Here is a 53,359-nt window from a genome sequence, read left to right on the forward strand (position 1 = left end):
TTCTTGATCGCGTCCCAGAAGGCGAGCTCCATCTGGTCGGCACTGGCCGGCGCGGCGGCCGGCCCCGCCGCGGCGGGGGGAGCGGACAGCGCGCGCGCGCCGCCGCGGGGCACGAAGATGAAGTCGCCGCCCTCGTGGCCGGCATAGCGGATGTCGTTATAGGCCGGCGTCTGGTCGGCATTGGCGACCACCCGGCCGCGCAGCTGGTTGAACAGCTCGCCGCCCTGCAGCACGCCCTCGTTCTCGCGCAGCGTGTTGATGACCGCGCGGGCAAAGACCGAATTGCCGCCGCCGCCGCCATCCAGTACCGGCTCGAGCCCGCCGGAGACCAGCGCCATGCGGGCGCGGCGCTCGCGCATACGGGCAAGCCAGGCGTCGCGGTTACCGTTCTGCGCCAGCGAGGCCGGCGCCGCCCGGGTCAAGGTGCCGGAATAGCAACTGTCGGCGATCACCAGGATGTGGCGCGCATTCATCGCGCGCAGGTTGCCGCTGATCGTCGCGACGTCGATCCAGCGCGCCTCGTTGCCCTTCTCGGCGTCGACCGGCAGCCAGAAGCCGCGGTCGGATGCCTCGTCCAGCACGCCGTGGCCGGCATAGTAGATCACGAGGTTGTCGCGGTCGCCGAGGCCGCGATAGCGGTTGATCGCCTGTATCATCGTGTCGCGATCGGCGTTGACCAGCAGCTCGACCTTGAAGTCGTACTTGCCCTTCAATACGTCGGCGATGGCGCGCGCGTCGTTGACCGCCGTCCTGAGCTTGGGGATATGGCGGTAGTCGTTGTTGCCGATGACCAGCGCGTGGTAGCGGCCGAAATCGATCGCCGCCTGGGCGAAGGCGCCCGACGCGCTCACCATCACCAGCAGGAAAGCCAGCATGCCCCGCATCGATCCAGCATAGCAAAGATCGCCGCGGAGGGCGCGAAGAGAAGCCCGCCCTCGCGTTGCGCAGCAACGTGGGGGAAGGTTGCGTGGGGGCGGTGCCGATTGACGCGACGTCGCCGATGCGGAGCCACCCCCACCCAACCCTCCCCCGGCTTGCGCCGAGGGAGGGATTCTTTTCCTCCGCGTGCCTCTGCGGTGAAGATCAGATCACCCCGGCCGGCGGTACTTGTTCGGCAGCAGGGCTTCGATGGTGCGGGTATGGGCGCCCTTTTCGTCGGGCACGACGACGCGGCAGCCGGGCGCAAAATCGGCCAGCATCTCGCGGCAGATGCCGCAGGGGGCGACGATGCCGATGGCCTGGTTCGGCTCGGTCGGCCGGGGATGCCGGACTGAGGCGACGGCGACCACCGGCGTGTTGTCGTCGTGCAGCGCGCGGCCGAGCGCGATCGCCTCCGCGCAGACGCTGGCACGGCCGACATAGGTGTCGAGATGCACGGCCGTATAGACCTTGCCGGCGGCAGTCCTCACGGCGGCGCCGATATGGTGGCGGCCGGGCTGGTAGCGCTTGCGGATCGCGGCGCGCGCGGCCTCGACCAGGGCGTCGTCCTCCGGCGCCAGGCCCTTGATCGACGGGCCCTGGGTGGAAATCTTCGGTTTGGCAGCCCGGCTCATGTCGTTCACCGCCGGCTTCCTTTCAGCAAGGTGCCCGTCAGGCCTCGGATCAGCTGGCGACCAATCTCGCGTCCGACGCTTGCCGCAAGGTTACCAAATAGCCGCTCGCCGGCGCCGGCGCGGGTGGAGGGGCGGGGCGCCCGGGTCGACGGGACGGACCCGGCGCGTGGCCTGGCGGCCGGCGGCGGTCTCTCGCTTTCCGACCGGCCGGCCAGCCGCTCGTAGGCAGAGTCGCGATCGACGGCGTTGTCATAGCGGGCACCGAGCGGGCTCGTGGCGATGAGCTGCCGGCGCTCCTCCGGCGTCAGCGGGCCGACGCGGGAGCGCGGCGGCCGGACCAGGCAGCGCTTGACCGGTTGCGGCGTGCCCTTGCCGTCGAGGAAGGAGACCAGCGCTTCGCCGACGCCGAGCTCGGTGATGACGCGGGCGGTGTCGAGCTTCGGATTGGGCCGGAACGTCTCGGCCGCCACCCGCACCGCCTTCTGGTCGCGTGGGGTGAAGGCGCGCAGCACGTGCTGCACCCGGTTGCCGAGCTGGCCGAGTACGCTATCCGGCAGGTCGAGCGGGTTCTGCGTGACGAACCAGATGCCGACCCCCTTGGAGCGGATCAGGCGCACCACCTGCTCGATCTTGTCGGTCAGGAGCTTGGGCGCGTCGTCGAACAGGAGATGCGCCTCGTCGAGGAACAGCACCAGCTTGGGATGGTCGAGATCGCCGACCTCGGGCAGATCCTCGAACAGCTCCGACAGCAGCCAGATCAGGAAGGTGGCGTAAAGCCGCGGCGCCTCGCGGTAGAGCCGGTCGGCGGCCAGCACGCTGACCGTGCCGTGGCCCTGGGCGTCGACGCGCATCAGGTCGGCGAGGTCCAGCGCCGGCTCGCCGAGGAAGTGCTCCGCGCCCTGCGATTCGAGGGTCAGCAGGGCGCGCTGGATGGCGCCGACCGAGGCGCCGGAGACGTTGCCGTATTCCTTGGTCAGCGCCTTGGCATTCTCGGCGACATGCTGGATGACGGCACGCAGGTCCTTGAGGTCGAGCAGCAGCAAGCCCTGGTCGTCGGCATATTTGAACGCGATGGTGAGCACGCCGGTCTGCGTCTCGTTCAGGTCCAGCATGCGGCCGAGCAGGAGCGGGCCGATCTCCGACACCGTGGTGCGCACGGGGTGGCCCTGGTCGCCGAACAGGTCCCAGAACAGCGCGGGCGGCGCGGCGAAGTCCTGCGCATCGAGGCCGAGCAGCTCGGCGCGCGCGGTGAAATGCGGCTTCGGCGTGCCCGGCGCCGCGATGCCGGAGAAGTCGCCCTTGATATCGGCGACCAGCACCGGCGTGCCCCGGGCGGCAAACTGCTCGGCGATCACCTGCAGGGTGACGGTCTTGCCGGACCCGGTGGCGCCGGCGATCAGGCCGTGCCGGTTGCCGAATTTCGGCAGCAGGACCGACGGTGCCGAATCCGGTGCCGGGCTCCTGCCGATCAGAATGCCGTCCGCTGCCGCCATCTCCTGCCTTGCCGTTCTGGTCCGGGGGTCATTACATGAGCGGGAATCCAGGGCGGGGCAAGATCCGGCATGCGTCACCTGTTGCGAATCCTGCTGCTCGTGCTGCTGTCCGGGCCTGCCTTCGCGGCGAGCGACGCGGCGCTCGAGGCCTTCGCGCAGGGCCACGGCCTGAAGGATGTCGGCGGCTTCATCGAGACGGTGCGATCGATCGAGAGCCGGGGCCGGCTGCCCGACCGCTACGTCACCAAGTCCCGCGCCGAGCAGCTCGGCTGGCGGCCGGGCCGCGATCTCTGCGAGTTCGCGATGGGCAGGTCGATCGGCGGCGACCGGTTCGGCAATCGCGAGAAGCGGCTGCAGGACCGCCCGGGCCGGACCTGGACGGAGGCCGATCTCGACTATGTCTGCGGCCGCCGCGGGGCGAAGCGGCTGGTCTTCTCCAGCGACCGGCTGATCTACGTGACGGTCGACCATTACCGGCGGTTCCACCAGGTTCCGCGATGAGGCCCTGATGCAGACGGTGTCGATCCGGCTCGACGGCGTGACCTCGCTGGCGGAGCTCTATGCGCTGCTGGCGCGCGAGCTCGGGCTGCCGCCGCATTTCGGCGGCAATCTTGATGCACTTTGGGACGCGCTGACCGGCGATCTGTCGGGGCCGGTGCGGGTCGAGCTGATCGGCACGCATGCGCTGCGGCGCCGGCTCGGCCCGCAAGGCGAGCGCGTGATCGATCTGTTCCTGGAAGCGGCCGGCGCGCGCGACGATCTCGCCGTCGCGATGCACGACTGAGCGGGAAATCCACGGCGTCCCAATTCACAGCGTTCAAGGCGTGATTGCGGCGGCTTGACGAAGCGTGGCCGCCGCCACAGGTCTCCTCTCGAACGATTGCTGCGGATCGAGGAGAGGGAAGATGAATGTCAGCGTCGCGGTGCGGCCCGAGGCGGGACTGGTGCAGGGCCTGATCAACTACATCGTGCCGACCGCCGAGAAGCCCTACAGCTACACCTTCGATCCGCCGCCTGGAAAGCCGATGCGCTCGGGCCGCTATCTCGAGACCGCGGTCGGCATCCGCGACGGCCGGCCGCTCGCCGACAAGTTCGATCTCGACCGCGAAGGCTTCGCGCTGCTGCGGCGGCCGACGGCCATGAGCGATCTTTATGACACGCATGAGATAAAGTCGGTCTACTACCCGGAGATGGAGCGGCTGGTCGCCGCCGAGACCGGCGCCAGCCGGGTCATCGTGTTCGACCACACGATCCGCACCGCCGCGCCGGGGCGCACCGGCTTCCGCGACGCGGTGACGCGCGCGCATAACGACTACACGGAGACGTCCGGCCCGCAACGCGTGCGCGACCTGCTGCCGGCGGACGAAGCCGAGCGGCTGCTGAAAGGCCGCTTCGCCTTCATCAACGTGTGGCGGCCGATCCGCGGGCCGCTGCAGGACCGCCCGCTCGCGCTCTGCGACGCGACCAGCATGGGGCCGGAGGATTTCGTCGCCAGCGACCTGATCTATCGCGACCGGCTGGGCGAGACCTATGCGGTCGCCTTCAACCCGCAGCACCGCTGGTTCTACTTCCCCGACATGGCGCGCGATGAGGTGGTGCTGATCAAGTGCTTCGACAGCGACCCCGGCCGCGCCCGCTTCACCGCGCACACCGCCTTCGTCGATCCGAACGCGCCGGCCGACGCGCCGCCGCGCGAGAGCATCGAGATCCGGACGATCGCGTTCTTCTGATCTATTATTTGCTTCGTCGTGGCCGGGCTTGACCCGGCCACCCACGCCCATCCGTAGCGCCGCCGAAAGCCGTGGATGCCCGGGTCAAGCCCGGGCAAGACGAATGGCTCGACAGGCGCTATCCGCTCGCCACGTCGCCGACGACCCGCACGCGCACGCGGAGCGAGTTGCCGGGCAGGTAGGCGATCGGCATGTCCTCGGTCTCGATGGTCTTCAGCGTTGTGCGGTCGGCGCCGGCGGCGACCGCGCGGTCGTTGGCGATCGCGGTTGCCTGGGCGATGGCATCAGAGCGGGTGAGGTCGCGGAAGATCTGATCGACCTCGCCCGAGACCTGGGCGATGGCGGCGCCGACCGCGTTGGCGCAGTCGCCATGCGCGACGCGGATCACCTCGGAGACGCCTTCCAACTTGTCCGGGATCAGGAAGGCGCCGCCGCCGACCGCGATCAGCGGCACGCTGCCGGCCTCGGTCTTCATGCGGTCGACCGACTCTTCCACCATTCGCTTCGCCTCGGCGAAGACGCGGTCGCAGGTGGCGGAGTCGAAATCGGCAACGCGGCGGCGGTCGCCGAGATCGAGCTTGCCGGCGGCGACGGCGATGTCGGTGGTGGTGAGCTGCTGGCCGCCGAAGGCGATGCCGTCCTTCATCAGGCGATAGCCGACCGAAAGCGGGCCGATCTTCGTGCCGCGGTTGCGGTCGCCGAGCGCCACATGGCTGCCGCCGCCGAGGCCGAAGGAATAGAGATCCGGCATGCGGAACAGCGTGCGCACGCCGCCGATCTGCACGACCGAATTGGCCTCGCGCGGAAAGCCGTGGCGGAGCTGGCCGATATCGGTCGTCGTGCCGCCGACATCGGCGACCATCGCGTCCGCCAGGCCGGACAGATAGGCAGCGCCGCGCATCGAGTTGGTCGCGCCGGAGGCGAAGCTGTAGACCGGCAGCTTCGCCGCCTGCGCCGCCTCCGCCACCGTGCCGTCGTTCTGGGTGATGAAGAGGGCTGCGCGGATGCCGCTGTCGCGGATTGCGTGTTCGAAGGCGGCGATGGTGTCGCGGGCGAGATCGGCCAGCGCGGCGTTGAGCAGGCCGGCATTCTCGCGCTCCAAGAGGCCGATGCGGCCGAGATCGGAGGAGCAAGTGATGACGGCGCCCGGCACCTCGGCGGCGACGATCTCCGCCGCCTGGCGCTCGTGACTCGGGTCCAGCGGCGAGAAAATGGACGAGATGGCGACCGCCTTGAGGCCCTTCGCCTGCATCTCGCGCGCCGCCTTGCGCACGCCCTCGGCATCGAAGGGCATGAAGGGCCTGCCGTCATATTCGTGGCCGCCTTCCACCATCCACACGCCGCCGCGCACGATCTCCGCCAGATCCTGCGGCCAGTCGCAGAACGGCGGCAGCGAGGCCGCGGCCGGCATGCCGAGGCGGAGCGCCGCCACCTTGCTCAGGTGCTTGCGCTGGATCACCGCGTTGATGAAATGCGTGGTGCCGATCATCACGCCGTCGACCGGCTTCGAGGCCACCTCGCCGGTCTGCCCAAGCTTGGCCAGCGCCTCCAGAATGCCGCCGGTCACGTCCTCGCTGGTCGGCGCCTTGACCGCCCGCACCACCTTGCCTTCCTCGATCAGCACCGCATCCGTGTTGGTGCCGCCGACGTCGATACCGATCCGTCTCATGATTGGAACACGCTCTTGAAATCGATGTCGTAGTTGAAGGCGCGGGGCCCGACGAAATGCAACCCGCGCTCGGTCAGGAAGACCGGCGGCGGCGGCAGCGCGATCACCGTGACGCGCTGGCCGTAGCGGATCGTCTCGGTGCCGACCGCCTCGCCGGAGACGCTGTCCAGCACGCAGATCAGGTCGGGCGACATGGCGATCGGCTGGCCGTCGAGGCGGGCGACGATCCACTCGTTCTGGAAGTCGAGCTCCATCGTGGCGCCGCGCCAGTCGTCGCTGCCGTCGAACCGCGTGCGCCCGCGCAGGAAGCCCTCGGTGGCGCGACGCTCCACGTCGACCACCTTGCCCCGGTACAGCACCTTGCCGGGCTCGACCGAGAGGATGGCCGCGATCGGGTCCTCATGCGCCTTCTGCGCCTTGCGCACGGCGGTGCCGATCTTGATCGCCTTGGTGGTGGTGCCGTGGATGCCCCATCGCTTCACCTCGGCGCCGCTGCGCGGCGCCTTGCAGGTCGAGGCGATGGAGCCGTATTCGACGCAGATCTTGCGGCTGACCCGCTCCATCCACTTCCAGGTCGGCACCTTCTCGACCACCGATTCCAGGCCGCGCACATCGACGGTGGTGAGCGGGTAGGGCTTAAGGTCGCCGACCGCGACCGAGGTCATCTGTGCTTCCGGATAGGCGCGGCCCATCATGTCGGCATCGATCACCGGTCGCTTCAGATGCGCGGCGGCCATCAGCGGCTGGATCGAATTCCCGCCGCCGATCTCCAGCGCCATGATGCCGCGGAAGGTGTGGCCGGTATGCTCCTCCATCAGCGCGACGGCGCGCGCGATGGTGCGGCTGTCGGTCAGCCGCTCCTGCCCGACCAGCGGCGCGCCCATGTTGGAGACGGCCGCGACCCAGTCGTCGTCCGCAAGGTCCTCCGGCTGCATCAGCTGCACGCGATGGCCCTCGGCATAGAGCGCGCGCATGTTGAGCAGGCCGAGATAGGACGAGCCGCCGCCGCCGGTACCCAGGATCCAGGCGCCGACGGCGAGCGATTCGATGTCGTCGAGGGTGATGTCGCGAAGTTGCATCTACCGGTGTCCGAGAATGAAAGTGACGGGGAGGTGGAAGCCTGTCGCGTTGCTCACTCCAGCATCTCGCGCAGCACGCGGGCGGTGGCGGTGATGGCGAGCAGGGTCGGCACGCCGAGCGCGGGCTTGACGGCAGCCTTGGTGGCCGGCGTGTAGCTCATGCAGTCCATTGCCACGACGTCCGGCGCCTTCGCCTTGAGCCGCTGCGCGGCCTCGGCCGCCTCGGCGACATCGGCGCTGGGCTTCAGCGCCTCGGCCACGATCTCGAGGCCGGGGCGTTGCCATTTCGCCATCAGCTTCTCGGCCTGTTCCGGCAGCGGCAGCAGGATGCCGAGCCGGCCCTCCGGCAGCAGGCTCGAAGCGAGCCCGTTCAGCACGCGGGAGGGGAACAGCACGCCGGCATCGCCCGGCATCGGCGGGAAATCGCCGGTGCAGGCATAGACGATGGCGTCGCAGCCATCGGCGCGCAGCGCGGCGATCACGCCCGGCGAACGTTCGATCACGTGCCGCTTGGAAATCTTGACGTCGCGGTTGCCGCGCAGCCGCGTATAGAGCGTATCGGCGCCGCTTTCCGGCGGGCGCGCGGCGATCTCGGCATCCGAGAGGCCGTCGAGGCAGCCGCGCAGCACGACCTCGGTGCCGGCCGGCACATGGGCGGCGAACAGCGCGGCGATGTCATCGCGCGGCGCCTGGCCGATGGTGGCGATTCCGAGCTTGCGTGCCATGCTCAGCCCTCCAGCTGGACCATGTCGGCGGGGTCCCAGCTCAGCGCCACCGGCTCGCCGATGGCGCGGGTGGGCCGGTCGCCGATATTGGTTTCCTTGACCAGGATCTGGCGCCCATCATCGGCGGTGACGCGGTAGAGCGTGTGGCCGCCGAGAAAGTTCGCCGTCTCGATGCGCCCCGGGAGGCCGCCATTGCCGGGCGCGCCGATCACCACCTTCTCGGGCCGGATCGCCGAGGCGCTGCTGCCGACGCCGTCGAACAGGTTGATCTCGCCGATGAAGTCGGCGACGAAGCGGGTCTTCGGCCGCTCGTAGATCTCGGCCGGCGTGCCGATCTGCTCGATCCGGCCGGCATTCATCACCGCGATGCGGTCGGACATCGCCAGCGCCTCTTCCTGGTCGTGCGTCACGAAGACCAGGGTCACGCCGAGCTGCTTTTGCAGCTGCTTCAGCTCGAATTGCATCTGCTGGCGCAGCTTGCGGTCGAGCGCGCCGAGCGGCTCGTCGCAGAGCAGCACCGGCGGGCGGATCACGGTGGCGCGGGCCAGCGCCACGCGCTGCTGCTGGCCGCCGGAAAGCTGGCCGGGGCGGCGGTCCTCGTAGCCGGTGAGCTCGACCAAAGCGAGCGCGGCCTTGACCCGCTCGGTGATCTCGGCCTTGGGCAGCGCCCGCATGCGGAGGCCAAAGGCGACGTTCTCCGCCACGGTGCGGTGCGGGAACAACGCATAGGACTGGAACACCATGCCCATGTCGCGCTTGTGCACCGGCACGTCGGTGATGTCGGTGCCGCCGACGACGACGCGGCCGCGGTCGACGCTCTCGAAGCCGGCGATCATGCGCAAGGTCGTGGTCTTGCCGCAGCCGGAAGGGCCGAGCAGGGAGAAGAACTCGCCCGGCTGGATGTCGAGGGTGACGTCGTCGACAGCCATGACGCGGCCGTCATAGCTCTTGCTGACGGCATCGAGACGGATCGAGGCGGAGGTCGTGTTCATGCGAGCTCTTCGGCACGCGATGAGGGCGCCCCCGCGCTCGCGGAGGCGCCCTGCAACGCTTAGCTCTTCAGGATGCGGGCGACGCGGGTGTCGATGTCGTCCTTGCGCTCGTTGTACCATTTCCACGGCATCTGGATCAGCTGCGCCACCTTCTCCGGGGTGTTGAACAGGCGCGCGTCGTACTTGGCGTCGAGATTGACCTTCTTGTTGGACGGCGAGTACCAGACGCCTTCGGCGAGCTGCTTCTGCACGTCCGGCCGCAGCATGTAGTTGATATAGGCGTAGGCCAGCTCCTTCACCTTGCTGCCCGGCGTGACCGAGAGCACCTGCTCCAGCGCCGGCACGCCTTCCTTCGGGATGGCGAAGTCGATCGGCTGGTTCTGGCCGTCATAGCGGTAGATGCCGCTGTCGTGGATCACGCCCATCGACACCTCGGCGGAGAGGAAGGCCTTCTCCATCTGGCCGGTGAAGTCGAACAGCTTGATCGGCTTGAGCTGCTCGAGCGCCTTGTAGGCGGCATCGAGATCCTGGAACCCTTTGCCGTAGATCTTGCCGAGCATCATCAGATGCGCCTGGCCCAGGCTGTTGACCGGGATCAGGTAGCCGCCGCGCATGCCGGCGAGCTTCGGATCGGCGAGGTCTTTCCAGGACGTCGGCTTCGCCAGGCCCTTGTCGGTGCGGTAGCCGAGCCCGATCGCCGAGGTGAAGATCGACACGCCGACGATGCTTTCGCTGATCGCATAGGGATAGACGTCGGCCAGGTTCGGCACCTTCTTGGTGTCGAGCTTCGGCTCCACCAGGCCTTCGACGAGGCACTTCCACTGTTCGTTCGAATTGGTGTGCAGCACGTCGTAGATCGGGTCCTTCTTCGGGCTCGCCTGCAGCTTGGGCACGAAGGGGAAGGCCTGGTCGGCCGAGACGGAGCATTTGTGCTCCTTCTCGAAGGCCGGCAGCACGCTGCCTTTCATGATCTCGCCCCACTTGCCGCCCCAGGTGGTGATCTTCAGGGTCGCGGTCTGGGCGTGCAGGATGGCGGGTGCGGCGAAGGTGGCGGCGGCCGCCGCGCCGACCTGCATCACGGTACGTCGAGAGATGGTGCGCTTCGTCATTGGGTGCCCCTCCAAGGCTTAGAGTTTCACGTACGCTTTCAGGCCGATCAGCTTCTCCAGCAGCAGAACGACCGAGATCGCCATGACGATCGACACCATCGACGCCGCCGCGATGGCGCCGTCGAGGTCGAACTTCATGTAGTTGAACAGCACGACCGGCAGGGTCTCGCCCTTCGGCAGCACCAGGAAAAGCGAGATCGGGAACTGGTCGAAGGAGACGATGAAGGCGAAGATGCCGCCGGCGACCACGCCGGGGCGGATCAGCGGCAAGGTCACCTCGAAGAAGATGCGGACCGGCGAGGCGCCGAGGATGGCGGCGGCCTCTTCGATCCGGCGGTCGAAATTGTGCAGCACCGCGAGCGTGGTGCGCAGCACATAGGGCACCGCGACCAGGGTGTGGCCCATGATCAGGCCCCAGACCGGCCGGCCGATCCCGGCCAGGAGATAGATCTGGAACAGGGCCAGACCGGTCAGGATCGCCGGCAGCATCAGCGGCGACATGAAGAACGCGGTCAGCACGCGCGCGCCCGGCAGGTTGCCGCGGGCGAGGGCGAGGGCGCAGGCGGCGCCGATCAGCATGGAGAGGACCAGCACCGCGACCGCGACCTGCAGCGACAGCCACAGCGCGTTCATGAAATCCTCGCTCGAGAAGAACTTCTCGAACCAGCGCAAGGTGACCCCGACGGGCGGGAAGGAGATATAGGGCGTCGGATTGACGGCGAAGACCGCGACGATCGCGATCGGCGCCAGCAGAAACGTGACGATGGCGCCGTTCAGCGCGAAATAGCCGGCCCGGCCGGCATCGAAGCGGCGGGCGCTCATGCCATCTTCTCCGCGCCGGCGAAGCGGCCGAGCACGTGGTTGTAGGCGATCACCACGATCAGCGAGACGGCGAGCAGCACGACGCCGAGCGCGCCGGCGAAGCCGAGATTGAAGCTGGAGGAGACCTGCTGGTAGATCAGCATCGGCAGGGTCAGCACGTCGGTGCCGCCCATCAGGAACGGCGTCACATAGGCGCTGATCGAGAGGGCAAACACCAGGAGCGAGCCCGCCATGATGCCGGGCAGGCTGAGCGGCAGGGTCACCTCGTAAAAGGCGCGCAGGCGGCCGGCGCCGAGGCTGCGCGCCGCCTGTTCCAGCCGCTCGTCGATGCGGCCGATCACGCCGGTGAGCGTCAGCACCATGAACGGCACATAGATGTGGACCAGCGCCACGATGGTGCCGAACTCGTTGTACATCAGCTTGACCGGCTGGTCGGTCCAGCCCCAGGCCATCAAGGTGGTGTTGATCACGCCGCGGTCCTGCAGCAAGGTCATCCAGGCGAAGGTGCGGACCACGATGCCGGTCAGCATCGGCGCGATCACCGCCATCAGCAGAGCCGCGTGGCCGAGGCGCGAATGCATGCGCGCCATCCAATGGGCGAGCGGGTAGCCGACCAGCAGCGAGACGATGGTGGTGACGAATCCGATGCGGAGCGTCGCGACCAGCGCCTCAACATAGAGGCTGTCGCCGACCAGGCGCTCGTAGTGGCGGGTGGTGAAGTAGACGTTCGGGTTGCTGGCCGGGTTGCCGCTGAGGAACGAGAGCAGCGCCATGGCGCCGAACGGCAGCACGAAGAAGACGACGAAGAGCAGCAGCGCCGGGCCGACCAGCCAGGCCACCGGCGAAACGCGGGCGCGCGGCGGCGCCGGCAGGGCGGCGAGGAGGGGGGCAGTGTCGGCGGTGCTAGCCATGCGCCCGCCTCTGCAATCTCGATGCCACCGGCTCAGTGCCGAATTCCGCGTCGATGCCGAACCGGCCGCGCAGCTGCGCCGCCGCTTCCAGCAGCATCTGCGCGAGTTCGCGGCGCTCCTGCCGGTTCACGTGCAGCGCCGAAAAGGCGACGTAGAGCGCCATCGCCTCGCCGGCATGCGGGTCGTGGATCACCACGGCGACGCCGCCGAGACCGGGAATCTGTTCGTCGGCGGCTTCCTCCCAGCCCTGGATGCGCACGCGGCCGATGCGCTGCATCAGGGCACCCAGCGAGGCCGGGGCCGCCGGCCGTGCGGTGGTCGGGAAGCGCACGAAACGGCGCGCGATCTCCGCATCGGGCAGTCGTGCGAGCAGGGCCCGTCCGGTGGAGGAGGCCCAGGCAGGGCCGCGGTCGCCGGGCGGCGTCACCACGCGAAGCGGCTGGGTGCCGGCGCGCGAGCGGAGCACCACCACCTCGATGCCGTCGAGCAGCGAGATGCCGGTCGAATGGCCGGTGCGCCGGGTTATCTCCGCCAGCGCGGCGTCGGCCGCTTCCACCACCGGCTCTCCCGCGCGGTACCGAGTGGCAAGCTCCAGCATCAGCAGGCCGAGGCGATAGCGCCGCGTCACCGGGTCGCGCTCGAGCAAGCCGAGCTTCTGCATCTCGCTGAGCAGCCGCGAGGTCGTGCTCTTCGGCCACCGCATCGCGGCCGCGAGCTCGCCGACCGCGACATCGAGATGGTCGCGCTTCAGCCAGTGCAGCACCGCGGCGGCGTTGGCGAGGCTCATTCCCCGGCTTCAATCCCTAGACGCAAGATCTACCCTAAGTTCCAATAATTGGAACCAAGTTCCGATAAAGTGGACGATAGGCCGGGCCGAAAATTCGAGTCAAGCAACCGCTGGCGCGCGAGACTGCGCGGAGAGGACCGTGTTGCGGGCGCAGCCGCCGTGGATCGGGCCAGGCCGCCAATGCCGGCGGCCGGTCGGCGAAGGTCGGGGCGCATGGTTATCCATCGGTTACCGCGCCGGTTTCCGGCGTGCCGAATGGACGGTTCCTTAACCGCGCGCCCCGACAATGTCGCCGATGCCGCCGGTGTGATGCGGCCAAGGGGTTTCCGTGTCGCCGACGCCGCTCGCGCAGCTCAACGACAACTACGTGCGCCTCCGCGGCGCGTCGCTGCCGTTCACCACGCCCGTGATCCGGTTCGCCCGGGCTCGGCTCGGGCCCGAAAGCGTGCGCGAGTTCGTCGTGCCGGGCCTGGTCGGCAGCCGCGGCGACTACATGATTCCCTGGACCTATCTGCCGGAGCTGGCGCAGCTCACCGTGCACGACCGGCTGCTCTGGGAAGCTTTGTGCTTCACGCGCGGGCCGCTGTTTCCCCCCGATGCGCGCCGCATCGCCCGCGAAGTGGCGGCGAGCGGCGTGCTCGGCATCGTGCGGGCGGAGGCGGTGCGGCGCGAGCATCAATCCGAGACGGTGCTGCGCCACTTCGTGCACGCCGCGCTGCTGTCGCGCCTGCTGGCCGAGACCGCGCCGGAGGCGGCGGCGGAGCTCTCCCGCGGCGCCCATGCGCGCTTCCGCCAGGATGTCGTGCAGGCCGGCCTGATTGCGGCGGCGCCGCATCTGGGTCTTGCGCCCGCCGAGCTGTTCGACCGGCTGGGCGAAGTCGCCGTGTCGGTCGCCGGCATCGGCACGGGCAGCCGCGGCGACGCCGATGACCGGCTGCGCCATCTGCATGCAAGGCTCGGCGCCTTCGCGGAGGCGATGCATCGCTTCGCGCTGGAGGAGCCGATCGAGACCGCGGGCAGCGTCGTCGCGCTGCTGCAGATCGCCGATGCCACGCATGAACGGTTGGGGGCACTGATCCGCGCCGTCGACGAGGATCTGTCCGATATGCGCCGCCTGACCTCCAGTGCCGAGGCGCGGGCGGCGCTCGGCCTGCGCACCGCCGAGGCCGATTGGGTCGCCGATGGCTGGGACACCATCCTGGAGCAATGGGGGCTTGCCGAGGGCGGGCCGCGTCTTGCGCAGCGCGAGCTCGTGGCGCTGCTGGCCCAGGTGACGCCGCCGCTGCCGGGTGTCGATCTGCAGCGCGGCACCGCGCGCGGCGCGCTAGCCGGCCAGGCAGCCAAGGATCTGCTCGGCGAAGTCGACATCGACCGCGTCGCCCGTGTCGCGCGCCGGGCCGGGCGCGTGGTGGCGGCCTGAGGCTGCGCCTGTGATCGCATCGCCCGGTTCCGAACGCCGCGATGGCCGCCGCAAGCCGGTCGGCGCCGCCATGGCGCTGGCCGCGCTGAAGCCGCAGCTCGCGGGCGGTCGCGGTACCCCGCGACGCGATGCGGCCTACGCCCTGACGCTGCCCTTCGCCGATCTCCTTGCCGAGGATGAGGCCCAGCCCGATCGCTCGACCGGGCCGTCGGGCCGTGTCGAGCGGCGGCTGGTCGATGCTTTCCTGTCGGTGGCCGAGCGCCAGCCGACACCCGCCCTCAGCGCCGCCCTCGACCGCTTCGCGGCGCTGCCGGCCGATGTCAGCCATGCCGCCGAGGATGCGGCGCTGGCGGCGATCTGGCACGCCGCCGCCCAGATGATGGACAAGGCGGTGCGCAGCGGCGCGGCCGAGTTCGCCGTCATCGCCGCCTGCCTGCATGTGGGCGCCGATATCCAGGCATTGCGCCGGTCGCTGCCCTTCACGCCGGTGCCGGAACTCGGCCCGGAGCACGTGCGCTTCATCGCCGAGGCCTGCGAGATCGCGCGTGCCCGCGATCCGCGCGCGGCCGGCGCCCTGCTGCATGCGGTGGCGGCGCGGCTCCGCTTTCCGGAGGAGATCGCGCGGGTGGTGCGGGCGCTCTATACGCGCGAGGGCGGCCGCACGCGCTGGGAGCCGATCGGGGTCACGCTGCTCGACCGCGTGGTGGACGCGATGGAGACCGCGGTGCTGGGCGCCACCGACACCGCGGCGGCCCCGGACGAGGAGGGGCGCATCATCGCCGCCGCGCGCGTCGTGGTGCGCATCGTGCACGGTCTTGCCGGCACCGTTGGCCTGCCCAAGACCGGCGAGGCCGGCCGGCGCATCGCCGCGCTGCGCGCCACCATCGCCGCGCGGCTGGACACCGCGGTGCTGGACCAGGCGGAGGAGATCCTGCTCGCGGGCTTCGTGCCCGGCTGGCGCGAGCGGGCGCAACTGAAGCCGACCGGCTTCACCGAGGTGGCGGCGACCGGCGCCGTGGCCCGGGCCGAGCGGCGCGCCGCCGCCATTGCTGAGATCCGCCTGCTTGCGGAAGAGCTCGCCGTCAGTGGCCGTATCCGCGGCATCCTGGCCGATTTCGAGAAGGCGGCCGAGCGCTACGGCGACAGGCTGCTGGAGGCGATCGACCGCGGCGGCGATCCGGTGATCTGGAGCGCACCGGCGATGTCGCTGGTGCACATCATGGAAATGCTGCTGGGTGCGGAACGTGCCGACCGCTTCCGCCGCCGCGCCTTCGCCCGCCTGCGGCGCCCCTAGAGCTCCTCGAAGCCGGCCTCGACCAAGGCGCAGAGCGCGGCCAGCGCCTCGGCCGCCTGCTCGCCGGAGGCCGTGATCTCGATCTCGCTGCCGCAGGCGGCCGCCAGCATCATCAGGCCCATGATCGATTGGCCGGTCACTTCGGTGCCGTCCTTGGCGACCACCACGTCGGCCGGATAGAGGGCGGCGCATTTGACGAACTTGGCCGCCGCGCGGGCATGCAGGCCGCGGGGATTGCAGATGGTGACGACGCGCCGAAGCGGCGCGCTCGGTTGGCTCATTTGCCGGCGCCGGCCAGGATCTTCGAGGCGACGTTGATGTATTTGCGGCCGGCATCCTGCGCCGCGGCGACGGCGGTCGCGATCGAGCCGTTCTGGCGCACGCTGGCGAGCTTGATCAGCATCGGCAGGTTGACGCCGGCGATCACCTCGACATTGGCCCGCTCCATGGTGGAGATGGCGAGGTTGGAGGGCGTGCCGCCGAACATGTCGGTCAGCACGATGGTGCCGGCGCCGGTATCCACCTCGCCGATCGCCTGCAGGATCTCCTGCCGGCGCTGCTCCATGTCGTCGTCCGGGCCGATGCAGACCGCCCGCATGCCCTTCTGCTTGCCGACCACATGCTCGGTGGCGGCGATGAACTCCTCCGCCAGCCTGCCATGGGTGACGACCACGACACCGATCATCTGATTCCCTGTCCCTGCATCAGACGCCAGCCTGCATGTCGCGATGGCGCAGCGCCACCTTGTAGCCGCCCTCGAGCAGCCGTTGCGCCAGACGGCTGGCGACGAAGACGGAGCGATGCATGCCGCCGGTGCAGCCGATGGCGATGGTGAGATAGCTCTTGCCCTCGTGACCGTAGCGCGGCAGCAGGGCGCCGAGCAGGTCGGTCAGCTTGGCAAAGAAATCGGCGAAGGCGGGATCGTCGCTGACATAGGCCTGCACTTCCGGCCGCTCCCCGGTCATCCGCTTCAGACTCGACACATAATACGGATTCTGCAGGAAGCGCACGTCGAAGACGAGATCGGCTTCGCGCGGCAGGCCTCGCTTGTAGGAGAACGACATCACGTCGACATGCAGTCGCGGGCTCTCGTCCGGCGCGTAGCGCTGGGTGATGTGGCGGCGCAGATCGGGTACCGGCAGGTCGGTCGTGTCGATCACCAGATCGGCCGCGTCGCGGAGCGGCGCCATCAGATGCCGTTCGCGGGCGATGCCGTCGGCCACAGGACGGTCGAGCGCGAGGGGATGGCGCCGCCGCGTCTCGGTGAAGCGCCGGGCCAGCACCTCGGAATCGCAATCCAGATACAGCAGCTCGAAATGCAGCTCGTTGCGCGCGCGCAGCCCGGCGGCGGCGGCGACCATCGCCTGCGGGTCGAAGCCGCGGGTGCGCGCATCGATGCCGATGGCGAGCCCGACCGAGGAACCGAGGTGCTCGGCCGCCATGTCGGCGACCGAGCCGAGCAGCGCGAAGGGCAGGTTGTCGATCGCCTCGTAGCCGAGATCCTCCAGCACGCGCAAAGTGGAGGACTTGCCGGCGCCCGAGAGCCCGGTGACGATCATGGTGCGCCAGGCGGAGAGGCTCACGGCGCCCCGATCAGCCCGGCGAAGCGGCGCAGCTTGGCCGCCGCCGAGGCTTCGAACGGCGCCAGCGACACGACCGGAAATTCGGCATCCAGCAAGGCGACCTTCCGCGGCTCCGGCATGCGTTCCACGGCCTCAGGCGCCACCAGGTCGACGATCCCGTACAGCGCCGTGTCCGTTACATAGGGCAGGGAAACAATGCCGAGGCCGCGGATTTCGATCCGGCCCGACAATGTGATCGGCGCACGGGCCAGCACCCGCCCGCCGTCGCGGCGCAGCTCGACCTGATCGTCGGCAACGAGCTTGGCGCCGCCATCGATCAGACGCAGCGCCAGATCCGATTTGCCGGAGCCCGACGGTCCCCTCAACAAGATCCCCCTTCCGTCGAGGTCCACACAGGTGCCGTGCACCAGAAGCATGGGGCGCGAAGGTTGCGCTGCGGTGCAGCAGAAGTCAATGAGTCCACATGGCCTAGTTGACGGCCAGCGGTTCCTCGCCGGCCATCGAGCCCTGCTGATGTAGTAATTCGATCAGAGGTTTAGAAGAGGACGGTCAGCGCTTGGCGAAGGCGGCGACCCGGGCGGCCGAATCGGGGCCGCGGCCGACGCCCTTCTCGCGTTCCTCGCGGATCGCCTGGGCGCGCGGCAGGTCGCCGGCCCGGGCCAGCAGCGCCTTCTCGTGGCGGAGCGTCCAGGGGGAGTTGGCGGCGACTTGCTTCGCCAGGTCGAGCGCGGCCTGGTCGAGCTCGGCATCGGCGACGCAGCGATTGGCGAGCCCGATCCGCTCCGCCTCGCAGCCGTCGACCACGCGGCCGGTGAACATCATCTCGCGCGCCTTCGGCAGGCCGATCCGGGCCGGCAGGCGCACCGACATGCCCCATTGCGGCACCATGGCGAACTTGCCGTGGGTGTCGCAGAACCGCGCCGTCTCCGAGGCGACGATCAGGTCGCAGCCGAGCACCAGCTCCAGCGCGCCGGTATAGCAATGGCCGCGCACCGCGCCGATCACGACCTGCGGCAGCGCCTCCAGCCGCTCGATCGTCTCGGCCTGGAAATGCGGCGGTGCCGTCTCGCCGGCGGCGATCGCCTTGAGGTCGTTGCCGGCCGAGAACGAGCGGCCGGCGCCGGTCAGCAACACGGCGCCGAACGTCTCGCCCTGCTGCGCGAGCGCATCGACATGGGAGCGCAGCTCGCCGAACAGGCGCGGGCTCAGCGCGTTCAGCTGATCGGGCCGATTGAGAGTCAGGATGGCGACATTGCCGTCGTCGCGGCGGGTGACCAGCTCGCTCATGGGGTTTCCTCCAGGTTGGCGCTAGCATAGCGGCCGAGGGAGAGGACCGCATGAACCGCGAATATCCGTCGCTGCCGATGGTGGGGGTCGGCGTGGTCGTCTGGCAGGGCGAGCGCGTGCTGATGATCCAGCGCGGCAAGGAGCCCAGGCGCGGCCAGTGGAGCCTGCCCGGCGGGTTGCAGGAGCTCGGCGAGAGCGTGGCCGAGGCGGCGGCGCGCGAGGTGCGCGAGGAGACCGGCATCGAGATCGGCCCGCCCGTGCTGGTCGAGGTGATCGACGCGGTGCAGCGCGACGACGACGGCCGCATCCGCAGCCACTACACGCTGATCGACCTGACCGCGCAGTGGATGTCCGGCGAGCCGGTGGCGGGCGACGACGCCATGAACGCCGCCTGGAAGACCTTGGACGAGGTGCGCGAGATCGTCAGCTGGAGCGAGACGGTGCGGGTGATCGGCAAGGCGCGGGCGCTGCGCCCGCCGCCGCCGCGCCCCGCGCCGCCGGTGATCGAGTTCTTCTTCGACGTCGGCAGCCCCTGGACCTATTTCTGCGCGCTGCAGCTGCCGGAAGTGGCGCGGCGCGCCGGGGCGAATCTGGTCTGGCGGCCGTTCCTGCTCGGCGGCGTGTTCAAGCTGACCGGTAATCCGCCGCCGGTCATCGTGCCGCCGAAGCGGCAATGGCAGAGCCTCGACCTGGAGCGGACCGCGCAGCGGATCGGCACGGCGTTCCAGCGCAACCCGCATTTCCCGATCAACACTCTCGCCCTGATGCGCGGCGCCGTCGCGGCGGAGGAACTCGGCTGCTTCGAGGCCTATGTGAGCGCCGTGTTCCGCGCCATCTGGGCCGAGGGCCGCAATATGGGCGACGCGGCGGTGGTGCGCGCCGCGGTGGCCGGGGCCGGCCTCGACGCCGAGGCGATCCTGGCCCGCGCCGCGACGCCGCTGGTGAAGGAGCAGCTGAAGGCGAACACCGCGGAGGCGGTGTCGCGCGGCGCCTTCGGCTCGCCCACCATGTTCGTCGGCGAGACGATGTTCTTCGGCCAGGACCGGCTCGGCGACCTGGAAGCGGCCCTGCTCAGCGGGCCGGGAGCACCACGGTGAACTTGGCGCCGATGCGCTGGCCCGCGGCGTCGACGGCGTTGCCGGCGATCATCTGCCCGTCATGCGCCTCGACGATCTGGCGCGCGATCGCCAGCCCGAGCCCTGAATGGGTGCCGAAGCGCTCGCCGGCCGGGCGGTCGGAATAGAACCGGTCGAAGATCTTCTCCAGGTTTTCCGGCGCGATGCCGGGGCCGCGATCCTCGACTTCCAGCACAACCCGCGGGCCGTCGCGGCGGAGCCGGAGGGTGATCGGCGCGCCGGCCGGCGAGAACGAGATCGCGTTGTCGAGCAGGTTGCGCGCGACCTGGCCGAGCCGGCCTTCCAGGCCCATCACGTTCATGTCGCCGGGGCCGATATCGAGCTCGATGGTCGGCGCGCCGTCGCCGGCGGTCTCGGCATGGATCTCGGCCAGCGCGCCCAGCATGGCGGCGAGGTCGATCGGCTCCGCCTCGGAGCGCGCCATCTCGGCATCGAGGCGGGAGGCGTCCGAGATGTCGGAGATCAGCCGGTTGAGCCGGCCGATATCGCGCACGCAGATACGGATCAGGCGCTTGCGCTGCTCCTCGTCCTCCGACCGGGCGATGGTCTCGAGCGCCGAGCGCAATGAGGTGAGCGGGTTCTTCAGCTCGTGCGCCACGTCGGCGGCGAAGCTCTCGATCGCCTCGATGCGGGCATAGAGCGCGTCGGTCATGCCGCGCAAGGCGGTCGAGAGGTCGCCGATCTCGTCGCGCCGATGGGCGAAATCCGGGATCTCCACCCTGCGGCCCTGGGCGGCGCGGGCGCGCACCGCGGCGACGGCGAGGCGGCGCACCGGCCGGCCGATGGTGCCGGCGAGGAAGAGCGAGAGCAGCACGGTCAGGCCGAGCACGCCGAGCAGCAGCTGGAGGATCGTCACCCGCTCGGCCCGCACCCGTCGCTCCACGTCGTCGGCGACGGTGGTCAGATGCAGCGCGCCGCGAATCTTGCGCAGCGCCTGGATCGGCGTCGCCACGGTGACCACGCGGGTGCCGTCGCCGAGCCGGCGGATGCGCACCGCGGTCTCGCCCTGCATGGCCTCGACGATCTCCGGGAAGTCCTTCGGGGTCGAGGCCGCCTCGTCATAGGGCTCGACCGGATCGGGGCCGGTGAACAGCGCCGCCAGGCCGAGATAGAACGCATCGGCGATGCGCTCGAACAGCGCCTCCTCGGCCGGCGGGCGCAGCAGGTCGAGCCGCTCCACCTCGGAGCCCGCCACCACGAAGCTGCGGCTGTCGGCGATCTGCGAGCCGTCGAGATCGTAGAGTCGGGCGCGGCTGCCGGTCGCGGCGACCAGGCGGCGGGTGATCTGGCGCGCCATCTCGATCTCGAGGCCGGGGATCTCCGGCGGGCCGGCGAAGGCGCTCTCGCCGATGGCGCCGGCGATCAGGTTGGCCTCCACCGCCAGCGCATGCGCCTTCTGCTCGACCAGGCCGGCGCGGTACTGGTCCAGATAGAGCAGGCCGAAGACGAGCAGCGCCGGCGCGATGGCATTGATCGCCAGGATGCGAAGCGTGAGCGGCGAGATCCACAGGCCGCGCCGGCGGGCGCGCGCCGCGAGCCCGGCCATGCTGCGCGGCGGCCGGCGCTCCCTTCCCCGCGTCGTCGTGACCTCTGCGGTCAGGTCGGTTCCTTGTAGCGATAGCCGACGCCGTACAGCGTCTCGATCGAATCGAAATCGTCGTCGGCCTGCTTGAACTTCTTGCGGATGCGCTTGACGTGACTGTCGATGGTGCGGTCGTCGACATAGACGTCGTCGTCATAGGCCGCGTCCATCAGCTGGTCGCGGCTCTTCACATGGCCGGGGCGCTGGGCCAGCGATTGCAGGATCAGGAACTCGGTGACGGTGAGCGAGACCGGCGCGCCCTTCCAGGTGCAGTAATGCCGGTTGGCATCGAGCACGAGGTCGCCGCGCACCAGGGTCTTCTCCTCGACGCCTTCGCCGCCCTTGGCGAGTTCGGTGCGGCGGAGCAGCGCCTTGATGCGCTCGATCAGGAGCCGCTGCGAGAACGGCTTCCGCATGTAGTCGTCGGCGCCCATCTTGAGGCCGAGCACCTCGTCGATCTCCTCGTCCTTGGAGGTGAGGAGGATGACCGGCACCTGGCTGTCGCGGCGCAGCCTTCCCAGCATCTCCATCCCGTCCATGCGCGGCATCTTGATGTCGAGCAGGATCAGGTCGGCCGGCTTCTGCTGCAGGGCGCGCAGCGCCTCGGCGCCGTCGGTGAAGGTGCGCGTCTTGTAGCCTTCGGCCTCCAGCGCCATGGAAACCGAGGTGAGGATGTTGCGGTCGTCGTCGACCAGAGCGATCGTCGCCGTCACCTTGGGGGAACCTCCGATTGGGGGAAACGAGGTTGGCGAGGAAAGTAGACCGCTTCGGGGCGGGATGCCAACGCGGGGGCGGGGCGGGGGCGGCGCATCTGTTCCGCCTCTTCTCTCCCTCCCCCGTGGCGCAGCGATGGGGGAGCGCAGGGGGGGCGGCCGCCGGAGGCGGACGAACGGCGCATCCGTTCCGCGGCGCACCTGTTCCGCCTGCCCGACCCGCCTCCCGGGCTGCGGACGGCGCATTTGTTCCTTTTGAACCGTCCCTCGGCGAGCGGGGGCGAAACCGGCGCATCTGTACCGCGGCGCGTCCGTTCCCTCTGCCCGGTCCAGCCCGCCCGGCGACCCTGAGCGGCGCATTTGTTCCCCGGCGCGTCTGTTCCGCCGGTCCCGTCCAGCCCATAGGCATCGGGCGGCGCGTTTGTTCCGCGGCGTGTCCGTTCCGCTCTCGACTTTCTCCCCGCCGAGGCGCGGCGCATCTGTTCCCTTTCGCCCCCTCGCGCCGCAAAATCGGCGTGGCAGGAAAGGTTGGGGTGGCGACCACATGGTGCGGCGCGTTCGTTCCGCGGCGCGCCTGTTCCGCCGCATCTCGTGTTGCTGCTCGCGGCAGCATGTGGCCCGAGATTGCTTTACGCGCACAGCGATGCGTTTGCTGGCAAGGGCGCCGGAGGTCTCACTGGCCACTTTCCTCACACGCTCAATGATAATGGTAAGAATACCATATTTCCTATGGAAAGAGAAATAAACGTTCGAGGTGCTGACCGGCTTGCTGTTTTCAGACAACTGTCCTAATTTTTCTGACAGCTGTCACAGACGCAAGCCGATGTCTGCTTACGCAATGCCTGAGGGCACGGAATTCGGCCGGCTCGCCGAGCAGGCGCCATCCGTCGACAGGCGGGCCTGGTTCCGGCAGGTGGCCGATATTCTTGGCGGCGAGCCGGTCCTCAAATGCCGGCTCGATGAACCGATCGACGTCCACCGGTTGCTGATGCGGGGCCTGCCGAGCGAGGCCGCGCATCACCTGGTCGACAGCCTCCTCGCCATCGATCTCACCCCTGAGCTCGAGCGCGCGCTCGGCATGAGCCGGCGGACGCTCTCGCGCAAGAAATCAGGCCATCTCACGCTGGAGCAGAGCGGGCGGACCTGGCGCCTCGCCGAGGTGATCGCCGCCGCGATCGACGTCCTCGGCTCGAGAGAGGCGGCCGAGGCTTGGCTCGAGAAGCCCGCGATGGGGCTCGACCAGGAACGCCCTATCGACCTGATCGCGACGCCGGCGGGCCATGACGAGGTCATGAGCTTCCTCGAACGCGTGAAGTACGGCGTCTATACGTGACGCCGCTGCCGGCGGCGCTGGGCGGCAACGAGCTTGTCGCCTGGCGCCTGGACCGCGCCGAGTTCGCGCTGGCATGGGACAGCGGCGAGGGCGCCTTTCGCCAGGGCGGGCGCTGGAACAGCAGGGGCATTCGTGCCGTCTACTGCGCGCTCGATCCGGCGACCGCCATTCTCGAAGTGGCCGTGCACAAGGGCTTCACCGTTCTCGATACCCAGCCGCATGTCGTGACGTCGCTCGCGATCGATGCGCCGCACGAGGTCCATATCGTGCGGCCGGACGATGTGCCCAACCCGAACTGGCTCCATCCCGGCATCCCGAGTGCCGGGCAACGGGCCTTCGGCGATGCCCTCCTCACCCAGCACAAATTTGTCGTCATCCCGAGCGCCGTTTCCAGCCGCAGCTGGAATCTCATTTTTGTCGCCGCGAGCGCCAAAGAGACCTACCGGCTTCTGGCTCAAGAGAGGATCGCGCTCGATACGAGGTTCAATCCGCCGGCAGAGTGACCAGCGGCTTTATCCTTGAGACCGCGGGCGGCTATTGGCGCTTGTCAGCACGAGATCGAGTAGCCGCGGTGCAGCAGATCTGTCCAAGCCGGCCAAGTTGATCGGCCCTCTAGACGTTTTGCTCCTGTGCCGTGTGCTTCCAATCGGCAAGCGACTCGGCAATGATCGGTCGCCAATCAATGCCGCAAGCTTGCCGCAAGTTGCGCAGTTCCAAGGGGAAGGAATGCCGCGAATCATCGACTTTCATCCGTATGACGGTTTCGAGCGAAAGATTCAGAGACTTGGGCTGACCAGCCTGCTCGATGAGGTGAAGACCCTAATTTCTGGGTTCGATCTGAAGATCGAAGAGAGCATTTACGCAAACGGAGCAGCGGTTCTGCGCGAGATGCTGGATGCGCGGTTCGCAGCGGCGCCAGGTTGGAAGATCGTAAAATCGGGGGGCATCGATTGGACGAAGTGCATCAAGCACAATGACGCGGAAATCTGCATGGGTGTGGAGTTGCAGATATCTGCGCGCAGTGACCTTCTGACCAACGATCTTACCCACCTCATGAAGGCCATCGAGGACGCCGAGATTGATGTTGGCGTGATCGTGGTGCCTTGCGACGCGACTGCAAGGTTCCTGACTGATCGATGCCCGCGCTACAGCTATGCGCTTGACCATGTCGCCCGGGCAAAAGGGCAATTCAGCCCTTTGCTCGTGCTGTCTATTGCCCATGATGGACCGGGTGTCGCGCTACCGAAGAAGGTAACTAACACCGGCAAGGGGAGACTCAAGCTGAAACGCTGAGATCGCCTATTCTGCAGCTTGAGGCCAAAAGGGAACCGCCATGTGCGGTGCTTCAACGTGATCATCATTGCGGTGGTGCTCGACCCCGCCATTCCTCAATCGGTCAGCAATATCTTCGCAGAAATCGAGTTCGATACCGATCCATCGACGGCCGCGGCGTTCACAGACGGCGTAAGTGGTCCCACTACCGCCAAATGGATCGAGCACTATATCGCCCGGCTTCGTTGTCATCTCAATCGCACGTTCAAGGATCTTGGTTGACAGCGCATTTGCGCGACGATTGCGACTCTTGAACTTCCAATGACGAACGGGCGGAATATCTGTCCATACGTCCTTCAAATTTACGCCGAGCGGGTTCATCGCACCACGATGGCCGCCGTAATCGCGAATCTCCCCTCCGCAATGACGGCACGTTTCGATCGGAGTACGGATTTTGTGAAAGACCCTCGGCTTGCCTTTTGTAAAGTACAGCAGGCTGTAGTGCGCGGGGTAGAGACGGCCGGGAATGGGCAGGCAGCTCTTCATCTCGATAGCGATCGAATGCCGAAATTCCATGCTCGGCAGGCTCATCAAGTGTGCGCCGAGCAAGATATTCCATTTGGGCAAGTTGTAGACAAAAAGCGCACCACCCGGCGCCAGGACGCGAACGCACTCGTTCAGCCACCTCTTGCACCAGTCCACATACTCATGCTCGGACTTGGCGTCATTGGAGTTCCGACCATAGATCTTGCCAAGGTTGAACGGCGGGTCTGCAAAGACAGCGTGAGCCAGTTGGCTGCGCAGCCTCGGCAGATGCTCAAGGCAGTCTCCTTCAAAGAGTTGACCATGAGAAGAGACGTAAAATGGGGGCGGAAGGCCCATGCCGAGCTGGCCCAACGTATCAGTGTCCCGTGGGATGGCAGATCCGGTCATGCACTATATCCCGTAGTATGAAACGGCCTTCGCCGCAAGATGTGGCGTGGCAACATAGCCGATGCTTGGGAGAGAGTAACCTGGTACGTGTAATTGTCAAATAACCTTCTACCTAATTCTGGACGACAAGGAGCGCCGCGAGCGTGCCTCTATCAGCGTCAGATGATCGCGTGCCGCACCCGCGCCGAGACCCACTCGCTCGCGATCACCGTCGCGAGGATCAGCAGAAAGATCACCGAGGCCTGCGGCCACGCCAGCGTCGCGATCGAGGCGTCGAGCTGGAGGCCGATGCCGCCGGCGCCGACCAGGCCGAGCACCGTCGATTCGCGGATGTTGATGTCCCAGCGGAACACGCTCATGCCGGCGAAGGCCGGCATGATCTGCGGCACCATGCCGTAGGCGACGACCTGCGCCTTGCCGGCGCCGGTGGCGGCGATCGCCTCGACCTGGGCGGGGTCGATCTCTTCCAGCGCCTCGTAGGTCAGCTTGGCGATGAAGCCGATCGAGCGGAGCGCGATGGCGACGATGCCGGCGAGCAGGCCCGGCCCGAACATCGAGACCAGCAGCAGCGCCCAGATCAGCGAGTTGATCGAGCGCGACGACACGATGACGAGCAGCGCGAGCGGCCGGAGCAGGCGCGGCGAGGGCGAGGTGTTGTGCGCCGCGCAGTACGCCACCGGCACCGCCAGCACGATGCCGAGCAAGGTGCCGAGCGTCGCGATGTTGATGGTGTCCCAGAGCGGGCCCCACAACTTGTCGATATAGGGCCAGGCCGGCGGCACCATGCGCACGAACAGGTCGCCGGCCTGCGCCGGCGCGTCCCACACGAATTCCCAGATCGTGTTCTCCGACATCAGCCGCCAGCACTGCACGACGAGGAGGGCGCCGGCGAACCAGGCGGCCCAGATCGCCCACTGGCGGGCCGACGTGCGCCGCTGCCAGACCAGCCGCTCGGCGTTCCGGGTGACCGGCATCACTGCACCCGCCGGCGGATCCAGGAGGAGGAATATTCGCAGGCCATGACGATGGCGATGATCAGGATCAGGATCGCCGCCGCCACGCCGTATTCGTAGCGGTCGAACGCGGTCTTGAGCGTGGCGCCGATGCCCCCGGCGCCGACGATGCCGACCACGGCGCTCTCGCGGAAATTGATGTCGACGCGATAGAGCGAGAGGCCGATGAAGCGCGGCAGCACCTGCGGCTGGATGCCGAAGTTCAGCCATTGCAGCCAGGAGGCGCCGGTCGCCCGCACCGCCTCGGCCTGGGACGGCTCGATCGCCTCGATGTCCTCCGCCAGCAATTTCGCCATGAAGCCGATGGTGGCGAAGGAGATGGTGGCGACGCCGGCCAGCACGCCGAAGCCGAACATCTTCACGAACAGGATGGCGATGATCACCTCCTGGAAGGTGCGGGCGGAGGCGATGATGAAGCGGCAGAAGTAGTAGACAGGGCGCGGCGCCAGGTTGCGCGCGGCGCCGAGCGCCACCGGCACCGAGAGGGCGATGCCGATCACGGTGGCGATCACCGTCATGATCACGCTTTCGAGCAGGCCCTCGAAGATCTCGTCATAGCGCGAGACGAAATCGGGCGAGAGAAAGCCGGCGACGAACGCCGCGCCGCGCTCCAGCCCCATGACGATGCGCGGCCAGTTGACCGGCACCGAGTTGATGGCGAGGTAGAGATAGATCGCGGCGCCGATCATCAGCCCGTGGCGCAGCCACGGGTTGGCGATCAAGGGCGGCGGGCGCCAGCGGCGCGCGGCGACCGCTTCAGGCATTGGCCGCGAGCCTGGCCGGGTCGAGGGCTTCGTCGTCGTCCTCGCCGCCTTCCTCGCTGGCGTGGCGCACGGTCTGCGACCAGTCTTCCTCGCCGTAGATCTCGGTCAGCACGCCGGCGTCGAGCCGGCTGGGCGGGCCGTCGAACACCACCTCGCCGAGCCTGAGGCCGACGATGCGCTGGGCGAATTGCTGCGCCAGGGCGACGTCATGGATGTTGATGATGGCGGCCAATCCGCGCTCGGTGCAGAGCTCGACGATCAGCCGCATGATCTGGCGCGAGGTCTTGGGGTCGAGGCTCGCGGTCGGCTCGTCGATCAGCAGCAGGTCGGGGTTCTGGATCAGGGCGCGGCAGATGCCGACGCGCTGGCGCTGCCCGCCGGAGAGCGCGTCGGCGCGCTTGTCGACGAACGGGGTCAGGCCGACGCGGTCGAGCAGGCCGAAGGCGGCATCGATATCGGCTTGCGGAAAGCGGCGGAACCACGAGGACCAGAAGCCGACATAGCCGAGCCTGCCGCTCAGCACGTTCTCCATCACGGTCAGCCGCTCGATCAGCGCGTATTCCTGGAAGATCATGCCGATGCGCCGTCGCGCGCGGCGCAAGCCCCGCGCCGACAGCGCCGTCATGTCCTGGCCCTTGAGCAGGACGCGCCCGCCCGTCGGCTCGATCAGGCGGTTGACGCAGCGGATCAAGGTCGACTTGCCGGCGCCGGACGGGCCGATCAGTGCCATCACCTGACCGGCCGGCACTTCCAGGCTCACGCCCTTCAGCGCCAGATCGCCGGTGCGATAGCGTTTCTCAAGTCCCTCCAGCGCCAGCATCGGCGATTCGGCACCGGCCATCGTCAGCTTACTTGCACGCGTATTTCACGCCCGCGCCGGTGTCGATCTTGCGGATCACGTCCCAGTGCTGCTTGTAGGTGATCGGGATGTAGCTCTCCTGCGGCGGTTGCGACTTCTGATACTCCTTGAGGAGCTCGGTGCCCTCCCACTTGAAGGAGAAGAACGCGTCCTTGATTTTCTTCGCGAGCTCCGGCTTCAGGTTGTGGGCGATGCCGTAGGCGGTGGTGGGGAAGACGTCCGACTTGTAGATCGAGCGGATCTTGTTGCCATCCACCGCGCCGCGGCCGACCATGCGCGACAGCACCGAATAGGCGATCGCCGCGGCGTCGTAATCCTTGTTGGCGACGCCGAGGATCGAGTTGTCGTGCTTGCCGGAGAAGGTGGGCGTGTAGTCCTTCTCGGCCTCGAGCTTGAATTCTGTCTTCAGCAGCACCGACGGCGCCTTGTAGCCGGAATTGGAGGTCGGCGCGGTGAAGGCGACCTTCTTGCCCTTGAGGTCGGCCGGTGTCTTGGCCGGGCTGTCGGCCGGCACGATGATGTCCATCGTGTAGCCGTACTCCCCGGATTTCGACGCCATCATCGCAAAGGGGTAGAAGCCGGCGCAATTGACCGCGAGCGGCGTGGCGCCGGTGTTGTAGCCGGCGATGTGCAGCCGGCCGGCGCGCATCGCCTCGATCTGCGCCGCATTGGACTGCACGGCGAAGAACTGCACCTTCTTCCCCGTCGCCTTCGAGATGTGGTCGAGGAAGCTGTCATAGACCTTGCGGTAGACCTCCGGGTCCTCGACCGGTGTGTAGGCGAAGATCAGCACATTGGGGTCGACCTGCTGCTTGGCGTCGGGCGTGTCGGCGACCATGTCGCCGTCGCGGTCGCAGAAGCGGGCGTCCAGGGCGCCGCGCGGGCAATCCTGCGCCTGGGCCTGACCGACGAAGCCGACCGAACCCGCCACGCCCAGCGCCAGCGCCGCGGCCACCCGCATTGGTTTTTGCATTTCGCCCTCCCGTCCGCCCGGCGATCGTCCGGGCCGTCTCCTTTTATGACGGAAATATGACAGCGGAACCGGCGCCGGCAAAGCCGAAAGCAATGCGTCTATGCCAGCGCGTCCACGTCGTTGCGCAGCGGATCGCCGCTGCGGAAGCGGGCGAGGTTCTCCAGGAAGATCTCGAAGATCGCCTCGTTCTGGCCTTGGGAATGGCTCGCGGTGTGCGGCGAGAGGATGACGTTGGGCAAGTCCCAGAGCGGCGAGGCGGGGTCGAGCGGTTCGCGCTCGAACACGTCGAGATAGGCGCCGGCGAGCTGGCCCGATTGCAGCGCGGCGACGATGTCGGCCTCCACCGCCACCTCACCGCGCGCCACGTTGACGACATAGGATCCGCGTGGCATGGCGGCGAAGGCGGCGGCGTTGGCGATGCCCCGCGTCTGCGCCGAGGCGGGGCAGCAGAGGATCAGCCAGTCGGCCGTCGGCAGCACGCCGGCCAGACCCTCGTAGGCGATGGTGCGGTCGCAGGGCTCGACCGGCGCCTCGGTGCGGCGCACGCCGGTGACCCGCAGGCCGAGCATCTTGAGCAGGCCGGCGAGGGCGCGGCCGATCGGCCCCAGGCCGACGATCACCGCGTGCTGGTCCTTCAGGTCGCGCGGCGAGCGCTCGCCCAGCCTCGGCTCCCAGGCATGCCGGCGCTGGGCATCCGCGAGCAGGGGGAAGCGCCGGTTCAGCGCGATCATCGCGCCGAGCGTGCTGTGCGCCACCGTGGTGGCGGTGGCGCCGGAGGCGGTGGTCACCTTGACGCCGCGGCCGCGCAGCTCGGCATAGATCGGCCGGTCGGCGCCGGCGGGATGGATCTGCAGCCATTTCAGGCGCGGCGCGTTGCGCAGCACCTGCTGGAAGCCTTGCAGCTCGGGCGTCGGGCTGTTCTTGGTCGAGGCGCCGGTCACCTCGCGGGTCATGAAGGCGATGTCGGCATCGCAAGGCGCGCCGGCCGCGAGCGCGTCCTCCGCGGTGACGAACCCGATCGCGCCCTCCGGCACGGCGGCCTCGATGCGCGGGCCCCAGAGATCGAGCGCATGGGCGGAGAGCAGAAGTTTCATCGGCCGATCTGGCCCGAGCCCGGCGGCGAAATCAATCCCGGGCCATGGCGCGCGGCCGGCCGGCCGCAGGCACGATCGCCCGCCGCGCGGGTCTAGAACGTGCTGGCCAGCGACCTGCGGCGCGCCGCTTCCCGGCGCGCCCGCCATTGCTGCACGCCGATGATGCCCGCCAGCACCAGGAACGTCGCCGCGACGCCGAACAGCCCGAGCAGGAGAAGCGATGTCTTATCCATGCGCGCCGCCTCTCCCGGCCGCATCGGCCGTGACGTGGATGCTGCGGCACGCCGGGCCATGCCGGCGCTTCATATCGCGTCCCGGGCGAGCGCCAGTTCGAGATCCTCCGGGCTGATCGGGAACCCCTGTTTCATGCCGGGCGCCGAGGTCACGTGGATCAGCGTGGCGGTGCGCCGGTAGACCAGCGCGGACACCGTATCGATCAGCGCCTCCACGGTTTCGATCGTGTAGGTCCCCGGCGGCTGGCTGCCGTCCAGTCCGGCGAGGACGAACGGCCGGCGAAAGGTCACGTGCTTGTAGGTCAAGCGCGGCATGGACATCTCCCTTGCCCGATCCCGTGGCGCCGCCAGGCCCTCAGGCCGCATCCGGAGGCTCAACTCGCATCGCCCGGCATCAAAGTTCCAGCGCTCGGGATAGAGGCGGGCCATTTCGCGCGCCACGTAGGGCGACACGTCGATTGCTTCGACCACTACCGCTCACCTTCTTCGGCGCTCGCCGAACTGCCGCATTGGCTGCCGCGATCGGCCCGCAACCACCGGGCGTCGCCGGACGCAGGCTTTGCGGGCGGCAAAGCCTGATGTCATGGGGCGGGCCGTGTTTGGGAGCGATCACCATGCGCCCCCGGCCCCCGCCTGTCCATACAATTGCGGCCGAGGAAGGCCGCACGAATCCGGGCGCGCGGTCAGTCGCGCGCGCGCCGTTTGCTTTGCCGGAAGGTGACCAGGCGGCCGGCGGCCTCGTCCCACAGCGCGTAGCGCCACGCACCGAGCGCCTGGCGAAGGCTGAGCGGCTTCACCTCGCCGAGCCGCGGCACCGCGTCCAGCACGTCCTGCAGGCGATAGTTCGGCACGCGCGGATTGAGGTGATGCACATGATGCAGGCCGATATTGCCGGTGAACCAGCGCAGCACCCGATTGAGCTTCAGGTAGGACGAGCCTTCCAGCGACGCCATGGCGTGCTGCCAGGTCTGCCCCGGCATCCACAGCGCCCGCTCGAAGCGGTGCTGGATGGAGAACAGCCAGGCACCGATGATCGCGGCCAGCGATATGACCAGCAGCTGAACGAAGGCGACGGAGCCGAAGCCGACCAGTAGGCCGAGCCCGACGACGAGGCCGGCGAGCATCAGATTGGTCGCGTAGACGGCGAGGCGCTCACGCCGCCAGCTCTTCGGCATGTCGAACGGCGTCCGATAGAGCAGGAGGAAAACCACCGGCGGCAGGATCACGTTGACCACCAGCGGATGCCGGCTGACGCGATAGGCGAGGCGCCGCCAGACGGAGAGCGCTCGATACTCCGCCACCGTCAGAACCGTGGAATAGACATCCAGGCCGCTCTCGCGCCGGTCGAGGTTGTTCCAGTTGCCGTGATGGCTGGCATGGTGCCGGCGCCACGACGCATAGGGCGTGAGCGTGAACAGGCTGCACAGCATGCCCAGCGTGTCGTTGGCGTGACGCGAGCGGAAGAACGCCCCATGCCCGCAATCGTGCTGGATGATGAAGATCCGAACCAGGAAGCCGGCCGCCGGCACGGCCAGCGGCGCTGCCAGCCAGATGCTGACATCCAGCAGCAGATACATCGCGGTGCAGGCAAGGACGAAGCCGCCGAACGACGTCGCGATCTGGGCGAAGCTCGCACCCAGCCGGGGCCGCTGGAAGGCGACGGTCGCTGCACGCAGCGCCGCTGCATCGCTGAAGGTGATCTCTATGCTCGTCGTCCTCATCGCGCGCCGGCGCGGCAGGGCACCAGGGCGCGGCCCCCGCGGGGGGGCCGTTGCTACAGCTGAAAAATGGCGCCGGTGCTGCCCACAATCAAGATCGATCCTGCGCTTTCGGCCTGCGCTTTCGGCCTGTGCTTTCGGCCTGTGCTTTTGGGTCAGCCTAGGCGCCGACGGCCGCCTTGGGCTTCCGCTTGGATGCGGCCTTCAGCGCGGCCTTCCGGCTCGCCTCTTCCACGGCTGCCGCGCGGTCGGCGGCTTCCTTGGCCAGCCGCAGGGCGCGCAGCCTTGCCGTCTTCGCCTGATCGGCGGCGGCAGCCTCGTCGCGCTCCTTGCTGGCGGCTTCCTTGGCGCGGGCCCAGATCGACTCCGCCTTGCTGCGGACCGAGGACGCTCGCTCGCTTACCTTCGACATGACAGTGCTCTCCTCAATATACGCTCGGCCCGGCCAGGCATCGGCCGGGCAAGGCTGGTGGCTAGGCCTCTTCCCGCGCCAGGCGCTTGCGCATCGCCTTGCGATGGCGGCGGATCGACTCGGCCCGTTCGCGGTTGCGGCGCTCCGAGGGCTTTTCGTAGGCGCGGCGGCGCCTCATCTCGCGGAATGTGCCTTCGCGCTGCATCTTCTTCTTCAGCACGCGAAGGGCCATGTTGATGTCGTTGTCGCGTACAAAGACCTGCATCAAGATCCTTCCCGGCGCGGCGTGCGGCCAGTGCGCGCCGCTTGTTCACGCGCGCCGCCCGTTCTCGTCCGCCGACCGTTTCCGCCCGCCACCCGTTTCCGCCCGGGCTGGGCGCGCCGCTCGCTCAGGCGCGCGGCTCTCTGGTACCTGGAGTGCCCCGGCAGGGCTGGGGCTGCCGGGGCGTTGGCGATCTCAACCGGCCTTCAGGTTCACGGCCGCGGCCTTGCCGCGCTCCATCGACACATCGAAACTGACCTGCTGACCTTCGGACAGCCCCTGCAGGCCGGCCCGCTCGAGCGCAGAGATATGGACGAAGACATCCGAAGAGCCGTCCGTCGGCTGAATGAAGCCGTAACCCTTCTGCACGTTGAACCACTTAACCGTTCCGGTCGCCATAGCATTGGTCTTTCATGAGCTCGGCAGGGCCGGCCTGGGCCGACCGCGCCGATGGTGCACGCCGCGCGACAACCGCGCGGCCTGGCAACCTGAAATTCGGGATTGTTTCGTCGGCGCCGGCGGAAGGTCGGCCCGATTGGGGCTGGCCCGGCGGAGGCGAAGCGGCCAAACAGGCCTAAACCTCGATTGCGGCGCCAGTAGACAACAGAATGATGGCGGCGGAAAGGCATTTCGGGCGCCGGCCATCGATTTCGATGGCGCTTCGGCGGCATTGGGCCGATGCTCGGGCATGTTCCATCTCTGTTTGGTGCGACGGCGGCTTCGCGTGGCGATGCTGTCGGCTGCGGCTCTCGTTCTCTGTGCTTCCGGCGGCAATGCGGCGCCCAGCTGTGCCGGTGCGACATCGGCCGCGCCGCAGGGCGATCACTACAAGGCCAATGCGCCGTTGCGAACCACATTGGTGAAAACCGGCGCGGCGGGGACCAGGGTGCTGCTGAGCGGGCGGGTCCTGGACCACAATTGCCGCAATGTGCTCGGCGCGCTGCTCGAATTCTGGCAGGCGGACGAAGCCGGCCGGTACGACGGGCGGGGCTTCGAGTTTCGCGGTCGGCAGACCACCGACACGCAGGGCCGGTACCGGCTGGAGACGATCGTTCCCGGTGCGGGGGAGGGGGGCGCCCGCGCCATCTACGTGAAGGTCGCTTCGCAAGGCGGACGCGTGGTGACCACCCGTCTCTTCTTCCCCGGCGAGCCCGGCAATGCGGACGATCCCGCCTATCGCGCCGAACTGCTCGTCAAGACCGAACCGGGCCGGGAAGGCCTGATCGCGACCTACGACTTCGTGCTGCCCCCGCCCTAGAGGCGGAGGTCGTGCCGCCGGGCGGCGGCACGACGCTTGTATTTATCCACTTGGTTAAATATAACCGGCGGCGAACCGGAGGTTCGCCATGAAGCTCTACTACGCCGAAACCCTGAATCCGCGGAAAGCCTGCGCGGTCGCGCGCCATCTCGAACTGCCGGTCGAGCACGTGCATGTCGACCTCGCCAAGGGCGAACAGAAGCGGCCGGAATTTCTGGCGCTCAACCCGAACGGCAAGGTGCCGGTCCTGCAGGAGGCGGACGGGCGCACGCTGTGGGAATCGGATGCCATCATGTGCCGCCTGTCGCAGATCGCCGGCAGCGATCTCTGGCCGACGGATCCCGACCGGCAGATCGACGTGCTGCGCTGGCTCGCCTGGGACCTGCAGCATTTCACCCGCCATGGCGGCGCGCTCTATTTCGAGCACATCATCAAGCCGCGCTTCGGCCTGCCGCCCGACCCCGCCGCCGCGGAAAGCGCGACGGGCTTCTTCAAGACCAGCGCCGCCGTGCTGGAGGGCCATCTCGCCGGCCGGCGCTGGCTGCTCGGCGACCGGCTGACGGTGGCGGATTTCGCCGCCGCCATCACCTTGCCCTATGCGGCGCCCGCGAAGCTCCCGCTCGACGGCTTTCCGGCGATCCAGCGCTGGCACGGCCGGCTCTGCGAGCTCGCCGCCTGGCGCGAGCCCTGGCCGCCGAAGTAGCAGCTCACCGCGCCGTCGGGCTCGCATAGACGCGTTCGATGTGGAAGCTCTTGGCAGTGACGCGCCAGGCGCCGTCGACGCGGTGATAGCTGAGCTGATCCAGGAACAGCGTGGCACCGATGCGCACGCGCACCTTCGCCACCGCCTGGTCGGGACCGGCGAAGTCGATGGCGAGGATCGCCTGCTCGCGCGGCGCGCCGAGCGCCTCGGGCGAGGGACGGCCGGCGAGAAGGGCGCGGAACTCGGCGCCGCTCATCACCACGAGCTTGCCGTCGCGGAGCCCGTGCAGCTGGGCCGAGGCAGCGAAGACGCCGTCATAAGCGGCGTCGTCGGCGGTGTACATCAGGTCGAGATAGCGGTTCAGCGCATCGGTCAGGTCGGCGATCGGCATGGTTCGCTCCGGCTGGGATCGGGGCGGAGCATGGCCGGAAGGGGCGGGGCATGTCCTTGCGAAGGCTGCCTTCAGATGAGAGGGTTTTGGCAGTATCTGCCTCAAGCTGTCGATTTTGAGACCTGGAATGCCGAAAACTGAACTCGACGCAGTCGATCGCCGCATCCTCGCCGCGCTGCAGGCCGACGGGCGGCTCAGCAATGTCGACCTCGCCGACCGGGTCGGGCTGTCGCCTTCGCCCTGCCTGCGCCGGGTGCGGCGGCTGGAAGCGGCGGGGCTGATCGGCGGCTACCGGGCGCTGCTCGGCCGCGAGGCCGTCGGGCTCGGCCTCACCGTCTTCGTCGGCGTCAAGATCGGCAGCCATGCCGACCAGGCGGCGGCGGAGTTCGAGGCCGCCGTGGTGGCGATGCCGGAGGTGATCGCCTGCCACATGGTGGCGGGCGAAGCGGACTACCTGCTGGAAGTGGCGGCGCCGGACCTCGCCGCCTACCAGCGCTTCCTGCTCGACCGGCTGCTGGCGCTCGCCATCGTGCGCGAGGTGAAGAGCGACATCGCCATCCAGGCCCTCAAGCAAGGCGCACCGCTGCCGCTCGGCCATCTCGACGCGGGCTGAAAGAGGCGCCCGCGGCGAACCTTCCGCCGCGTCGTCAGCCGCCGCTCGGGTCCCTGGCGCGGCGATCCTCGGGCGGCACGCGTGCCGCGAGCTTGGCCAGCACGGCGAGGAAGGCGCGCGCCGCGATCGGTTCCATCGGCTTCAATTCCGGCGGCGCCGGCGCGAGCGGGATGACGAGATCCGCCTCGCCCGCCTCGTCCTCCAGCCACAGCGCGGCGACATAGATCGCCGGCACCAGCAGGAAGGTCGGCGTGTAACGGCCGCGCTTCACCTGGTCGAGGCTTTCGGCGCGGCGGATCGCCTGTTCGGTGGCGGCGGTGAAGGGCCCCTCGTTCACCTGGCCGAAGCGGTGCTGGCCCTTGAAGTCCTGCGTCTCGACGGCGGCGACCACGCGATCGCCCTCGTGCAGCAGGAAGCGCCAGCCCTTCGGCTCCGCCGCGCGGCGCAGATCGGCCGCGCCCTTGATGCGGTCGAGCCGGAGCAGGGCGGTGCGATGCGGCGTCGAGAGCGCGATGGCGCCCGTGTCGGCACGGCGCAGCGACGGCGTGCGAAAGCCATCGAACGCGGCGAGATCGGCGAGCTTGGCGCGCACGGCCTCGAAGGCCTGCAGCGGCGGATCGATGGTGCGGAGAGGCATGGCGCCGCCTCCTCAAGCCTGGGTGAAGTAGGAATGCGTCCAGCTGCCCGAGCCCTGATAGGACGAGCCGAAGGTCGCATAATCGACATCCGATTTGCCGTACCACGGATCGTCGACCGCCAGCATCTCCTCGAACACGCGGTAGCCGATGATACAGAGGAAATGCGCGCCGCCGCCGGACCAGGCGGTGCGCACGCCAAGTGGCCGGCCGGCATTGATCTCGGTCCGCACCGTGGCGAAGGTGGAACTCGATCCCGTGCTGTGATCGAAATGGCCGACGCGCGTCAGCGAGGAGCCGAGGAAGCCATAGACATTGCAGGGGCCGCTGGCGCCGGTGCCGCAGCAATCGTTGCGGCCGAGCTCGCCGTTGGCGACGGCGCATTGCGTCCAGCTGCTGGCCGGATCGTAGAACAGGGCCACGCTGGTCGAGACGGCGGCCCAGCACCAGTTGGTCTGCTGCTGGTGCTGCATGCTGAAATCGAGGCGGTGCCAGCGGAAGATGCGCAGGATCTCGGCAACCAGCCGGCGCCAATCGACCACGATCCGCGAGATGTCGACCAGGCGGGGCGCGGCACGCAGCGCAGCCGGCGAGATGGCGCCGCCGCCATCGAGGCGGAGAGGCAGGCGCGTCGCCTCGATGATCGAGCCTGTCCTGACCGCGCGCCGCACGCCGGCCTGGGCCTTGGTCGTTCGGCGACCGGCACGCGCCCGCTTGCCGCGGATGGTCTTTCCGGCTTGGCTTGACGGCTTGGCGCGGCTTGATCGGGCCATGGCGCACTCCCCCAAATGGCAAGGCACAAGTGCGTTGGACTGGGCGATGCGAAGTGCCGGCTTCCCTGCGGCAGCTTGAGCGTAGGCCGGGCGACGAGCTCGTCACAAGGGAACGGGGAGGGCACGGCGCCGTTCTCCGCAAAATGTCACAAGCGGGATCGCGCCTTCGACGCTGCGCGCGGCTTATGCCGCGCGCACCTTGGCGATGAAGCGGTCGACTTCGCCGCGCAGGGTCTCGGCCTGCTGCGCGAGGCTGCCGGCCGCCTTGTGCATCTGGCTCGCGGCGGTGCCGACCTCGCCCGAGGCCTGGGTGACCGAGCCGATATTGGTGGAGACGTCGCGGGTGCCGCCCGCCGCCTCCTGCACGTTGCGGCTGATCTCCTGGGTGGCGGCGCCCTGCTGCTCCACGGCGGAAGCGATGGTCGTGGCGATCTCGTTGACATGCTCGATCGAGCGGCTGATCGCCTGGATCGCGCCGACCGCCTCGCCGGTCGCGCCCTGCACCGCCTGGATCTGCTTGGCGATCTCCTCGGTCGCCCGCGCCGTCTGGGTGGCGAGGCTCTTCACTTCGCTGGCAACGACGGCGAAGCCCTTGCCGGCCTCGCCGGCGCGGGCCGCCTCGATCGTCGCGTTGAGGGCGAGCAGGTTGGTCTGGCTGGCGATCTGGGTGATCAGCGCCACCACCTCGCCGATTTTCGCGGCGGCCTGGGTCAGGCCATCGATGGTGCCGCTGGTCGCGCGCGCCTGATCCACCGCGGCGCGGGCGGTCTCGGCCGATTCCGCCACCTGGCGCGCGATCTCGCCGATCGAGGCGGCGAGCTCCTCGGTGGCCGAGGCGACGGTCTGCACGTTGGTGGTCGCCTGCTCGGCCGCATTGGCCACGGCGGCGGCCTGGCGGTTGGTCTCCTCGGCGGTGACCGAGAGCGTGGTGGAATTCGACTGCATCTCGCCGGCGGAGAGCGACACGGTGTCGACCACCGCCTTGACCGAGGCTTCGAAGGCATCGGCGAGGGCCTGCATCTCCGCCTTGCGCTTGGCGGCGGCCTCGGCCTCCAGGCGGCGCTGCGCCGCCTCGCGATCGGCCTGCGCCTTCTGCTCGGCGGCCTCGGCATTGCGGCGCGCTTCCGCGGTCTCGGCCTTGCGGCGCGCCTCGGCGGCCTCGGCCTCCTGGGCCAGGCGCCGCCGCTCGGCCTCCTGCGCGGCCTCGCGGGCGCGGGCTTCCTCGGCCTCGCGGGAGAGCCGCTCGTTCTCCGTGCCGGCCTGCTTGAACACCTCGACCGCGCGGGCCATGGCGCCGAGCTCGTCGCCGCGGCTCTGCGCCGGCACATGGGTCGACCAGTCCTTGTCGGCGAGCCGGCGCATCGCCGCGGTCAGCGCGCGGATCGGCCGCGTCAGGCCGAGCGCGATCAGCGTGGCGGCGGCGAGGCCCAGGGCCAGCGCGATGCCGGCGCCGGCGAGCGAGGTCGTCTGCGAACGGCCGATGGTGGTGCCGGCCGCCTCGCGCATGCCGTCGAGCGCCTCGAACTGCGTCGTGACCAGTTCATTGGAGATGCGGCTGATCGAGTTCGAGAGCCGGGCATTGGTCTCGTTGGCGCGACGCGCCATGTCGGCATGGGCGGTCTCGGCGGCATCGGTCGCCTCGACATACTGGGTGATCGCCTTGCCGATCTCGCGCAAGCTCTCCTGCTTCTCCGGCTGCTGCATGCGGCCTTCCAGCATGCCGATCACCAGCGCGAGCTTCTCCAGCGCCGCCTTGCCGTTTTCGAGCAGGCTCGGCTCCGGCTCGACGAAGTAGAGGTTGATCTTCGCCGTCGCGGTGAACAGGTGATTCAGGCCGATGCCGGCATCGGCGGCCAGCGCCATGTCGTTCTCGTCGATCGCGGCATTGATCAGATCGACCAGCGCGCTGTGGATCTTGTCGCCGGCCGGGCGCATCACCTGCTTGATCTGGCGGTCGTATTCGGCGCGTGTCTTGATGATGGCGTCGAAGTTCGCCATGTAGCGGCCGATGCCTTCCAGCACCTTGCGCATCTCCTCGGCATGCGCCGGGTCGGTGAAGCCCTGGATCAGTTCCTCGCCCTTGCTTTCGATCGCCTTCTGGCGGACGCGCGCTTCCTCCACGGCGGATTCGGCGCCGGTGGAGACATAGACCTGCACGGTGCGACGCAGCTGCGCGAAGGCGCTGTCGACCAGGGCCACGCCGGTGACGTTGCGCGACACCGCGTCGTAGCTGCCGAATGCGCCGCGAATGGAATCGAGGCCGAAATGGCCAACCGCCGCGACGCCCAGCAGCAGCGCCAGCACGATGCCGAACCCGGCATAGACGCGAATGCCGATCTTCAAGTTGTTGAATGCCGACAGCACGTTTTGCCCCCCTCGCGGGCCTCCGAACGGGGGATATTCGCGACCGATCCCTAAGTTTTGCTTTAATCTCCACCACAACGAAGTCTTACAGAACGGGTAGGGGAGGAACGCGGTGACCGGCAAGCTCGCCTTCGGCATCTTCGATCATGTGGAGCGGCGCGGGCCGGACATCGCCGCGCTGTATCGAGGCCGCTTTGCCCTGGCCCAGGCCGCGGAAAGCTTCGGCTTCCGCGGCTATCACGTGGCCGAGCACCATGCGACGCCGCTCGGCATGGCACCGTCGCCGGCGCTGTTCCTGGCGGCATTGGCGCAACGGACGAGCAAGCTCCGTCTCGGACCGCTCGTCTATCTATTGCCGCTCTACGAGCCGATGCGGCTCGCCGAGGAGATCTGCATGCTGGACCACCTCTCGGGCGGCCGGCTCGATCTGGGCGTCGGGCGCGGCGTGTCGCCCTACGAGCTCGCGGTGTTCCGCGTGCCGTTTTACGAGAGCCGGGCGCGCTTCGCCGAGGCGCTCGACCTCATGCTTGCCGCGCTCACGCGCGAGCGGATCGACCATCACGGCCGCTTCTACCAGATCGACGACGTGCCGATCGCGATGCGGCCTTTGCAGTCGCCGCATCCGCCGCTCTGGTTCGGCGGTGCCACCGAGAAGAACGCGGAATTCGCCGGCGCCCGCGGCATGAACCTGATGTCGAATGGGCCGAACGTCCTGCTGCGCCGGCAGATGCAGATCCATGCCGAGCACTGGCGGCCGGGCGCGGCGAACCCGCTGCCGGTCCGCGGCGCGATCCGCCATCTGCTGGTGGCGGAGACGGATGCCGAGGCAGAGCGGTTGGCGCGCCCCGCCTACAAAGTGTTCTACGACAACATCGTCAAGCTGTGGCGCGAGTGGCGCACCGCGCCGATCAACTTCACCGACGATCTCGACCGCGCGCGGGCGAACCAGGTGGCGATCGTCGGATCGCCGCAGACGGTGAAGGCTGAGATCGAGCGCTTCGCCGCCGAGAGCGGTTGCGACTACCTTGCTCTCTCGTTCGTCTGGGGCGATCTCTCCGACGAGATCGGCCGCCGCTCGCTCGACCTGTTCGGCCGCGAGGTGATGCCGGGCTTCGCGTGATCCGGCGCCGGGATCGAGACGATATCCTGCCGGCGCCGCGGCAATGCGGTCGGATGTTCCGCCTGGATCCAGTCGATGATCTTCTCGCGCACCTCGCAGCGCAGGTCGAAAGCGCGGCCGGCGCTGGACGCGCTGGCGAGAATGCGCACCTCCATCACCATCTCCTTGAAGTCGGTGACCTGAACGACGCCCACGCGCTGGTCCCAGAGCGCCGAAGCGTGCAGAACATCGTCCAGCTTCCGGCGCAGGGCGCCGACCGGCAGGGTGTGATCGACATAGAAATAGACCACGCCGATCAGCTCCGAGCCTTCGCGCGTCCAGTTCTGGAAGGGGCGCTCGATGAAATAGCTGAGCGGCAGGATCAGACGCCGCCAATCCCACAGTCGGAGCACGACATAGGTGGAAGTGATCTCCTCCACATTGCCCCATTCGCCTTCCACGATCAGCGCGTCGTCGATCCGGATCGGCTGGGTCAGCGCGAGCTGCACGCCGGCGATCAGGTTCTTCAAGAGCGGCTGCAAGGCGAGGCCGACCACGATGCCCGCGGCGCCGGCCGAGGCCAGCAGGCTGACGCCATACTGGCGCACGCCGCCGAAGGTCATCAGGGCCGCGCCAGCGGTGATCACGACGATGATGGTGCCGGCCACGCGCTGCAGGATGCGAAACTGGGTGACGTGCTTGCGGGCCAGCAGATTGTCGGCGACGTCGATCTGGAAGCGCCTGAGATGCACGGCCGCGAGTACCTGCACGACCGTCAGAGCGGCCCAGCCGGCCAGCGCGATGATGGCGACCAGGTTGATCTGGCGGATCACGCCGGCCTGGCGATCGGTCAACGGCGCAACCGTGGCGGCGAGGGCCACGGCCAGCATGATCATCGCGAGCCGTGTCGGCCCGCGCACCCGCTCGACCACCAGCCTGAGAACGGTGCCCTCGCCGGCGAGGCGGCGGATCCAGCGAAACACCAGGGAATGCAGGGCCCAGCCGAGGAATATGGCCAGGGCAATGGTGCCGAGGCTGAGCGCCCAATCGGGGAGATAGGCGAGCAGGTTCTCGATCTGTTGCATCGGGCTGTCCGGAAAGCGGGAATTGCGCTCGAAACGCCCTACGGCCCAGCCTGTTCCATCGGACCCGGGGTCAGGACCAAGCCCGTGCGACCGTGGCTGTGCCGTATCTCCCGTATCTGCACAGCCTTCGGCAGCTCGATCAGGAACTCCGCGTCGCGCGGCAGATGATGAACCGCCGCAGGATCGCTGCCGGCGAAACGCGCCATCGCCGAGACGCTTTCCCAGTAGGAGATGGTCACAAACTCGCTCTCGCCCGCCCCGTCGTGGCGCAATGCCTGGACGCCGAGCGCCTTCTCGATCAGCGGCTTGATGCCGACCTCGTAATTATAGACCTCGTACTCGTCGGCACGGTCCGCCTTGACCCGGCCGCGCCGGATGCGCGCGATCACCGGCCGCCGGTTCGCCTGTTCGTTCATCGGGTTCTCCCTCGGCCCTGACAGGGCCCGCAACGCGACGGCGTGTCTCCACGTTCCGCACCGCCGGAATCGCCGGTACAATGCTGCCGCCGGGAGGGGCCGCGAAAGCGGTACGGCGAGGGTCCAGATCGTGAGCATGCCCCAGACAACGCGACAGGAAGCGCGCCAGGCGGCGGCGCGCGTGCCGGTCGTCGCGCTCACCGTCATTGTCCTGCTGGCCGGATTGCCCTTCGCGGTCTGGCTCGACCTGCGCGCCTTGTCGGACCGCACCTTGCGCCATCAGGCGGCCGAGCTTTCCGCCGTGATCGACGGCATCCGCGGCTTCTACGGGCGCCATGTGGTCGGCCGGGTGCTGGCGGCCGGCGGCAGCGACACCAAGGTGGTGCACAATTACCTGGAAGTGCCGGGGGCGATCCCGATCCCGGCCACGCTCTCGCTCGAGCTCGGCCGGGTGATCAGCGAGCAGGAGGGGACCAGCGGCGCCATCGCCTATCGCTTCGTCTCCGACTTCCCGTTCCTGAACCGCAGCCCGCACAAGCTCGATGATTTCGAGCGCGGCGCGCTGGAGCGGCTGCGCGTCGATCCCAAGGCCGAGGTGGTGCAGGTGGAAGGCGGCCTGTTCGACCGCAAGGTGCGGCTCGCCACGCCGGTGATCCTGGGCGAGGCCTGTGTCGGCTGCCACAACAATCATCCCGAAAGCCCGAAGCGCGACTGGAAGGCCGGCGATGTGCGCGGCATCCAGGAGATCGTGGTGCGCCAGCCGCTGGCCAGCAACATCTTCGCCTTCAAGTTCCTGCTGATCTACCTGATCGGCGCCGCCACGGTGGGCTTGCTCTTCATCGCCCAGCAGCATCGCCAGGCCGGGGTCATGCGGCGGGTCAACCGCGAGCTCGAGCTCGCCAACGATTTCCTGGCCACGATCTCGATGAAGATCGCGAAATACCTGTCGCCGCAGATCTACAAGTCGATCTTCTCCGGCCAGCGCGACGTGGTGATCGCGACCGAGCGGAAGAAGCTCACCATCTTCTTCTCCGACATCAAGGACTTCACCGCGACGACCGAGCGGTTGCAGCCGGAGGAGCTGACGCTCCTGCTCAACGAATACCTGACCGAGATGTCGGCCATCGCCATCGGCCATGGCGGCACGGTCGACAAGTTCGTCGGCGACGCCATGCTGGTCTTCTTCGGCGATCCGGAGACCAAGGGCGTTGCCGAGGACGCGCGGGCCTGCCTGCGCATGGCGGTCGACATGCAGCGCCGCCTCGCCGAGCTGAACGCCAAGTGGCGCAACCGCGGCATCGAGGCGCCGTTCAAAGTGCGCATGGGCATCAATACCGGCTACTGCAATGTCGGCAATTTCGGCTCCAACGACCGGATGGACTACACGATCATCGGGGCCGAGGCGAACCTCGCCGCGCGGCTGCAATCGATCGCGCCGCCGGGCCGCATCGTCCTGGCCTACGAGACCTATGCCCATGTGCGCGACATGGTGCAGGCCAGGCCGCTCGAGGCGATCACCATGAAGGGGATCAGCCGCCAGGTCCTGCCCTACGAGGTCGAAGGCCTGATCGGCGATCTGGCCGGGCGTGCCTATGTGATCGCGGAGCGCGTGCCGGGACTGGAGATCTATCTCGACACCAGCGCGGTCGATGATGCGGCCGCCGCGCATGCCCGCGAGTTGCTGCAGGAAGCCATCGCCGCGCTCGACGCCCGCCGCCGCAACCAGCTCGGCATCGCGGACTGATCAGACCGGCCGATCGATCAAATTACCGGGACGCCCGGCTCGTCCTTGGAATGGCGCAGCACCAGCGCGGTCTTCACATGGGCGACGTTCGGCGCCGTGGTCAGCTCGCCGGTCAGGAACTGCTGATAGGCGTCGAAGTCGCGCGCCACGATCTTCAGCAGGAAATCGACTTCGCCGGCCAGCATGTGGCATTCGCGGACCAGCGGCCAGCCGCGCACCCGCTCCTCGAAGGCCTTGAGGTCGCTCTCCGCCTGGCTGGACAGCCCGACCATGGCGAAGGCGGAGACGGCATAGCCGAGCCGCTCGGCATCCACCTCGGCGTGATAGCCGCGGATGAAGCCTTCCTCTTCCAGGGTACGGACACGGCGAAGGCAGGGCGGGGCGGACAGCCCCACCTTGCGTGCCAGATCGACATTGCTGATTCGCCCGTCGGCCTGCAGCTCGGCCAGAATCTGCTTGTCGATGCGGTCGAGCTTGACCCGACGCATGTCCCCCTCGGCCCCTCCGCGCAACTTTATGTCGTGAGCATAGGGGGCCGGCGGTGGCCCGCCAACCGGCGATGCATGGCGCCGGATCCAGATCCCGGTCAGGCGGCCGAGATGCCGGCGCGGGCACCGCCGCGGCGGTGCCGGGCGAGATAGGCCGGCGCGACGGCCTCGAGCGGCGTCGGCCGGATGCCGAGCTCGGCGAGGCCCGGCATGCCCGGCGCCGGGACGTTGTCGCGCCGGAGCAGGATCACCTGGTCGCGGGTGAGGAGGGGCTTGGGCAGCTTCTCCAGGAACCAGGCCTCGAACAGGGCGACGGCCTCCGGCAGCGGCACCAGGAGCGCCGAACGTCCGGTCTCGCGCAGGATGTAGCGCAGCAGCTCCTCGAAGCTGTAGGTGCCGGGGCCGCCGAGCTCGTAGGTCCGGCCGGCCGCCGCCGGATCCTGCAGCGCCGCCATGATCGCCGCCGCGACATCGCCGACATAGACCGGCTGAAACTTCGTCTGGCCGCCGGCGATCAGCGGCAGCACCGGCGAGATGCGGGCCAGGAAGGCGAAGCGGTTGAGGAAGCTATCCTCGGCGCCGAACACCACCGAGGGGCGCAGGATGGTGGCGGCAGGGAAGTGCTTGCGGATACCGGCTTCGCCGGCCGCCTTGCTGCGCGCATAGAGCGACTCGGACTGCGCATCGGCGCCGATCGCCGAGACATGCACCAGCCGCTCGACGCCGGCGGCCTTGGCCGCCTCGGCAATCACTTCCGGCCCGCGCGCCTGGACGACGCCGAAGCGCTGCGCCCCGGCCTCGTAGAGAATGCCGACCAGGTTGATCACGTCGTCGGCGCCGGCCACCGCGGCCGCGACCGAGCTGTCGACCCGAAGATTGGCCTGCCAGGGCACCACCTGGCCGACCGTGCCGAGCGGCTTCAGGAAGTTCGCCGCCTCCGGCCGGCGCACCGCGACGCGGACGCGGGCGCCCGCCTCGGCGAGCCGCTTGACCAGATAGCGACCGATGAACCCGGAGCCACCGAACACGGTGACCAGACGACCCTGCATTGCATCACCCGATATTGGGGCCGAAGCCCGTGCGCGCGCGGCGCCGGATTATAGGGAGCGGGCCCCCAAGAGGAAGTGGCGGGCGGTGCGAATTCGGTCGAGAAACCTGCCGCCGGCCGTTGACGCGGCGCCCTCGGCCCGATATTCAACCGCGCTCGCCGTGCCCAGGTGGCGGAATTGGTAGACGCACTAGCTTCAGGTGCTAGCGCTCGCAAGGGCGTGGAGGTTCGAGTCCTCTCCTGGGCACCAATGTTCTTCGCCGCTCCCCGGCAGCTGCAGCCGGGGCGGCGCGCGCCAAGACGTCCCCCGGGCAGGCATGGCCAATCATCTGCATCACGGTGACCTTCCCGACGGGCTTGCGCTCGGCCCGGTCGTTGCCATCGACACCGAGACCATGGGGCTGGACCCGCGGCGCGACCGGCTCTGCCTGGTCCAGCTTTCGGCCGGCGACGGCGAATGCCACCTCGTTCAGATCGCCCAGGGGCAGAAGACGGCACCGAACCTGACCCGCATGCTGGCCGATCCGGCGGTGCTGAAGCTGTTCCACTTCGCCCGCTTCGACATTGCAGCGCTCTACAATGCCTTCGGTGTGCTGACCCGGCCGGTCTACTGCACCAAGGTCGCCTCCAAGCTGGTGCGCACCTATACCGACCGGCACGGCCTGAAGGACCTGGCCCGCGACCTGGCCGGCGTCGATCTCTCCAAGCAGCAGCAGCTCTCCGATTGGGGCGCCGCCGTGCTGACGCAGGCCCAGCTCGACTATGCCGCGAGCGACGTGCTGTACCTGCACCGGATCAAGGCGGTGCTGGATGAATTGCTGGCGCGCGAAGGCCGGGCCGAGCTGGCGGCCGCCTGCCACGCCTTCCTGCCCACCCGGGCGCGGCTCGACCTGCTCGGCTGGGGCGGCGACGAGGGCGACATCCTGAGCCATTGACCGGGGCGGCTGCCGCCCCAAGCTCGGGTGATGAGCCGAACCGAAGGCCCGGACGAAGCATTCATTGATTTTCAAGATGGGCTTTCGCATATTTGGCACGAATCTTGTTAGGCGCCGCGCCCCACGGGTCGGCGGCGCCGCATTGGAGCCGGACAACCGATTGTTATGAAAGCCGCGACGCCCCAGCAGATGTCGGCCGTCGAGCCGGCGGCCTTGGCCGCCGGGCGCCGCGTCCTGGCCGCCGAGCAGGACGCGATCCGTCGCCTGGGCCTGGCGCTGGATGACCGTTTCGTGGCGGCGGTGGATCGCCTCGCCGCGGTGGCAGGCCGCGTCGTGGTCTGCGGCATGGGCAAGAGCGGGCATGTCGGGCGCAAGATCGCGGCGACGCTCGCCTCCACCGGCACACCGGCGCTGTTCGTGCATCCGGCGGAAGCGAGCCATGGCGATCTCGGCATGATCACGCCGCAGGACGCGCTGATCTGCCTGTCCAATTCCGGCGAGACGCCGGAACTGACCGATGTCGTCACCTATGCCCGCCGCTTCGCCATTCCGCTGATCGCGATCGTCGGCCGGGCCGGCAGCGCGCTCGCCCAGGCGGCCGACGTGGCGCTGGTGCTGCCGGATGCGCCGGAAGCCTGCCCGATGGGCCTCGCACCCACCACTTCGACCACCATGACGCTGGCGCTCGGCGACGCGCTGGCGGTCGCGCTGCTCGAGCGCAAGGGCTTCTCGGCCGAGAACTATCGCGTGTTCCATCCGGGCGGGAAGCTCGGCCGGCGGCTGATCAAGGTGGGCGACCTGATGCATGGCGGGGACGAGGTGCCGCTGGTCGCCGCCGACCGGGCGATGTCGGAAGCGCTGCTGGAGATGACGGCGAAGACCTTCGGCTGCGTCGGCGTGGTCGACGCGGCGGGCGCGCTGATCGGCATCGTCACCGACGGCGATCTGCGCCGGCACATGCATCCCGGTCTGCTCGACCGCCGCGTGGACGCGGTCATGACCCGCGGGCCGAGGACGATCGGCGCCGAGGCTTTGGCGGCCGAGGCTCTGGGCCGCATGAACGCCGCCAACATCACCAGCCTGTTCGTGACCGACGGCAGGCGACCGGTCGGCATCGTGCGCATGCACGATTGCCTGCGCGCCGGGGTCGCGTGAGCGCGGCGCGGGCGGGCCGGGGCGCGGTCGGCGGTGCGGACCACGGCGCGGGCCACTGGCTCGGGCCGCGCAGCAGCCGACCGGTCGATGCGGCGCTCGTACGGCCGAGCCGCGTCATCCGCGTGCTCAAATACGGCCTGCCGGCGATCGCCGTCATCATGGCGATCACGCTGCTCGTCTGGCCGCATCTGACCTTCAAGCTCGGTCCGTTCGAGGCCAAGATCGACCTGCAGGACAACCGGCTCCGCATGCGCGACCTGCGCTACGAAGGCAAGGACGACCGCGGCCGGCCCTTCGTCATCAATGCGGCGACCGCGGTCGAGACCCGGGCCGAGCCGCGCGAGGTGGAACTCGAACAGCTGAAGGCCGAGCTGAAGCTCTCCCGCGGCTATGTGCTCGCGCGCTCCGACCACGGCTTCTACTACGAAGCGGAGAAGCGGCTCGACGTGTGGGGCAATGTGCAGATCTTCGATCCGAGCGGCTATGAGTTCCGCGGCCGGAGCGCGATCGTGAATCTTCGCGACAGCCTCGTGCTCGCCGACGAGCCGGTGGAAGGGCAAGGTCCGCTCGGCATCATCCACGGCAATGCGGCGGCGATCAGCGAGAAGGGCCAGCACATCTATCTCTATCGTGGCGTCAAGGCGACGCTCTATCCCGATTCCAGGGGCCGCTGACATGCGCCGTCGGATTCTCGCATGGTCGATTCTGCTGGCCCTGGCTGCCGTGCTGGGCTTCGCGGCCTTGCCGCAACCGGCCCTGGCGCAGAGCGGGCACGACAGCGCGCAGCCGGTGCAGATCAACGCCGATTCGCTGGAAGTGCAGCAGGACAAGAAGGTCGCCATCTTCAAGGGCAATGTGGACGCGACCCAGGGCGACCTGCGGCTGAAGTCCGACCTGCTCCGTGTCTACTACAGCGAGGGCGGTCAGAAGAAGGCGGGTGCCGGCCCGGGCGGCAACACGTCGATCACCCGGCTCGAGGCCGAGGGCCATGTCTTCGTCTCGCGCCCCGAGCAGACCGGCAGGGGCGAGCGCGGCGTCTACGACCTGGAGAAGCGGACCATCGTGCTGGAAGGCAATGTCGTCCTGACCGACCGCGAGAATGTCGTCAAAGGCACACGCGCCACGATGGACCTGAACACGCGGCAGAGCACCGTGCAGAGCGGGCCGGCCGGCCGGGTGCAGGGCGTGTTCCAGCCGAAATCGCAATGACCGACGCCGCGATTGCCGCCGATTCGCTCCCGTTCGGCGTCGCGCCGGCGGCGGCGGGCGCGGCCGGGCTCGCTTGCGAGGGCCTGGGCAAGCGCTATCGCGGCCGCCCCGTCGTTCGCGACGTGTCGCTGGCCTTGCGGCGCGGCGAGGCGGTGGGCCTGCTCGGCCCCAATGGCGCCGGCAAGACCACGACCTTCTACATGATCGTCGGCCTGGCGACGCCGGATGAAGGCCGCGTGCTGCTCGACGGGCACGAGATCACCGCCTTGCCGATGCATCGCCGGGCCCGGCTCGGCATCGGCTACCTGCCGCAGGAAGCCTCCGTGTTCCGCGGCATGACGGTGGAAGGCAACATCCTCGCCGTGCTGGAGCTGACCGAGAAGAATGCCGAGGCACGGCGCGAGATGCTGGAGCATCTGCTGCGCGAATTCGCCATCGGGCATTTGCGCCAGGCCGCGGCGGTGGCGCTTTCGGGCGGCGAGCGGCGCCGTGTCGAGATCGCCCGTGCGCTCGCTTCGCGTCCGTCTTTCGTGTTGCTGGACGAGCCGCTCGCCGGCATCGACCCGATCGCCGTCGGCGAGATTCGCGACCTGGTGCTGCATCTGAAGGACCGCGGCATCGGCGTGCTGATCACCGATCACAACGTGCGCGAGACTCTCGACCTGATCGACCGCGCCTACATCCTGCACGAGGGCCGGGTGCTGACCGAGGGACGCCCGGAGGAGATCGTGGCGCATGACGGTGTGCGCCGCGTCTATCTCGGCGAGCGGTTCTCTCTCTAGTCGGGGCAGATTCAGTCATGGCGATCGGTCCCCGGCTGGAGTTACGGCATAGCCAGACGCTGGTCATGACGCCGCAGCTGCAGCAGGCGATCAAGCTGCTGCAGTTCTCCAACCTGGAGCTCCGCGAATACGTCGAGACCGAGCTCGAGCGCAATCCGCTGCTCGAGCGCGTCGACGGCGAGGGCGCCGAGGGGGGCGGCGAGGAGCCGGCCGCCCCGCTCCCGTCGGCGGGGGAGCCGATGTCGCTCGATTCCGACGGAGCGCCGGCCGCGGCGGCCGAAGCGATCGACGTCGACTACGAGAACGTATTCAACAACGACAGCTCGGCTGACGCGCCGTCGCCGGAAGGGCTGGGCGATGCCTATTACCCCGAGCGCGGCGGCCGCGGCGGCTTCGACGAGGATCTGCCGGGCCTGGAAGGCACCCTTACCAGCCCGCCGACCTTGAAGGAGCACCTGACCGAACAGCTGCAGGTCACCTTCACCGACCCGGCGGACCGCCTGCTCGCCGCCGTGCTGATCGATGGGCTCGACGAGGCTGGCTATCTCACCATCGACCTCGCCGAGCTCGCGGCCCGGGTCGGCATCGACCTCGGCCGGATCGAGGCACTGGTGCGCCGGCTGCAGGGCTTCGACCCGACCGGCGTGTTCGCGCGCGACCTGAAGGAATGCCTGGCCCTGCAGCTGAAGGAGCGGAACCGGTTCGACCCGGCCATGGCGGCCCTGCTCGACAACCTGCCGCTGGTGGCGCGCAAGGACATCCAGGCGCTGGTCCGGCTCTGCGGCGTCGATGCCGAGGACGTGGCCGACATGATCGGCGAGATCCGCGCGCTCAACCCCAAGCCCGGCAACGCCTTCGAGACCGATGTGGTGCAGACCCTGGTGCCCGACGTGTTCGTGCGCCGCGCCGCCGACGGCGGCTGGAACATCGAGCTGAACGCCGACACCCTGCCGCGGCTTCTGGTCAATACGCGCTACCACGCCCGCGTGCTGTCGCAGTCCCGCGGCAAGACCGACAAGGTGTTCCTGTCCGATTGCCTGGCTTCCGCCAACTGGCTGATTCGCTCGCTGGACCAGCGCGCCAACACCATCCTCAAGGTGGCGGCCGAGCTGGTGAAGCGGCAGGAGGGCTTTCTGCAGCACGGCGTCAAGCACCTGAAGCCGCTCAACCTGCGCACCATCGCCGAGGCGATCGAGATGCACGAGAGCACGGTGAGCCGGGTCACCTCGAACAAGTACATGGCGACGCCGCGCGGCATCTACGAGATGAAGTATTTCTTCACCGCCTCGCTCGGCTCGACCGATGGCGGCGACAGCCACTCGGCCGAGGCGGTGCGCGCCCGCATCCGCGAGCTGGTGGATGCCGAGACGGCGGACGACATCCTGTCCGACGACAAGATCTGCGAGCTCCTGAAGGCGGAAGGCATCGACATCGCCCGCCGCACCGTCGCCAAGTACCGCGAGGCGATGCGCATCGGAAGCTCCGCCGAGCGGCGCCGGACGAAACGGCTTGAAAAGCAGAAGTGACAATAGAATCAGCTAGTTAACTATTTCCGGGTAACGTTGACACCGCGAGGGGCCTTCGCTAGCTTGCCGGCCTCCGCACGACGGGCTTCAGCCTTCGACCGGCCCCGAGGGGCCACTGCCGCAACAGCGGATAAGGCATGCACATCCAGGATCCGGGTCAGGACAACGATAACGGCGACAGCTTGCATTGCGCCGCGCTTGGTCGGTTGGCCGCCGCTTCGGCGGTGGGCTGCCGTTGCGCGGTGGCCGTGGGTGCGCGCCGCGACCGGGCCCTGGCGATCGGCGATGGGGCGAGGCAACGACTCGGGCGGCTCGAACGTTATCTGACGCGGCGCGGGAGCGTGTCCGCGGCGGCAAGCCGGGGAACCGGCGCGCCGGCCGCACTGACCTCCCTCAATGCGATGCACGGAGGTTTGCATCTTGTTTACCGGCGCCCGAGTGGCGACATCGACTGGACCGGGACCGACGCAGGCCCGGACCGGTTCGCGAGGGGATAAGGCGGGACATACGATGGAGATCGTCGACCTGCTCGGGCCGGAAGCGGTCATCGGGCAGCTCAAGGTCACGAGCAAGAAGCAGGCGCTCCAGGAGCTTGCCCAGCGCGCCGCTCGGCTGACCGGTATCCAGGAGCGGACCATCTTCGACGTGCTGATCGAGCGCGAACGGCTCGGCACGACCGGAGTCGGCCACGGTATCGCCATCCCGCATGGCAAGCTGCCGGGCCTCGCGCAGCTCCGCGGCCTGTTTGCGCGCTGCGATCACCCGATCGATTTCGATTCGATCGACGAGATGCCGGTCGACCTCATCTTCGTGCTGCTCGCGCCGGATACCGCCGGGGCCGACCACCTGAAGGCGCTCGCGCGCGTCTCCCGCCTGTTCCGCGACCGCGCCATGTGCGAGAAGCTGCGCGGCACCTCCGACCCGGAAGCGCTCTACGCCCTGCTCACTTCCAAGACGAACGGCGGGCACTGAGGCCCGTCGCCTGCCGGGGGCTCACGCCGCGCGCAGGATCTGCGCCGTCCGGCCCGACAGCGCCGCCCAGGTGGCGCCGAGGCCGACGGCGATGGTGATGGCGGCGCCGCCCAGCACGGTGAGCGCCAGCGCCGCCGGCGCGAGCTGCCAGTCGAGCTTCATCACGCCCACGATCACGACATAGCTGGCGCCGGCGCCGATCAGGGCCGCGATCACGCCGGCGACGCCGCCGAGCAGGGCGTATTCGGCGAGGTGGCTGCCGACGATGTTGCCGCGGGTCGCGCCCAGCGCCTTCAGCACCGCCGCTTCCTTGAGCCGGCGCCGCTGGTCGGCGCCGATCGCGCCGGCCAGCACCAGGATGCCGGCCACCACGGCGACGCCGCCGGCAATGCGGATGGCGAGCCCGATCTGGCCGAGCGTGTCGTTGATGGTGTCAAGCGTCTCCTTGACGCGGATCGCGGTGACATTGGGGAAGCGGTCAGTGACGGCGCGGAACAAAGCTTCCTCCGCCGGACCGTCGGCGCGGACGGTGGCGATCACCGTGTGCGGGGCGCGTTCCAGGAAGCCCGGCGCGAACACGATCGCGTAGTTGATGCCGAGCGAAGTCCAGTCGATGCGGCGCAGGTTGGCGATGGTCGCCGTCACTTCGCGGCCGAGCACGTTGAGCCCGAGCGTGTCGCCGACCTTGAGACCGAGATCCTCGGCGATGCGGGCGTCGAAGGAGATCAGCGGCGGGCCCTTGTAGTCGCGCGGCCACCACTGGCCGGCAATCACGGTCGAGCCTTCCGGCGGGTCCAGCGCGAAAGTGAGGCCGCGATCGCCGCGCATCGCCCATTGCGAGCCGGCGGCGACCGAGGCCTTCTCCGCCGGCACGCCGTTCACCTGGGTGATGCGGCCGCGCAGGTTGGGCACCGTGCGCAGCGCCGAGGTGCCGGGCACGCCGCGCACGGCCTCCATGAACGCCGGAAGCTGATCGGGCTGGATGTCGACGAAGAAGAAGGCCGGCGCGTCTTCCGGCAGGCGCTCGGTCAGTACGCGGGAGAGATTGGCTTCGATCTCCGCCAGGGTCGCGAGCACGGCGAGGCCGAGGCCGAGCGAGAGCAGGATCGACGTCGTGGCGGCACCGGGGCGGTGCAGCGCGCCGATGGCGAGGCGGATCAACGGCGCGCGCAGGCGCGGCGCGCGGCGCGCCAGGGCGGCCACGCCGCGCGCGGCAAGGCCGAGCACCAGGAAGGCGCCGAGCGCGCCGGCGACGAACCAGGCGGAGACGATCTTCTCGCTGGTGGTGGCGACGGCGAGGGCCGCGAGCAGGATCGCGGCGGCAGCGGTCGCGGCGATGTAGATGCCGCGCGGACGTTGCCGTTCCGGCGCGACGATGTCGCGGAACAGGCCGGCCGGCGCGATCTCGCGTG

Annotated in this window: 61 protein-coding genes and 1 tRNA gene (1 of these 62 cut by a window edge); 23 read left to right on the forward strand and 39 right to left on the reverse strand. The window is 68.8% G+C overall.

Translation table 11 applies throughout. The features are described from left to right. The 3 genes from DT074_RS18440 to DT074_RS18450 all read right to left on the reverse strand — a co-directional run. Nucleotides 1-875: caspase family protein (locus DT074_RS18440; RefSeq protein ID WP_162915000.1), on the reverse strand; the 875-nt coding region annotated here is incomplete at its 3' end. Between the two features lie 213 nt (nucleotides 876-1,088). Beyond that, entirely contained in the window at nucleotides 1,089-1,553 is a 465-nt protein-coding gene (locus DT074_RS18445; protein WP_162915001.1) for a cytidine deaminase, read from the reverse strand. 5 nt (nucleotides 1,554-1,558) lie between these two features. Then, a complete protein-coding gene (locus DT074_RS18450; RefSeq protein WP_119421338.1) occupies nucleotides 1,559-3,046 on the reverse strand; it encodes a helicase HerA-like domain-containing protein in 1,488 nt (495 codons plus the stop codon). Nucleotides 3,047-3,115: 69 nt separating this feature from the next. Between DT074_RS18450 and DT074_RS18455 the strand changes: the two genes are divergently transcribed. The 3 genes from DT074_RS18455 to DT074_RS18465 all read left to right on the forward strand — a co-directional run bounded on the left by DT074_RS18455 (nucleotide 3,116) and on the right by DT074_RS18465 (nucleotide 4,776). After that, nucleotides 3,116-3,547 (forward strand): ribonuclease domain-containing protein, encoded by a 432-nt coding sequence (locus tag DT074_RS18455; RefSeq protein WP_119421339.1) that lies wholly within the window; start codon nucleotides 3,116-3,118, stop codon nucleotides 3,545-3,547. 7 nt (nucleotides 3,548-3,554) lie between these two features. Then, a complete protein-coding gene (locus DT074_RS18460; protein ID WP_119421340.1) occupies nucleotides 3,555-3,830 on the forward strand; it encodes a barstar family protein in 276 nt (91 codons plus the stop codon). 121 nt (nucleotides 3,831-3,951) lie between these two features. Then, nucleotides 3,952-4,776: a CmcJ/NvfI family oxidoreductase gene (locus tag DT074_RS18465; protein WP_119421341.1), complete on the forward strand. Its 825-nt coding sequence runs from the start codon at nucleotides 3,952-3,954 to the stop codon at nucleotides 4,774-4,776. Between the two features lie 118 nt (nucleotides 4,777-4,894). On the opposite strand, the gene DT074_RS18470 is transcribed toward DT074_RS18465, so the two are convergent. From DT074_RS18470 to DT074_RS18505, 8 genes are read right to left on the reverse strand one after another with little or no spacing between them, the layout of a single operon-like run. Further along, nucleotides 4,895-6,445 (reverse strand): hydantoinase/oxoprolinase N-terminal domain-containing protein, encoded by a 1,551-nt coding sequence (locus tag DT074_RS18470; protein WP_119421342.1) that lies wholly within the window; start codon nucleotides 6,443-6,445, stop codon nucleotides 4,895-4,897. After that, nucleotides 6,442-7,524 carry an S-methyl thiohydantoin desulfurase family protein gene (locus tag DT074_RS18475; protein WP_119421343.1) on the reverse strand — a complete coding sequence of 361 codons (1,083 nt, stop codon included), beginning with the start codon at nucleotides 7,522-7,524 and terminating at the stop codon, nucleotides 6,442-6,444. Before DT074_RS18475 ends, DT074_RS18470 begins: the two co-directional genes overlap by 4 nt. 53 nt (nucleotides 7,525-7,577) lie before the next feature. Next, nucleotides 7,578-8,249, reverse strand: coding sequence for an AroM family protein (locus DT074_RS18480; protein WP_119421344.1), 672 nt, complete (start codon nucleotides 8,247-8,249; stop codon nucleotides 7,578-7,580). A 2-nt stretch (nucleotides 8,250-8,251) separates the two neighbouring features. Beyond that, on the reverse strand, nucleotides 8,252-9,241 hold the full coding sequence (locus tag DT074_RS18485) for an ABC transporter ATP-binding protein (protein WP_119421345.1): 990 nt from the start codon (nucleotides 9,239-9,241) through the stop codon (nucleotides 8,252-8,254). A 59-nt stretch (nucleotides 9,242-9,300) separates the two neighbouring features. Further along, complete coding sequence (locus DT074_RS18490; protein ID WP_119421346.1) at nucleotides 9,301-10,350, reverse strand: ABC transporter substrate-binding protein; 1,050 nt, start codon at nucleotides 10,348-10,350, stop codon at nucleotides 9,301-9,303. Nucleotides 10,351-10,368: 18 nt separating this feature from the next. Next, nucleotides 10,369-11,172, reverse strand: a complete 804-nt coding sequence (locus DT074_RS18495; protein ID WP_119421347.1) for an ABC transporter permease — start codon at nucleotides 11,170-11,172, stop codon at nucleotides 10,369-10,371. Next, the gene (locus tag DT074_RS18500) at nucleotides 11,169-12,044 is read right to left on the reverse strand and encodes an ABC transporter permease (protein ID WP_438503695.1); all 876 of its coding nucleotides are present in this window, start codon (nucleotides 12,042-12,044) and stop codon (nucleotides 11,169-11,171) included. The genes DT074_RS18495 and DT074_RS18500 overlap by 4 nt, the downstream gene beginning before the upstream one ends. A gap of 31 nt (nucleotides 12,045-12,075) precedes the next feature. Continuing rightward, nucleotides 12,076-12,870, reverse strand: a complete 795-nt coding sequence (locus DT074_RS18505) for an IclR family transcriptional regulator (RefSeq protein ID WP_119421349.1) — start codon at nucleotides 12,868-12,870, stop codon at nucleotides 12,076-12,078. Nucleotides 12,871-13,198: 328 nt separating this feature from the next. Between DT074_RS18505 and DT074_RS18510 the strand changes: the two genes are divergently transcribed. Together DT074_RS18510 and DT074_RS18515 are read left to right on the forward strand one after the other, a co-directional pair. Then, on the forward strand, nucleotides 13,199-14,290 hold the full coding sequence (locus DT074_RS18510; protein ID WP_119421350.1) for a hypothetical protein: 1,092 nt from the start codon (nucleotides 13,199-13,201) through the stop codon (nucleotides 14,288-14,290). Between the two features lie 10 nt (nucleotides 14,291-14,300). After that, nucleotides 14,301-15,584, forward strand: a complete 1,284-nt coding sequence (locus tag DT074_RS18515) for a hypothetical protein (RefSeq protein WP_162915002.1) — start codon at nucleotides 14,301-14,303, stop codon at nucleotides 15,582-15,584. Here DT074_RS18515 and DT074_RS18520 read toward each other — a convergent pair. The 5 genes from DT074_RS18520 to DT074_RS18540 form a co-directional block, all read right to left on the reverse strand. Then, on the reverse strand, nucleotides 15,581-15,865 hold the full coding sequence (locus DT074_RS18520; RefSeq protein ID WP_119421352.1) for an HPr family phosphocarrier protein: 285 nt from the start codon (nucleotides 15,863-15,865) through the stop codon (nucleotides 15,581-15,583). The genes DT074_RS18515 and DT074_RS18520 overlap by 4 nt on opposite strands. Continuing rightward, a complete protein-coding gene (locus DT074_RS18525) occupies nucleotides 15,862-16,269 on the reverse strand; it encodes a PTS sugar transporter subunit IIA (protein WP_119421353.1) in 408 nt (135 codons plus the stop codon). Before DT074_RS18525 ends, DT074_RS18520 begins: the two co-directional genes overlap by 4 nt. A 19-nt stretch (nucleotides 16,270-16,288) precedes the next feature. Further along, nucleotides 16,289-17,167 carry an RNase adapter RapZ gene (gene rapZ / locus DT074_RS18530; protein ID WP_368744760.1) on the reverse strand — a complete coding sequence of 293 codons (879 nt, stop codon included), beginning with the start codon at nucleotides 17,165-17,167 and terminating at the stop codon, nucleotides 16,289-16,291. Beyond that, nucleotides 17,164-17,583 (reverse strand): HPr kinase/phosphorylase, encoded by a 420-nt coding sequence (locus DT074_RS18535; protein WP_119421354.1) that lies wholly within the window; start codon nucleotides 17,581-17,583, stop codon nucleotides 17,164-17,166. The genes rapZ and DT074_RS18535 overlap by 4 nt, the downstream gene beginning before the upstream one ends. A 133-nt stretch (nucleotides 17,584-17,716) precedes the next feature. After that, on the reverse strand, nucleotides 17,717-18,454 hold the full coding sequence (locus tag DT074_RS18540; RefSeq protein WP_119421355.1) for an enoyl-CoA hydratase/isomerase family protein: 738 nt from the start codon (nucleotides 18,452-18,454) through the stop codon (nucleotides 17,717-17,719). 50 nt (nucleotides 18,455-18,504) lie between these two features. On the opposite strand from DT074_RS18540, the gene DT074_RS18545 reads away from it, so the two are divergent. Then, a complete protein-coding gene (locus tag DT074_RS18545) occupies nucleotides 18,505-19,551 on the forward strand; it encodes a DsbA family protein (RefSeq protein ID WP_119421356.1) in 1,047 nt (348 codons plus the stop codon). On the opposite strand, the gene DT074_RS18550 is transcribed toward DT074_RS18545, so the two are convergent. Further along, complete coding sequence (locus DT074_RS18550) at nucleotides 19,526-21,136, reverse strand: sensor histidine kinase (RefSeq protein ID WP_119421357.1); 1,611 nt, start codon at nucleotides 21,134-21,136, stop codon at nucleotides 19,526-19,528. The two genes, DT074_RS18545 and DT074_RS18550, sit on opposite strands and share 26 nt — an antisense overlap. Nucleotides 21,137-21,186: 50 nt before the next feature. Next, on the reverse strand, nucleotides 21,187-21,885 hold the full coding sequence (locus tag DT074_RS18555) for a response regulator transcription factor (RefSeq protein ID WP_119421358.1): 699 nt from the start codon (nucleotides 21,883-21,885) through the stop codon (nucleotides 21,187-21,189). Nucleotides 21,886-22,723: 838 nt separating this feature from the next. Here DT074_RS18555 and DT074_RS18560 point away from each other — a divergent pair. From DT074_RS18560 to DT074_RS18570, 3 genes are all read left to right on the forward strand, one after another. Beyond that, complete coding sequence (locus DT074_RS18560) at nucleotides 22,724-23,218, forward strand: Xre family toxin-antitoxin system antitoxin (RefSeq protein ID WP_119421359.1); 495 nt, start codon at nucleotides 22,724-22,726, stop codon at nucleotides 23,216-23,218. Continuing rightward, nucleotides 23,215-23,721: an RES family NAD+ phosphorylase gene (locus tag DT074_RS18565; RefSeq protein WP_119421360.1), complete on the forward strand. Its 507-nt coding sequence runs from the start codon at nucleotides 23,215-23,217 to the stop codon at nucleotides 23,719-23,721. The genes DT074_RS18560 and DT074_RS18565 overlap by 4 nt, the downstream gene beginning before the upstream one ends. A 223-nt stretch (nucleotides 23,722-23,944) precedes the next feature. Next, complete coding sequence (locus DT074_RS18570; RefSeq protein WP_119421361.1) at nucleotides 23,945-24,511, forward strand: hypothetical protein; 567 nt, start codon at nucleotides 23,945-23,947, stop codon at nucleotides 24,509-24,511. A 6-nt stretch (nucleotides 24,512-24,517) separates the two neighbouring features. Here DT074_RS18570 and DT074_RS18575 read toward each other — a convergent pair whose 3' ends face one another. From DT074_RS18575 to DT074_RS18625, 12 genes are all read right to left on the reverse strand, one after another. Continuing rightward, a complete protein-coding gene (locus tag DT074_RS18575; protein ID WP_119421362.1) occupies nucleotides 24,518-25,423 on the reverse strand; it encodes a DNA-methyltransferase in 906 nt (301 codons plus the stop codon). Between the two features lie 158 nt (nucleotides 25,424-25,581). Further along, complete coding sequence (gene phnE, locus DT074_RS18580) at nucleotides 25,582-26,397, reverse strand: phosphonate ABC transporter, permease protein PhnE (protein ID WP_119421363.1); 816 nt, start codon at nucleotides 26,395-26,397, stop codon at nucleotides 25,582-25,584. Next, nucleotides 26,397-27,200 carry a phosphonate ABC transporter, permease protein PhnE gene (gene phnE / locus DT074_RS18585; RefSeq protein WP_119421364.1) on the reverse strand — a complete coding sequence of 268 codons (804 nt, stop codon included), beginning with the start codon at nucleotides 27,198-27,200 and terminating at the stop codon, nucleotides 26,397-26,399. The genes phnE (DT074_RS18580) and phnE (DT074_RS18585) overlap by 1 nt, the downstream gene beginning before the upstream one ends. Further along, nucleotides 27,193-28,020, reverse strand: a complete 828-nt coding sequence (gene phnC, locus DT074_RS18590) for a phosphonate ABC transporter ATP-binding protein (RefSeq protein ID WP_119421398.1) — start codon at nucleotides 28,018-28,020, stop codon at nucleotides 27,193-27,195. Before phnC ends, phnE (DT074_RS18585) begins: the two co-directional genes overlap by 8 nt. Before the next feature lie 28 nt (nucleotides 28,021-28,048). Next, nucleotides 28,049-29,020: a phosphate/phosphite/phosphonate ABC transporter substrate-binding protein gene (gene phnD, locus DT074_RS18595; RefSeq protein WP_119421365.1), complete on the reverse strand. Its 972-nt coding sequence runs from the start codon at nucleotides 29,018-29,020 to the stop codon at nucleotides 28,049-28,051. A 110-nt stretch (nucleotides 29,021-29,130) separates the two neighbouring features. Next, complete coding sequence (locus tag DT074_RS18600; protein ID WP_162915003.1) at nucleotides 29,131-30,126, reverse strand: D-2-hydroxyacid dehydrogenase; 996 nt, start codon at nucleotides 30,124-30,126, stop codon at nucleotides 29,131-29,133. 92 nt (nucleotides 30,127-30,218) lie between these two features. Further along, entirely contained in the window at nucleotides 30,219-30,359 is a 141-nt protein-coding gene (locus DT074_RS28130; protein WP_162915004.1) for a hypothetical protein, read from the reverse strand. 69 nt (nucleotides 30,360-30,428) lie between these two features. Further along, entirely contained in the window at nucleotides 30,429-30,830 is a 402-nt protein-coding gene (locus tag DT074_RS28135) for a hypothetical protein (protein ID WP_162915005.1), read from the reverse strand. Nucleotides 30,831-31,042: 212 nt separating this feature from the next. Continuing rightward, on the reverse strand, nucleotides 31,043-32,080 hold the full coding sequence (locus DT074_RS18610) for a fatty acid desaturase (protein WP_119421368.1): 1,038 nt from the start codon (nucleotides 32,078-32,080) through the stop codon (nucleotides 31,043-31,045). 157 nt (nucleotides 32,081-32,237) lie between these two features. After that, nucleotides 32,238-32,489, reverse strand: coding sequence for a hypothetical protein (locus DT074_RS28140; protein ID WP_162914999.1), 252 nt, complete (start codon nucleotides 32,487-32,489; stop codon nucleotides 32,238-32,240). A 61-nt stretch (nucleotides 32,490-32,550) separates the two neighbouring features. Further along, a complete protein-coding gene (rpsU, locus tag DT074_RS18620) occupies nucleotides 32,551-32,754 on the reverse strand; it encodes a 30S ribosomal protein S21 (protein WP_119421369.1) in 204 nt (67 codons plus the stop codon). 192 nt (nucleotides 32,755-32,946) lie between these two features. Continuing rightward, nucleotides 32,947-33,150: a cold-shock protein gene (locus DT074_RS18625; RefSeq protein WP_119421370.1), complete on the reverse strand. Its 204-nt coding sequence runs from the start codon at nucleotides 33,148-33,150 to the stop codon at nucleotides 32,947-32,949. Between the two features lie 331 nt (nucleotides 33,151-33,481). Here DT074_RS18625 and DT074_RS18630 point away from each other — a divergent pair, with 331 nt between their 5' ends. Then, a complete protein-coding gene (locus tag DT074_RS18630; protein WP_368744767.1) occupies nucleotides 33,482-34,009 on the forward strand; it encodes a dioxygenase family protein in 528 nt (175 codons plus the stop codon). An 88-nt stretch (nucleotides 34,010-34,097) separates the two neighbouring features. Then, entirely contained in the window at nucleotides 34,098-34,712 is a 615-nt protein-coding gene (locus DT074_RS18635) for a glutathione S-transferase family protein (protein ID WP_119421372.1), read from the forward strand. Nucleotides 34,713-34,716: 4 nt separating this feature from the next. Here the strand turns inward: DT074_RS18635 and DT074_RS18640 are convergent, their stop codons facing one another. Next, on the reverse strand, nucleotides 34,717-35,103 hold the full coding sequence (locus DT074_RS18640) for a nuclear transport factor 2 family protein (RefSeq protein WP_119421373.1): 387 nt from the start codon (nucleotides 35,101-35,103) through the stop codon (nucleotides 34,717-34,719). A gap of 127 nt (nucleotides 35,104-35,230) precedes the next feature. Between DT074_RS18640 and DT074_RS18645 the strand changes: the two genes are divergently transcribed. Next, nucleotides 35,231-35,716 (forward strand): Lrp/AsnC family transcriptional regulator, encoded by a 486-nt coding sequence (locus DT074_RS18645; RefSeq protein ID WP_119421374.1) that lies wholly within the window; start codon nucleotides 35,231-35,233, stop codon nucleotides 35,714-35,716. Between the two features lie 34 nt (nucleotides 35,717-35,750). On the opposite strand, the gene DT074_RS18650 is transcribed toward DT074_RS18645, so the two are convergent. From DT074_RS18650 to DT074_RS18660, 3 genes are all read right to left on the reverse strand, one after another. After that, nucleotides 35,751-36,353 carry a hypothetical protein gene (locus DT074_RS18650; protein WP_119421375.1) on the reverse strand — a complete coding sequence of 201 codons (603 nt, stop codon included), beginning with the start codon at nucleotides 36,351-36,353 and terminating at the stop codon, nucleotides 35,751-35,753. A 12-nt stretch (nucleotides 36,354-36,365) separates the two neighbouring features. Beyond that, nucleotides 36,366-37,124 carry a papain-like cysteine protease family protein gene (locus DT074_RS18655; protein ID WP_119421376.1) on the reverse strand — a complete coding sequence of 253 codons (759 nt, stop codon included), beginning with the start codon at nucleotides 37,122-37,124 and terminating at the stop codon, nucleotides 36,366-36,368. A 183-nt stretch (nucleotides 37,125-37,307) separates the two neighbouring features. Further along, nucleotides 37,308-39,488 carry a methyl-accepting chemotaxis protein gene (locus DT074_RS18660; protein WP_162915007.1) on the reverse strand — a complete coding sequence of 727 codons (2,181 nt, stop codon included), beginning with the start codon at nucleotides 39,486-39,488 and terminating at the stop codon, nucleotides 37,308-37,310. Nucleotides 39,489-39,600: 112 nt separating this feature from the next. Here DT074_RS18660 and DT074_RS18665 point away from each other — a divergent pair, with 112 nt between their 5' ends. Then, on the forward strand, nucleotides 39,601-40,608 hold the full coding sequence (locus DT074_RS18665; protein WP_119421378.1) for an LLM class flavin-dependent oxidoreductase: 1,008 nt from the start codon (nucleotides 39,601-39,603) through the stop codon (nucleotides 40,606-40,608). Here the strand turns inward: DT074_RS18665 and DT074_RS18670 are convergent. Together DT074_RS18670 and DT074_RS18675 are read right to left on the reverse strand one after the other, a co-directional pair. Further along, nucleotides 40,509-41,672, reverse strand: a complete 1,164-nt coding sequence (locus DT074_RS18670) for a mechanosensitive ion channel family protein (RefSeq protein WP_119421379.1) — start codon at nucleotides 41,670-41,672, stop codon at nucleotides 40,509-40,511. The two genes, DT074_RS18665 and DT074_RS18670, sit on opposite strands and share 100 nt — an antisense overlap. A 38-nt stretch (nucleotides 41,673-41,710) precedes the next feature. Then, a complete protein-coding gene (locus DT074_RS18675) occupies nucleotides 41,711-42,088 on the reverse strand; it encodes an antibiotic biosynthesis monooxygenase family protein (RefSeq protein ID WP_119421380.1) in 378 nt (125 codons plus the stop codon). A 136-nt stretch (nucleotides 42,089-42,224) separates the two neighbouring features. On the opposite strand from DT074_RS18675, the gene DT074_RS18680 reads away from it, so the two are divergent. Further along, complete coding sequence (locus DT074_RS18680; protein WP_119421381.1) at nucleotides 42,225-43,832, forward strand: adenylate/guanylate cyclase domain-containing protein; 1,608 nt, start codon at nucleotides 42,225-42,227, stop codon at nucleotides 43,830-43,832. 17 nt (nucleotides 43,833-43,849) lie between these two features. Here DT074_RS18680 and DT074_RS18685 read toward each other — a convergent pair whose 3' ends face one another. Beyond that, nucleotides 43,850-44,320, reverse strand: a complete 471-nt coding sequence (locus DT074_RS18685; RefSeq protein ID WP_119421382.1) for an Lrp/AsnC family transcriptional regulator — start codon at nucleotides 44,318-44,320, stop codon at nucleotides 43,850-43,852. 98 nt (nucleotides 44,321-44,418) lie between these two features. After that, nucleotides 44,419-45,369 carry a complex I NDUFA9 subunit family protein gene (locus DT074_RS18690; protein ID WP_119421383.1) on the reverse strand — a complete coding sequence of 317 codons (951 nt, stop codon included), beginning with the start codon at nucleotides 45,367-45,369 and terminating at the stop codon, nucleotides 44,419-44,421. 162 nt (nucleotides 45,370-45,531) lie between these two features. On the opposite strand from DT074_RS18690, the gene DT074_RS18695 reads away from it, so the two are divergent. The 9 genes from DT074_RS18695 to ptsN all read left to right on the forward strand — a co-directional run bounded on the left by DT074_RS18695 (nucleotide 45,532) and on the right by ptsN (nucleotide 51,947). Then, nucleotides 45,532-45,618, forward strand: a tRNA-Leu gene (locus tag DT074_RS18695). A gap of 67 nt (nucleotides 45,619-45,685) precedes the next feature. Further along, nucleotides 45,686-46,303 (forward strand): ribonuclease D, encoded by a 618-nt coding sequence (locus tag DT074_RS18700; protein WP_119421384.1) that lies wholly within the window; start codon nucleotides 45,686-45,688, stop codon nucleotides 46,301-46,303. A 165-nt stretch (nucleotides 46,304-46,468) separates the two neighbouring features. Next, nucleotides 46,469-47,458, forward strand: a complete 990-nt coding sequence (locus tag DT074_RS18705) for a KpsF/GutQ family sugar-phosphate isomerase (RefSeq protein ID WP_119421385.1) — start codon at nucleotides 46,469-46,471, stop codon at nucleotides 47,456-47,458. Continuing rightward, nucleotides 47,455-48,132 carry an LPS export ABC transporter periplasmic protein LptC gene (lptC, locus tag DT074_RS18710; protein WP_119421386.1) on the forward strand — a complete coding sequence of 226 codons (678 nt, stop codon included), beginning with the start codon at nucleotides 47,455-47,457 and terminating at the stop codon, nucleotides 48,130-48,132. The genes DT074_RS18705 and lptC overlap by 4 nt, the downstream gene beginning before the upstream one ends. 1 nt (nucleotide 48,133) lies before the next feature. Next, nucleotides 48,134-48,667: a lipopolysaccharide transport periplasmic protein LptA gene (gene lptA / locus DT074_RS18715; protein ID WP_162915008.1), complete on the forward strand. Its 534-nt coding sequence runs from the start codon at nucleotides 48,134-48,136 to the stop codon at nucleotides 48,665-48,667. Next, the gene (gene lptB, locus DT074_RS18720; RefSeq protein ID WP_119421388.1) at nucleotides 48,664-49,449 is read left to right on the forward strand and encodes an LPS export ABC transporter ATP-binding protein; all 786 of its coding nucleotides are present in this window, start codon (nucleotides 48,664-48,666) and stop codon (nucleotides 49,447-49,449) included. Before lptA ends, lptB begins: the two co-directional genes overlap by 4 nt. A 17-nt stretch (nucleotides 49,450-49,466) precedes the next feature. Continuing rightward, entirely contained in the window at nucleotides 49,467-50,975 is a 1,509-nt protein-coding gene (rpoN, locus tag DT074_RS18725) for an RNA polymerase factor sigma-54 (RefSeq protein ID WP_119421389.1), read from the forward strand. Between the two features lie 137 nt (nucleotides 50,976-51,112). Then, entirely contained in the window at nucleotides 51,113-51,472 is a 360-nt protein-coding gene (locus DT074_RS18730) for a hypothetical protein (RefSeq protein ID WP_119421390.1), read from the forward strand. Nucleotides 51,473-51,485: 13 nt separating this feature from the next. Next, nucleotides 51,486-51,947, forward strand: coding sequence for a PTS IIA-like nitrogen regulatory protein PtsN (ptsN, locus tag DT074_RS18735; protein ID WP_119421391.1), 462 nt, complete (start codon nucleotides 51,486-51,488; stop codon nucleotides 51,945-51,947). A gap of 21 nt (nucleotides 51,948-51,968) precedes the next feature. Here the strand turns inward: ptsN and DT074_RS18740 are convergent, their stop codons facing one another. Then, nucleotides 51,969-53,359, reverse strand: partial view of an ABC transporter permease gene (locus tag DT074_RS18740; protein WP_368744764.1) — the 3' portion only. The gene runs 1,120 nt beyond the window's last position; the window shows 1,391 of its 2,511 coding nt (coding positions 1,121-2,511); its start codon lies beyond the right edge, outside the window — the gene reads right to left on this strand; the stop codon is at nucleotides 51,969-51,971.

Source organism: Desertibaculum subflavum (assembly GCA_003576705.1).
GTDB classification, from domain to species: Bacteria; Pseudomonadota; Alphaproteobacteria; order Ferrovibrionales; family Ferrovibrionaceae; genus Desertibaculum; species Desertibaculum subflavum.

Excerpts from the sequence above, each read along its gene's own strand:
- DT074_RS18550 (WP_119421357.1), bottom strand. The coding sequence starts at position 21,136 with ATGGCCGGGCTCGCGGCGCGCGCCCGCCGGCGCGGCCTGTGGATCTCG.
- DT074_RS18650 (WP_119421375.1), bottom strand. The coding sequence starts at position 36,353 with ATGCCTCTCCGCACCATCGATCCGCCGCTGCAGGCCTTCGAGGCCGTG.
- DT074_RS18625 (WP_119421370.1), bottom strand. The coding sequence starts at position 33,150 with ATGGCGACCGGAACGGTTAAGTGGTTCAACGTGCAGAAGGGTTACGGC.
- DT074_RS18490 (WP_119421346.1), bottom strand. The coding sequence starts at position 10,350 with ATGACGAAGCGCACCATCTCTCGACGTACCGTGATGCAGGTCGGCGCG.
- DT074_RS18485 (WP_119421345.1), bottom strand. The coding sequence starts at position 9,241 with ATGAACACGACCTCCGCCTCGATCCGTCTCGATGCCGTCAGCAAGAGC.
- DT074_RS28140 (WP_162914999.1), bottom strand. The coding sequence starts at position 32,489 with ATGTCGAAGGTAAGCGAGCGAGCGTCCTCGGTCCGCAGCAAGGCGGAG.
- DT074_RS18640 (WP_119421373.1), bottom strand. The coding sequence starts at position 35,103 with ATGCCGATCGCCGACCTGACCGATGCGCTGAACCGCTATCTCGACCTG.
- DT074_RS18495 (WP_119421347.1), bottom strand. The coding sequence starts at position 11,172 with ATGAGCGCCCGCCGCTTCGATGCCGGCCGGGCCGGCTATTTCGCGCTG.
- rpsU (WP_119421369.1), bottom strand. The coding sequence starts at position 32,754 with ATGCAGGTCTTTGTACGCGACAACGACATCAACATGGCCCTTCGCGTG.
- DT074_RS18460 (WP_119421340.1), top strand. The coding sequence starts at position 3,555 with ATGCAGACGGTGTCGATCCGGCTCGACGGCGTGACCTCGCTGGCGGAG.
- DT074_RS18475 (WP_119421343.1), bottom strand. The coding sequence starts at position 7,524 with ATGCAACTTCGCGACATCACCCTCGACGACATCGAATCGCTCGCCGTC.
- lptA (WP_162915008.1), top strand. The coding sequence starts at position 48,134 with ATGCGCCGTCGGATTCTCGCATGGTCGATTCTGCTGGCCCTGGCTGCC.
- DT074_RS18575 (WP_119421362.1), bottom strand. The coding sequence starts at position 25,423 with ATGACCGGATCTGCCATCCCACGGGACACTGATACGTTGGGCCAGCTC.
- DT074_RS18535 (WP_119421354.1), bottom strand. The coding sequence starts at position 17,583 with ATGCTTCTGGTGCACGGCACCTGTGTGGACCTCGACGGAAGGGGGATC.
- DT074_RS18455 (WP_119421339.1), top strand. The coding sequence starts at position 3,116 with ATGCGTCACCTGTTGCGAATCCTGCTGCTCGTGCTGCTGTCCGGGCCT.
- DT074_RS18520 (WP_119421352.1), bottom strand. The coding sequence starts at position 15,865 with ATGAGCCAACCGAGCGCGCCGCTTCGGCGCGTCGTCACCATCTGCAAT.
- DT074_RS18670 (WP_119421379.1), bottom strand. The coding sequence starts at position 41,672 with ATGCAACAGATCGAGAACCTGCTCGCCTATCTCCCCGATTGGGCGCTC.
- DT074_RS18465 (WP_119421341.1), top strand. The coding sequence starts at position 3,952 with ATGAATGTCAGCGTCGCGGTGCGGCCCGAGGCGGGACTGGTGCAGGGC.
- DT074_RS18540 (WP_119421355.1), bottom strand. The coding sequence starts at position 18,454 with ATGAGCGAGCTGGTCACCCGCCGCGACGACGGCAATGTCGCCATCCTG.
- DT074_RS18655 (WP_119421376.1), bottom strand. The coding sequence starts at position 37,124 with ATGGCCCGATCAAGCCGCGCCAAGCCGTCAAGCCAAGCCGGAAAGACC.
- DT074_RS18470 (WP_119421342.1), bottom strand. The coding sequence starts at position 6,445 with ATGAGACGGATCGGTATCGACGTCGGCGGCACCAACACGGATGCGGTG.
- DT074_RS18705 (WP_119421385.1), top strand. The coding sequence starts at position 46,469 with ATGAAAGCCGCGACGCCCCAGCAGATGTCGGCCGTCGAGCCGGCGGCC.
- DT074_RS18690 (WP_119421383.1), bottom strand. The coding sequence starts at position 45,369 with ATGCAGGGTCGTCTGGTCACCGTGTTCGGTGGCTCCGGGTTCATCGGT.
- DT074_RS18730 (WP_119421390.1), top strand. The coding sequence starts at position 51,113 with ATGCACATCCAGGATCCGGGTCAGGACAACGATAACGGCGACAGCTTG.
- DT074_RS18570 (WP_119421361.1), top strand. The coding sequence starts at position 23,945 with ATGCCGCGAATCATCGACTTTCATCCGTATGACGGTTTCGAGCGAAAG.
- DT074_RS28130 (WP_162915004.1), bottom strand. The coding sequence starts at position 30,359 with ATGGATAAGACATCGCTTCTCCTGCTCGGGCTGTTCGGCGTCGCGGCG.
- phnD (WP_119421365.1), bottom strand. The coding sequence starts at position 29,020 with ATGCGGGTGGCCGCGGCGCTGGCGCTGGGCGTGGCGGGTTCGGTCGGC.
- DT074_RS18505 (WP_119421349.1), bottom strand. The coding sequence starts at position 12,870 with ATGAGCCTCGCCAACGCCGCCGCGGTGCTGCACTGGCTGAAGCGCGAC.
- DT074_RS18525 (WP_119421353.1), bottom strand. The coding sequence starts at position 16,269 with ATGATCGGTGTCGTGGTCGTCACCCATGGCAGGCTGGCGGAGGAGTTC.
- DT074_RS18685 (WP_119421382.1), bottom strand. The coding sequence starts at position 44,320 with ATGCGTCGGGTCAAGCTCGACCGCATCGACAAGCAGATTCTGGCCGAG.
- lptB (WP_119421388.1), top strand. The coding sequence starts at position 48,664 with ATGACCGACGCCGCGATTGCCGCCGATTCGCTCCCGTTCGGCGTCGCG.
- phnE (WP_119421364.1), bottom strand. The coding sequence starts at position 27,200 with ATGCCTGAAGCGGTCGCCGCGCGCCGCTGGCGCCCGCCGCCCTTGATC.
- DT074_RS18610 (WP_119421368.1), bottom strand. The coding sequence starts at position 32,080 with ATGAGGACGACGAGCATAGAGATCACCTTCAGCGATGCAGCGGCGCTG.
- phnC (WP_119421398.1), bottom strand. The coding sequence starts at position 28,020 with ATGCTGGCGCTGGAGGGACTTGAGAAACGCTATCGCACCGGCGATCTG.
- DT074_RS18560 (WP_119421359.1), top strand. The coding sequence starts at position 22,724 with ATGCCTGAGGGCACGGAATTCGGCCGGCTCGCCGAGCAGGCGCCATCC.
- DT074_RS18630 (WP_368744767.1), top strand. The coding sequence starts at position 33,482 with ATGCTGTCGGCTGCGGCTCTCGTTCTCTGTGCTTCCGGCGGCAATGCG.
- DT074_RS18600 (WP_162915003.1), bottom strand. The coding sequence starts at position 30,126 with ATGAAACTTCTGCTCTCCGCCCATGCGCTCGATCTCTGGGGCCCGCGC.
- phnE (WP_119421363.1), bottom strand. The coding sequence starts at position 26,397 with ATGCCGGTCACCCGGAACGCCGAGCGGCTGGTCTGGCAGCGGCGCACG.
- DT074_RS18635 (WP_119421372.1), top strand. The coding sequence starts at position 34,098 with ATGAAGCTCTACTACGCCGAAACCCTGAATCCGCGGAAAGCCTGCGCG.
- DT074_RS18675 (WP_119421380.1), bottom strand. The coding sequence starts at position 42,088 with ATGAACGAACAGGCGAACCGGCGGCCGGTGATCGCGCGCATCCGGCGC.
- DT074_RS18680 (WP_119421381.1), top strand. The coding sequence starts at position 42,225 with ATGCCCCAGACAACGCGACAGGAAGCGCGCCAGGCGGCGGCGCGCGTG.
- DT074_RS18445 (WP_162915001.1), bottom strand. The coding sequence starts at position 1,553 with ATGAGCCGGGCTGCCAAACCGAAGATTTCCACCCAGGGCCCGTCGATC.
- DT074_RS18450 (WP_119421338.1), bottom strand. The coding sequence starts at position 3,046 with ATGGCGGCAGCGGACGGCATTCTGATCGGCAGGAGCCCGGCACCGGAT.
- DT074_RS18480 (WP_119421344.1), bottom strand. The coding sequence starts at position 8,249 with ATGGCACGCAAGCTCGGAATCGCCACCATCGGCCAGGCGCCGCGCGAT.
- DT074_RS18645 (WP_119421374.1), top strand. The coding sequence starts at position 35,231 with ATGCCGAAAACTGAACTCGACGCAGTCGATCGCCGCATCCTCGCCGCG.
- ptsN (WP_119421391.1), top strand. The coding sequence starts at position 51,486 with ATGGAGATCGTCGACCTGCTCGGGCCGGAAGCGGTCATCGGGCAGCTC.
- rpoN (WP_119421389.1), top strand. The coding sequence starts at position 49,467 with ATGGCGATCGGTCCCCGGCTGGAGTTACGGCATAGCCAGACGCTGGTC.
- DT074_RS18545 (WP_119421356.1), top strand. The coding sequence starts at position 18,505 with ATGAACCGCGAATATCCGTCGCTGCCGATGGTGGGGGTCGGCGTGGTC.
- DT074_RS18700 (WP_119421384.1), top strand. The coding sequence starts at position 45,686 with ATGGCCAATCATCTGCATCACGGTGACCTTCCCGACGGGCTTGCGCTC.